The sequence below is a fragment of the Hadarchaeum sp. (SeqCode) genome (assembly GCF_038871235.1).
In the GTDB taxonomy this organism is placed as follows: Archaea; Hadarchaeota; Hadarchaeia; order Hadarchaeales; family Hadarchaeaceae; genus Hadarchaeum.
Map to the genome: position 1 here is coordinate 1 of NZ_JAVZIN010000003.1, position 56,401 is coordinate 56,401.

The following is a 56,401-nucleotide window of genomic DNA, read 5'->3' on the forward strand; positions in this document are numbered from 1 at the left end:
CTTCCCCAACCTGAAGCGGGTGATCAAGGAGTACGACATCAGGTTCGATCCGGAGCAGATCGTCTTCTCCGACGACTCCCTGGCCGACGACCTCTGGAAAGCCGCTTGGGATTTCTACTTGTCTGTTGGTAGCTACTGTACGAGCACTTACCGCAGGATTCTTTTTACTGAAAGGGAAATCAAGGAAGCCATGTCTTGTTACGTTGAAGAAGTGTATGTAGGTGAGGGTAAAGATCGAAGAAGGTGGACCCCTAGAAAGGTTGAGGATACAAAGCTGCCAGGTTGCGGATTTACTCCTGTGGGCGTAAGATGCGACGAAGATTTGTTTATTCCGTATGTCATGGCTTATGTCATGGAGCCGCTGGCCGATGCCGTTTCCACACCAGTGCTTGAAGACATTGAAGGTTTGGAAATAAAAACAGGTGCCCCTTCAGAAATCCGAGGGGCCGTGGTACATGCGATGTTGGCAAGACAGGCGGCCAGACGGGCTGGCAGGCCAGGAATTGCCATCACGCTTACAGGGACAGCTTTGTTGGCAGCAGCTCAAATTGCGACTAGCGTCCCTGAGTGGGGATGCAAGCCCACTGATATAAGATGGACACCAATTCTGAGCGAGTTAAAGATTGGTAATGATGAACTTGATAAAATGATTCACTTCCACCAGAATGGCTATGTGGCTGGATGTCTAGTAGGACCGATAGTCGGAGGCTATGCGGGACCAGAAGGTACTGCCATCATCGCCATTGCCTCCCACATCATGGGGCTTGTAGTCAACCAAGGCTACATCACCTGCAACTTCCCATTCGAGATAAAGAACTTCTCAACGACCACGAAGGAATGCTTGTGGACAGTCAGTGCTATTTATCAAGCATTGGCTAGGAACACCAGATTTATCACTTTATCCAACGGTTTTGCTGCAGCTGGTCCATGTACCGATATGGTTCTTTACGAGACAGCCGCCCACGGAATCACCAGCGCGGTTTCTGGAGCGAGCGTTCTCTGGGAGTCTGCGGTTGCTTCGAACAAATACAAGGAAAGGGCCACGCCGATGGAAGCAAGAATGGCGTGTGAATCAGGATTAGCCGTGGTAAAGTCACATATGAAGCGTGAAGACGTTAACGAGATCGTCAAGGAACTTTTGAAGAGGTATGAAAGTAGAATAAGCTCACCACCGCTGGGCAAGACCTTCCGAGAATGCTACGATGTTGAGAAGAAGAAACCAACGCAGGAGTACGTGGAGCTTTACGAGAAGATTAGAAAAGAGCTACAGGACTTGGGCATCGAATACGAGTACTGATCTTTGGTTCCGGCCGCGGCTGAAGCCATTTAGGGCCCTTATTTGGGACCAATATTTTTATCCACCTAAGCAAATGTAGTTGGGGTAAAATGGTTGAACCTATAGTCGTCGACGGCATAGTTTACGCTGCTCTTTTGGCCTGTATGACGATTGGTTTTACCCTAATCCTAATGTCTACGAAGATTTGGAACTTTGCCTACGGGTCTATGGCGACTACTGGGGCATATATTTCTTTGACCGCCGCTGAGGTTTGGAAACTATCTATTTACAGCCAATTGGTAACTGCCTTTGTCCTCTCTGGACTCATATCATTTGCCTTGTATCGGTTCTTAGTCAGACCTCTGAGCCTAAGAGGCATCTCGCTCGATGGACTATTTGTGCTGACTTTTGCGTTTAATTTCGTTCTCTTAGGTTTTTTAAACATCTATGCAGATTATTTGACGAATGTTTTCAAACTGCGTGCGAGGTTGTTCTTCCTTAGAGGGGCAGACATACAGATCTTCGGAACCCCAGGCGTGGTAATAATTTCTCCGTTGCTGGCGGTAGCTATAATCATAATTTTGCATCTTTTCTTGACCAGAACAAAGTTCGGCACAGCCATGCGGGCGACCATTGAGAACCCTCCTCTTGCAGGCAGCGTGGGCGTGAATGTTAACTTAGTCTACTCAACAGCTTGGTTTCTAGCTGGTGGACTCGCGGGTTTAGCTGGCGCGCTGCTTCCACTTTGGATTTTGTGTTATCCAAATATCGGGGACGTGATCATGTTAAGCGTTTTCGCTGCCAGTATACTCGGTGGTATCCACAGCATCTATGGTGCGTTGTTGGGCGGCTTTATCGCAGGATTGGCTGAGATCTGGGGGACATCAGCTCTGGCCGGAGTGCTCGGCTCGGCAGTAATTCAGTACCGGCCCCTCATCCCGCTGATCATAGTGGTCGTCTTCTTCCTAACCGCACCTGAGGGAATAACAGGAATCGAATGGCGTGGGAAGCTGACTAAGAGAATAAGAAAAGTTTAGTTCAATTTGTTGGCTCGTTGGTTTATTTTTCCTGAAGAGTTTCAACGATTCTTGATATTCCCGTCACTACTTGTTCATACGGCGCTGAGTAGGAAATTCTGAGATGTCCTCTGCCGCTCTCACCGAATCCCGAACCGGGGGCAGTGCAAACGTGCGTTTTATTTAGGAGTTCCTTGGCAAGATTTTCATCGTTTTTTCCCCACCTTGAAAAATCAGGGAATACATAAAAGGCGCCCTTTGGTCTGACGTAAGAAATTCCAGGAAGTTTTTCTAACTCTTTGAGCACAGCTTTTCTTCTTCGTTCGTATTCTTGGCGCATTTTTTCCACGCAATCCTGTGGCCCGGTCAAGGCGGCCAGAGCTGCTTTTTGAGCTACGGAGCTGGGGCAGAGGACTAAATAATAATGTAGCTTGTTTATTTCTCTCGCCAACGCGCCTTTAGCCGCGGCATATCCTATTCTCCACCCAGTCATGGCGTAGGCCTTGGAGAATCCGTTTACGGTTATAGTTCTGTCCTCGGCGCCTGGGAGTGAACCAATGCTTATATGTTTGGCATTATCATAAGTCAGCTTTTCATAGATCTCATCGGAAAATATCAACAGGTCATGTTTTTTGGCCACCTCCACGATTATTTCTAAGTCCTCCCTGGTAAAGACATGACCTGTTGGGTTGCTGGGGCTGCATATCCAGATTAGTTTTGTTCTTGAGTCAATTCTTTTTTCCAGTTCCTCTTGGTTCACTCGATAGTTTTCTTCTTCATTTAAGGGTACTGGCACCGGTACCGCGCCCGCTATTAATGTGTCCTCAAAGTAGGCAGGATAGTAAGGCTCCAGTACCAATGCCCTGTCCCCCGGGTTCAGAAAGGCCAATGCAGCGATTGCCATCGTCTCCTGAGTGCCAGAAACTATCACGACTTCGGTTTTTGGATCCACATCAATGCCGTTTTCCCGCGATAGCTTCTCGCTCACGGCTTCTCTCAGTTCCAACATTCCTTGCGTCTGTGTATAGTGGGTATAACCCTCATCCATCGCTTTTTTTGCGGCATCCAGTATATGCTTGGGCGTGATGAAATCAGGTTCTCCTTGCTCCAGATGAATGACGTCTTTCATGCCAGCGCTTAGGTCGATCATTCTTCTGATGGCGGACGGTTTGATAAACTTAAGCCTCTCTGCCGATAAATTTTCGTTTTTCATAAATATCCACGTTCAACTAAATTTTTTAGTTTATATTTCTTTAGATTTCAAAATTTTTTACATTATCTCAAATTTTATTGTTTGCAAGATTTCCTTAAAAATGGATAAAGGTTAAATAATTCACTGTTTAATTAAAAAAGAAAAACAATGGCCGCCATTGACTTCTTGCTGGACATGTTGGCGACAGTCGGCGTTTTTTTAATATTAACTTTAAGTTTAAATCTGGACGCAGGTTATTGCGGGATTCCTAATTTTGGCAAAGTTTTGGCCATGATCGCAGGTGCCTTTGTTGTGGCGTTTTTCCCAGGCAGAATCCTAGCTTCAATTTTAGGTCTAAGCGGCGATTTTGTTGTGGATAATGCCTCCATGATATTTCAAATAAATAACTTTCTTGCTTCAGACATTCTAATTAGCGTGGCGCTGTTTATCGCTACAATAATCGTTGCTGTTGGGTTTGGCATGTTGGTGGGTTATGTTTCGACTCGCCCAGCGGTTAAAATAGGAAGCGGCCCGTTAGCGATCATGTTGTTAGCGATGGGGGAAGGGATGAGAGTGATCGGCATTAACTACGCTCCATTGGCCGGTGGAAGCATAGGTATTTCAGCTCCTGATGTTTTCGCATGGGCGGGCGGGGATAGATTTGTTGTTGCGTCTGTCGTATTGTTTGCTTTTTCTGTCGCCATTTTCTTTTATATCAACCGTTTAACCAATGCACCACTAGGTAGAATGCTGAGGGCCGTCAGAGACAACGAGATCGCTGCTGAGTCTCTCGGGATAAATATCGTAAGCGTGAAACTTAAGACAATGATGATTTCATCAGCAATTGCTGCCATTGCCGGAGCCCTATATGCCTTTTACTCCGGGGCTGTTATCAGCACCGCCTACACGCGAGCTTCATGGACATTTATACCTTGGGCCATGATGTTACTAGGTGGGTCGGCCAACAACGTAGGTGTGGTTGGTGGTGTCTTTACTTTTGTCTTTCTTCGAAAAATAATAGTCATGTATAAAACAGAATTAGGCCCATATCTTCCTTTCGATGTTTTGTGGCTTGAACTTATACTTTACGGGGTTATGGTTATCTTGATACTTCTATACAGACCCGAGGGTTTAATACCTGAGAAAAGGACAAAAACCTTAGACCTAGGCACGATAAAAAAGCTGCAGAAGGCTTAACCACCTTTTTTTATTCCGAGGTAGACCTTGCCGAGTTCGGGGTGTGCTAATAGATTCTTTGCGCTACCCTTGTAGGCCACTTTTCCGCTAGTCATAAGTATCGCGTCGTCGGCTAGTTGTAGCGCCTTTTTCGCCGCCTGCTCGATTAGGACGATTGTGATTCCCTTTTCATGGAGTTCTAAAATCTTCTTCAATACTTCATTTGCCGCCTTTGGTGAGAGGCTGGCCACGGGCTCGTCAAACAAGATCATCTCTGGCTTTCTCATCATCGCCATGGCCATGGCCACCATTTGTCTTTCGCCACCACTAAGAAACCCGCATTTCTTTCCCAAGTATTTTTTCACAATCGGAAATTCCTCTATGGTTTCTGCGATGCGTTTTTTGGTATCTTCCTTAGACAGCGTGTAACCAGCCAACATCAGGTTCTCTTCCACAGTTAGGTTACCAAAGACATTTCCCGTCTGGGGTAGGTATGAGATGCCTCGTTTGGTCACAAGGTGGGTTGGTAAATGGGTAATGTCTTCATCCTTGAAAAGTATTTTGCCGGAGTATACCTTGGTTAGCCCCATTATTGACTTAATCAATGTACTTTTGCCGCTGCCGTTTGGTCCCACGATGGTAACAATTTTGCCCTTCTTTATGTTCACATCGACATCAAAAAGCACTTGAAATTTTCCATAGCCAGCGTTCAATCCATTGATTGTTATCATCTACTCACCTAGGTAGCTTTCAATTACTTTTTCATCGTTAAGAACTTCTTTAGGCTTACCCTCTGAGATAATGTTTCCTCTGTCCATGGCATAGACGTAATCGACATATGGCAGAACTGGCTCCAACCTGTGCTCGATGATTAAAAAGGTTATTCCCATCTTCTTTTTCAAGTCAACAAAATGCCTGAACATCTTGTCGATCAAGCTAGGGAACACACCAGCGGCCGGCTCGTCCATCAGTATCATTTTAGCCCCACTCATCAAAGCTCTGGCCGTTTCAAGAAGCTTCATCTGTCCACCGCTAAGTTCTGAAGCTTTCTTATCCCACATGTGCGATAGACCAACCGTGTTGAGGATTTCAAAGGCTCTTTCCGTGGCCTCCTTTTCCTCATTTATCCATGTTTTTTTCACGCAGGCCTTAAGGAAATTTGTCCCAGGGTTCTCCTTGCAAGCGGCGAGCACATTTTCCAGAACCGTCAGCTTAGTGAACAGCTGGGGGATTTGAAATGTTCGCACTAAACCCTGTCTGCAAACCTCATCGGCACGGCATTTGGTGATATCTTTGCCGTTGAAAATTACCCTACCTTCATCAGGCCTGTAAATACCGGAAACAACGTTTATTAAAGTGGTTTTGCCGCTGCCGTTTGGTCCAATTAGCATCACAAGCAGTTGTTTTTTAACCTTCATGTTCACGTTGTCAAGAGCAACTAAACCGCCAAAAGTCTTCCTGATCCCCTCGATAACTAGCAAATCTTCTTTTGTCATCATTATTTTTTCATAGATGCTTTTTATAACCTTTGTGGAGAAGTGGGCTTCTTAATTTTAAATATTCACCAGATGGTTCACAAAACCGAAGCAGCAAATATAAATGCTTTAAATTAATGTAGGTGTGGTGATAGCTTGCATAAATTTAAGGCGGTAATAGAGCACGCCACGTTTCATGACATAGCTATGGAACGTGAAACTTTGGGGAGGATGGGAGTTGAGGTTGTTGATATCGTTGAAACTGGTGCGGACATCAGAAAGGAGGCAGTGGACGCCGATGCCATTATGATTGAAACTGAAACCATTGACAGGGACATCATTTACTCCACGAAAAAATGCAAGATTATCGCCGTCTACGCAACTGGCTATGATAATATCGACGTGAAAGCCGCAACTGAAAAAGGCATCTTTGTGACCAACGCAGGAAATTATTGTTCTGAAGAAGTTCAGGATCATACTTTGGCCCTGATCATGGCGAGCGTGCGAAAGTTATTCATGTATTCCCAAGCAGTGAAATCCGGAAACTGGGAGCAGAAGTTGGGCAGACCGGTTCGGAGTTTGCTGGACCTGAAGGACTTGGGTGTGCCGATTAAAGGGATTCCGGACACAACTCTGGGAATATTTGGTTTCGGCCGCATCGGTCGAGGACTATGTAGAAAAGCGAGATGCATAGGATTTAAAGTAATCGCACACGATCCTCTTGTTCCTGAAGATCAAATAATTAAAGAGGGAGCCACGCCAGTGAGCTTCGAAGAACTACTGGAGAAATCAGATGTAATTTCAATTCATGCCCCCCTGACTGAGGAAACTAGGCACAAATTCTCCTATAATGAGTTCAAGAAAATGAAGAAGACTGCTATCCTAGTGAATGCCAGCCGTGGGGCTATCTTGGATGAAGCGGCCCTAATAAAAGCCTTGAAAGAGGGGGAAATTCAAGCAGCTGCACTGGATGTTTTGGCGGAGGAGAACCCGCCCTCCGAGGACAACCCACTCTTCAAATTAGACAACGTGATCGTTACACCACATTGCGCCTTTTACTCGGAGAGATCCCAGATGGAGCTTCGGAGAAGAATTTTGAACCAGGCAATGCAGGCGCTAAGGGGGGAAGTCCCCGATAATCTTGTCAACAGGGAAGTCCTCGCCAAGCTCGGTGTAAAATGATTGAGGTATAGAACAAATATACTTTCATAGAAGAAGTTTGTTTATATGGTGTGAATGATAGATCTAGCCATAGCAGATTTAAAGTTCCCTCCACCTGGCATTGTGATAAGGGAGCTGATGCGAGAGATCTCAAAGATAAATTATTATCCATCTGGGGACTATTTGGAAATCAAGCAGGCTTTTTGCGATTATTTAAGACCCGACGTTTCGTTGGGTCCTGAAAACTTGGTGTTTGGTAATGGGTTGGATGAGATAATTGACCTTGTCACTAGAGTTTGGGGTGGCGTGAACTTAATTCCAGCTCCGACCTTCAGCCAATACTCAATGGCCGCTGCGAGATCTGGTCATAGAGAGATAAGCTCGAACATGTTACATCAAGGGAAGTATGATCTAGATTTTGATGAGGCTGATCTAAGGAAAGCTAGTTTAGTTTGGATATGCAACCCGAACAACCCTACCGGAGATTTGATCTCGCGCAAGAAAATTGAGCAGGTTATTAATAGCGCTAGGGGCATGGTGGCGGTTGACGAGTGTTATTATGAATACACTGAAAAAACTGTTGTTGATTTGATAAAAGATTGCGAAAATCTGATTGTTTTAAGGAGCTTCTCGAAGAATTTCGGCATTGCTGGTTTGAGGCTGGGCGTGGCGATATCAAGTCCGAAGAATATCATGAAAATAGAGAGGATTAGGCAACCTTTCAATGTGAATCGGCTGGCCGAGAAAGCTGGCGTGATTGTTCTGAGGCATAAAAATGAATACAAAAAAATTTGGCAGAGGGTGCTGAAAATAGGCAAAAAATTTGCTGCGGAGATCAAAAGAATTGGTTATAGACCGTTCCCAGTTAACGCAAACTTTGTCCTCGTTGATTTTTTGGACGAGACCAAAGCTAGTGAGGCCTATCTGAAGTTGAAAGAGGGCGGCATAAAGACTTACCCCGGCTGGAGCGAGGAGGACTTCCAAGGTAGCCTAAATCAACACATAAGATTCGCAATCGGTGCCGAAAGGGACATGAATCTAGTTGTGAAAATTTTAAAGAGCTGAAAATTGGGTTTTCAAATTTTGTTCTTTTCTAAGTAATAAAGAGAATATGACCGCAAGGGCACAAATGGTTCCGCTAAGCAAAAAAGCTAAATCGTAATTTTTAATGCTATCAAAGATTAACCCGCCTAAATAAGGCCCGATCAAGCCGCCTAGTCCAACTCCGGAGTCAAAAGTACCCAAGATTGATCCGATGTGTTTTGTTCCAAAAAATCCCCTTACTATAATTGGGTAAATTGCTATCCAACCACCGAAACCAATACCCATCAGCGTCATCGCCAGGTAGATCGTACAGATATCTTCAGATTTGAAGAGTAAAAAGGTCGAGATTGATTGGAGCGCGAGGAAGAGCGTAAAAAGGTTCACTGTACCTAACCTGTCCGATGCCATGCCGCCGAGGATTCTGGCCAGCATACTGCAGATCCCAAGCAGGGTTAAGGATGTGCTCGCCGTTATCTCATTGATGCCGATCCCTATGGCATGGGGTACCACGTGTACAGTAACCAGAAAGAGCGATATGTGGGTAAAGACCATTACAAGGTAGATGTACCAGAATGGTTTTTTTCTTGTTGCAGTTCTCAGGTTATATTCAACAATAATTTTATTTTCAGTTCTGTCTGCTCCATAGGGAATTAACCCAAGCGTCTTTGGCTCGTGCCTGATTAAAAAACTGGAAACTGAAAGAAGTAAAAAGACGATAGCACCAAGTATCAGAAATGTTGTTCTCCACCCGAAATTCTCGATTAATATGCCGATAACTGGGGGAAATAAAGCCATTCCGCCGCTGAGGGCCGAGACGGCAAAGCCGGTGGCCATTCCCTTTCCCTTTTCAAACCATCTAGCAATTGCGGACACAGGCGGTACATATAGGGCACTGATGCCGAAACCGGCGATTCCAATGCAGATGCAAAATTCAACGAGCGACGATACCCGGCTGGAGAGCAGGAGACCTCCACCGGTGAGAACAGCCCCAATCGCTACCACTTTTCTCACCCCGTAAAGGTCGCTCATCCTCCCAAGCGGTAATGACATGGTTGACAGCAGGATGGAGATGGAAAAGGCCAAGGAGATGCTGGCCCTTGACCATCCGAACTCCTGTGTCAGCGGTTTAACGAAGACACCATAGCTGTAGATCAAACCGACGACTAGCATCGAGAGGAAAGAGGCTAGAACCACAATCCAACCATAGAAGAGCTTTTTTTCTTCGGGTGCTATTCTATCCAAAGTTGACATCTCAAAACCTTCCGAATATAATGTTCATCCTTAGTCTGTTTTTACTTACCGGAGCGCTTTTTGGTTTTTGGATTAGTTTCGAGTCCGCCAGCTCCGGTTGAATTATCTCGTTGGTTTACTAACTATGCTGATAGCGTTGTAGCCAAAATTTTTGAATAGTTTTGGCTTTGGTTTAGTGCTATCGGCAAAATTGAAAACTACTTGTCCAGAGCACTTGGTTTGAGGAGTGAGCGATTATTTTTTCCGTAGTTTTTCGATTTCCATTTCCCCAGCGTTGAAGGCAGCGATATTTTCTTTCAGGTATTTTTTCGGCACCGTGTCTAGCATTGCTTGATAGAGTTCATCCCTAGTTAATGGGGAAATGCCCAATTTAGCTAGTGAGCCGAGCAAGACAACGCTCATAGCTCTGATGGACCCAGCCTGTTTGGCAAGGCCGTAGGCATCGTAAGCGTAGACCTCCCTGCCCAACTGCTTGAGAAGGGAAATTTCCTCTTTTAAATCAGGGTATTTTTCTTTTCCCATTAAAACTGAAACTGGTAGAATTCCATTGGTGTTCATAATGATGGTCGTTTTCTTCCCGATATACTCAGCGGCACGCAGAGCCTCGTTAGGATCCAAGGCAATCAGGACATCGGCCTGACCCGGCGGAATGAATGAACTATAGACTTGGCTCCCAAGTCGAATCTGAACTTGGACGCTTCCTCCACGCTGCGCCATTCCCAGGGTTTCATGCATTCTACCCCGAAGACCCTTTCGAGTCGCTGCTTCCGCGATCACGTTGGTCAAAGTGGCCCCGCCTTGTCCACCTACTCCCACAATAATGCAGTTAAATTCATCACTCATGGCCGGTACCCTCCGTTATTGCTTTCACCGGACAAACTGCCGCACAAATGTGGCATCCGATGCAAACGTCTGGATTTATCTTTACCTTCCCCTCGATTGGAACTAAAGCCGAACAGGAAAGGGTTTTCACACATGTCATGCAGCCAGTGCATTTTTCATCATCTATTACTAAAGGCTTCCCAATTGCCTTCCTTCTGATGGCAGTAATGGCGCAAAGTCTGCGCAGAACTATCACTGAAGGTCCGTTGTATTTGAGAGCTTCAACAAAGGCTTCGGTTGTTTTTTCTACATCATAAGGATCGACAACCACGACGTGTTCCACTCCACAGCCTCTAGCTATTTCCTCAGCCTTCACGATTTTTGCGCTCTCCCCTGTGGCAGTAAACCCAGAACCAGGGGTCGGCTGATGCCCAGTCATGGCAACTATCGAGTTGTCCATTATGGCAACCACTATTTTGGTTTGATTCCAGACGGCGTCGATTAGAGCAGGTATCCCTGCATGGTAAAATGTTGAGTCGCCGATTGCAGCTATCACGGGCTTTTTAATCCCGGAGCGTTCGAAGCCGTTGCCTAATCCTATGGAAGCGCCCATGGCGACTTCAGTCCAACATACATCAAAGGGGGGGTTCATGCCCAGAATGGTACAGCCAATATCTCCTGTGACTATCACATCTTCACTTTTATACTTCAGCTTTCTCATCGCTCTAAGAATGGAGATGTATGTGCCTATGTGTGGACAGCCAGCACAGAAGGTGATGGGTCGGCGGATGGAAAGGGATTTGGCCTTTTCGATGAGTTTTTGTCTTTCCGGGTCAATTGGCGACACCAGGTTTTTGCCTAGGATTTTACTCAGAGCGCCCTCCACAATAGTCTGATCGAACTCACCCACTGGGGAAGTTGTTCCATCGATCTTGCCGTACACCTTGACCTTTTTACCCATTTCACCCAAAATCTTTAGCACATGGTCCTCGATCAGGGGTTCCAGCTCCTCGAGGATCAAGACTGAATCAACCTTTTCAAGCAATTTTCTTATTTTTTCGTCAGGTAAGGGATTGATTACTCCTATTTTCAGTGTTGAAATTTTTAGGTCGTGCCTGATGATGGCCTCCTTCAATAGGTTCCAAGGCGCTCCCGCGGTAATGACGCCAACCTTGGAGTCGGTCAACTCCAAAAGGTTAAATCTATCAGCGTCCTTGCCAGCTTTCTTCATATTCTCGAGCAACGTGGCGTGCTGTTCCATGCACCAAGCAGGCCCTGCTTTGGTATACCTTTTTATGTTGCGGGAATAGTCGGGAACTCTGTCTATTTTTTTCACAGGTCCAAATACTACATTTCCAAACATGTGTGCCGTGTTCGTCGTAGTCCGGAGCATTACGGGAACTTTGTTTTTTTCCGATATTTCAAACGCTTCAACCACCATTTCCTTTGCCTCTTGCGGGTCAGATGGCTCCAGCATGGGCAGGGCGGCGAACTTCGCGAATAAACGATCATCCTGCTCAGCCATGCCAGCATGCGTCGCCGGATCGTCAGCTACGTATAGAACCAAGCCACCTTCAGTACCACTGTAGGCTATCGAAAGGACCGAGTCCGAAGCAACGTTTAGTCCCGCATTTTTCATAGTTGCCATGGCCCTGAGTCCCGTCCAAGCAACGCCAGAGGCTACTTCAAAGGCAACCTTTTCATTCACCGCCCACTGGACTTTCATATTGATATCTTTAGCAACCGATGCCAACGTTTCGATTACCTCGGTCGATGGGGTTCCCGGATAGCCAGTGACAAGATGGGCACCGGCCTCGATGGCTCCTCTCGCAATGGCTTCATTTCCCAGCAGAAGTTTTACCGTACCTTCTTCACCGATAACAGTCATCTTTTAACCTCCTTTTTAAATGACCATAAAGCCCATAAAGACCTTGCGGCTCTCTTTGGTGTCTCATAATTAGGAATTTTATTCTCCTCGAATACCGTGATCGCGTCTTTTACTAGATGTCCTGACATCCAACAGGCGACCGTTGGCTTGCCCACCTTTTTTATGGCTTCCGAAAGCAGCCTTGCCGCTTCAGTAGCGCCCCGGGCGTCCCAGGCAATGGGAACATCAATAATTAGCCCGGCATCGTAGTAGTCATCCGAGAAAATGGCTTGGAAAGCCCGAACGTAGTTTTCCGGTGACCCTTCCGCGGTGAGGTCGAAGGGATTTTTGCGGCTACAGATGGGCGGCAGAAACTCCAGCTCCTTGAGAATCCTCTCGGTTGGTTCCGGAACCCTCAAGCCAAGCTTTTCCAACGCGTCGGTCGCGAGGACAGCCGGACCCCCAGAATTGGTTAGGATTGCCACCTTGTTTCCCTTCATTGGCTCAAGATAGGCCAGCGCCCGGGCCATATCAAACATTTCCTCGATTCCATCCGCCTCGATAACACCAGCCTGCTTGAAAACGGTTCTGTAGACAGCCTCGTTGCCGGCGAGGGAACCGGTGTGGGAGGCAACGCTCCTAGCGCCGGCAGTGGACAGTCCGCCCTTAATCGCGATGAGGGGTTTCTTCTTGGTGACGTTTTTCGCGGCTTCAAAGAATTTTCTGCCGTTTTTGACGCCCTCTATGTAAAGGGTTATCACTTTTGTTTGCGGGTCTTCAGCAAGATAGTTTAAAAGGTCAGATTCATCGACGTCACAACCGTTGCCATAACTAGCAAACTTGCTGAGTCCAATTCTTTTTTCTATTGCCCAAGCCAGCACGGCTCCTCCCAGTGCACCGCTTTGAGTTACAAAGGCGATGTCACCCTTGCCCGCACGAGATTCCATCGTCGCATAGAGGTTCTTGTGGGTGTTTATGATGCCGGTGCAGTTTGGCCCAATTATCCTCACACCATATTGTTTGGCGACCTTGGCGACTTCCTCCTCTAAGCTCTTGTTGCCGATCTCGCTGAACCCGGCCGAGATTATAACCACTGCTTTGGTACCTTTTTCACCACATTGTTTAACTGCGTTCGGCACGGCTTGCGCAGGCACAACCACGACGGCCAAATCAACCAGTTCTTTTATGTCTAAAATGGAGGGATAGCATTTCAGGCCGAGTATTTCTTCTGCTGCAGGGTTAACCGGGTAAATTTTTCCGGAGAAACCGCCATCAATTATGTTTTTGAGAAGCTCATGGCCAACCTTCAAAGGTTTAGAAGAGGCCCCGATGATCGCCACCGACTCGGGCTCGAAGAATTTGGAAAACATTTTCGGCCCCAGAGAAATAGTGTCATTGGGTTTTTAAGTATTTGGATGCACCGATTTTTAATTTAGGATTTTAAAACTGGGGAAAAGTTTATTAAAGTGGCTGTGAAGTGTGAAGCGGTAAAAAATTAGGAGGAGAAACAAATTTGGGTAGATGTGATTTAAATGAGACCCACAAGCGTCATTTTAGCTGATTTTGATTATTCGGCGCCTAAGTCGTTAGAGGAGGCGTTGAAAGAGAAAAAGGAACGAAAAGGGGCCTATATTCTAGCTGGCGGCACTGATCTTGTTCCCAAGATGAGAGGGCAGGTAATAAAGCCGGTTCATCTCATCGATATCAGCGGCATAAAGGAGTTGGATTACATAAAGGAGCAGGAGGGAGAGGTAAGGATCGGAGCCGCGACCAAGATAAGCCGCATAATTGATTCTAAGGTAAAGATAGGGATATTGCTGGAGGCGTGCGAAAAGCTGGGAAATCCGCTAACCAGAAATAAGGCGACTATCGGGGGCAACCTCTGTAATGCCTCACCAGCTGCGGATACAGCGACACCTCTGATGGTTCTAGGCGCGCAGCTGGTTTTGAAGAGCCTCAACGGGGAAAGAGTAGTGCCAGTGGAGAACTTCTTTGTCGGTCCGGGGAAGACGGTTTTGAAAGAGGATGAGATTTTAACTGAAATCAGAATTAAGCCTCCTGAGGATGGGGCCAAGGCAAAGTTTGTGAAAGTTGGGCTGAGAAAAGCCGACGCAATCTCCGTTGTCAACTGCGCCGTTTTGTTGAAGTTTCAAAGGGGCATTGTAACAGATGCTAAGATTGCCTTGGGATCGGTTGCGCCTACGCCGATCTTGACTAAGGAGGCTCAGAAGATCTTGATCGGTAACAAATTGAGCGAGGAATTGGTGGAAAAATGTGCCCAAATTGCCGCCAATGAGGCCAAGCCGATAGATGATGTGAGGGGGTCGGCAAAATATCGAAAGCTGTTAGTTGAAGGTTGCGTTAAAAAGGCGTTGCGGGAGCTGATGGAGGGGTAGATTGTGAAAAAGTATCCTCTGGAGTTTAAGGTGAATGGGAAAAAATACAGCGTTGAAGTCAAGCCGAATATGACATTGTTGCGGCTGTTGAGAAGCCTGGGCTTCACCGAGGTGAAATCCGGCTGTGAGAAAGGCGATTGCGGTACTTGCGCGGTACTGATGGATGGTGAGCCAGTCAACTCCTGTTTGACGTTGGCCTTGCAAGCCCAGGGCAAAGAGATAACGACCGTGAAGGGTTTGGGGACCATGGAAAAACTTCATCCGATTCAAGAGGCTTTCGTAAAATACGGCGCGATTCAGTGCGGATTTTGCACACCAGGAATGGTGATCACTGCGAAGGCTTTCCTTGATAAAAATCCCAACCCCACTAGGGAAGAGATCAGAGAGGCAATTTCGGGAAATCTCTGTCGATGTACAGGTTATCAGAAGATAGTGGATGCGATTGAAGCCGCTGCTAAAAAGATGAAGGAGGCGAGATGATGGAGATGATTAAGGAATTTAAGGTAATTGGCAAGCGTTTGCCGAGCCATGACGCTGTGGAGAAAGTTACCGGGCAAACGAAGTATGCAGACGATTTTGCCCTGCCCGGCATGCTCTACGGCAAGATATTAAGGGCGAAATATCCTCACGCTAGAATCAAAAGCATCGACACCAGCAAGGCGGAAAAACTTGACGGCGTCTATTGCGTGTTGACTCATAAGGACGTTCCCAACAACGTCATTGTTACTCGTTTTGGCCAGACTAGAGCAGTTGGTGGTTTTGAGGGGACCTTTAGAGTGTTGGCCGAGGGCAAGGTTAGATATTACGGTGAACCTGTCGCCTTAGTAGCAGCTGAGACCGAGGAGATAGCTGAGAGAGCCATTGACCTGATAGGGGTGGAGTATGAGGAATTGAAAGGTGTTTTCGATCCAGTCGAGGCCATGGATCCCAAGGCGCCGAAGGTTGAAGACGGAAAAAGCAACGTGATTGCTAGGTTTAAGATTAGAAAAGGGGATGTTGCCAAAGGCTTTAAGGAGGCCGATGTCATCGTCGAGAATGAATATATGTCGCAGTTTCTCGACCACGCCTATCTGGAGCCAGAGGCGGGCGTGGCTTGGGTTGAGGACGATGGCTCCCTCACCATCAGAGTATCAACGCAGGTCATCGAGCACTACCGTGAAATAGCGCATGTGTTGGGAATTCCTGAGAGCAGGGTCAGAGTGATCACGCCTAAGATCGGTGGTGGGTTCGGTGGCAAAGAAGACATCACCGTGGAATATTATTTGGCTCTGCTGGCTTGGAAGACGGGAAGACCGGTGAAAATAGTTCAGACTAGAGAAGAATCCTTGTCTTTCCGTTCCAAGAGGCACCCCTACAAGTTCAAGTATAAGACTGGTGTCAAGAAGGATGGTAAGATAGTCGCTGTCGAGGCCGAGTTGATATCAGATGCTGGGGCATATATGACACTGAGCCCGTGGGTCCTGCTTTATTCTACGGTTAACGCGGTTGGTCCCTATAATGTGCCCAACGTGAAGGTGGATGCCTACACAGTGTTGACGAACCATCCGCCCTCTGGAGCTTTTAGAACCTTTGGTGCTGGTCAAGCCTGTGTCGCCTATGAACAACAGATGGATGAGGTAGCGAAGAAGTTGGGGATGGATCCCGTTGAGTTCAGGAAGAAGAATTACCTCAAGAAGGGCGACACGATGGCCAACGGCTGGAAGATCCCGAACACGGTTGCCCTGCACGAGACCACCGACCGGGTCTTAAAGGCCTTGGGTAAAAAGCCCAAGCCATCGGGTCCCAAGAAGCTCGTCGGGATGGGAATAGCCTCAGGGATGTGCAGCTATGGAAGAATGATTTTCCTGCACGACACTTCCCGGTCAAAAGTCCGTCTGGAACTGGATGGAAGCGTGACCATTGAATGCGGGGTTCAAGATGTCGGCGCGGGTCAGGAAGCGTCACTTTGTCAAATAGTCAGCGAGGTTTTGGGAGTCCCGTTGAAAAAAGTTAGAATAATTTCAGGAGACACTGCCGCGACGCCGATAGCGGGAACCACGACGGCCACTAGGCAGCTGTACATGTCCGGCAATGCCACCTATAAGGCAGCGATGAAGGTGAGGGACAACATCCTCACCAAGGCGAGCGAAATTTTAGGAGTTGACAAATCAGAGCTGGTTATTGAAGATGAAAAAATCAAGAAGAAGGGAGAAAAGGAGGGCATAAGCCTTAGAGACGTTGCGGTAGCCTGTGCTGAGGAGGGAATTGAGCTGTTTTGCGAGGCCCAATTCAATGCACCTTTTGGCGAAGTTCCTGATCCCGAGACCGGACAAGGCAGGGTTTTTCCAGATTTTACCTATGGAACCGCGGGGGCAATAGTAGAAATAGACACGGAAACCGGTGAGGTTGAGGTATTGAAGATAGCCTCAGCGTTTGATGTCGGCACGGCGATTAACCCGATGAGAGTCGAGGGACAGATCGAGGGCGGAGTCTCCATGGGTATAGGCTGGGCTCTGACTGAGGATGTAAAGTTTGAGAAGGGCATCGCTAAGGCGCAATCGTTTGCGGAGTACATCATCGCTACCGCCGTCGATGTTCCGGATATAAAGTCGATAATTGTTGAAAACCACGATGGCTTGGGCCCATTTGGTGCCCGTGGGGTGGGCGAAGTGGTGCTTGCCCCAGTTCCTCCGGCCGTGATCAACGCTGTGGCTGACGCGCTGGGAAGAAGGATAAAGGATTTGCCCATTACGGGAGAAAAAATATTACTGACGCTTAGAGAAAAAAGTTAGGTAACTACCTCCTCCGCCGATGATGGGATAGATTTCAACCTCTTTCCTTCCCTTGAGAAAAGCGTCTGTATCTAGGAGTACTGAGACGCTGGATCCGTCCTTTAGCTCCTTGCCGGGTTCAGCGGTTTTGGCTATCACTTTTATGTAGGGCTTTATTCCGTGCTTGGGGTCTAGGACATATTCTTCAAAGGGCTTTCCGTATTTTTCCGAGAGTTTTTTCATCAAGTCGAGGACAGTGCTGTTTTCTTTCAGCTCCACGATCGTCTGGGGTTCGCCGGTGAATTCCTTGATCCTAGTATAGAATTTTACCTTGACCTTCATGAGAGCCATCTTCATTGTTACTTTCCTACAAACAGTTATAATTATTTTTCAATTTTGATTTTTCGTTTTGTGAAAATGTGGTATGAAAAAGGCATTAAGATATGCGAACCCCGCGGAACCTTAAACTTGGCGTACTAACGGCCGCGGAAGCTCCCCAAGGTATGATTTGCTGTGGAACTTTACCAACGCCGTCCAATTTCTTGAGCAGCCGAGGTAAGTTTTCATGGATTCTTACTTGTTTGATGGCACCCTTAACTTCCCCATCTGAGATCAGAAAACCGCACCGCGAGGTTGTGGAGAAGTCTCCCACTTGGGGGGTAATGGGATAGGTATACCAAATTCGCGAGAGCAGAAGACCGTTTCTAGTATCTTCTCTCAGTTCATCAGATCCAGCGTTTCCCGGTTGAACCACGAGATTTGTTATGTAGGGCGTCGGACTGCTTTGGTAGCTACGCCCGAAATCACCCAAGCGAAAACCATTTCCAGTGCTTTTTTTTCCCGCTAGACCCCCGTAGTACCAGTCATAGATAAATCCCACCAGCCTGCCTTCTTTTATGAGCGGAGTTTTTCGTGTGGGCGAACCCTCATCATCAATGGTTTTCGAGTAGAGCCCTGATGGCATATTGCCCCAGTCATCAATACTGAAAACTTCTGAAGCCACCATTTTCTCCAAACAGTCTCTGAAGTATGAAATTTGGTCGTAGACATCTTTGCCGTTGATTGCGTATGCCAGCACGTGGTAGAGAAGTTCTGCCGCAGCGTTTGGTTCTAAGACTACATCATAAATGCCGGGTTTTACTTTCTTGGCTCTTAATGATTTAATAGCGAGTTCCGCAGCTTGTTTTCCGATTAGGCTTGGCTCAAAATTGCCCAAGGTGGTGCTTCCCATCCATCCTTGGCCCTCCCCCCTGTCTAAGCCGTTAGCTTCCGCAGTTAGATGGCCGAGGATCTTGGTTGTGGCGTCGGTAGCCTCAACTCCATTAGTATTTGCCACCGCACACCTTTCCGTCATCAAATTGATGGCTCCTGAAACTTCGACAATTTTTTTATCAAAATCTAAAGCCGACTGCAACATTTCTTCTGCTAGCTCAACTATTTTTGAACGGCAAATTTCTGCTAAATCTCGATCGTAAATGGCTGAAGGTTTGCTGGCTCTTTTAGGCGTAGGGAAACCATTGAATTTTGGATTCGGTGGCCTAGCCCGAGCGATGGCAAGGGCGCGTTTCACAAGTTCTTGATTGAGTTCATTGCCGCTGCAAAAACCAACCTTATTTTTTATCGCAGCACAGATATTGATACCACTATCTTGAACTAGTTTAGTTTCCACGACACGATTCGAGGCAATTCTTATTGTTACGACTACATTGTCTGACGCAAATGCCTCCGCTTCATCGGCACCCAACTTTACCGCGAAATTAAGGGCGCGTTGAACTCTGGAGATCACTTATCTTACCCCCGCCACCATTGCAACTCCTCTCAGATGCGGTCCCCCGTTCCCGACCCCTATGGTTTGCATTGGGTCACCCTTGCCGCAGTTCGGCACCGGTCTCATCTCGAAATCTTTACCCACAGCGTCCACACTGTTGAAAAAATCAGGAGCAACTCCAACAATCGATGCACCTCTATAAGGTCCGGTTATTTCACCATGTTTAATCTGAAATGCCTCCTTGGCACTGATTTGGAAATTGTAGCGTCTGGAGTCTATGCTGGGGATTTTCTGTCCCTTGAGGTAGACACCATCCTTTACTTCAAAGAGTTCTTCCTTCTCAAAATCACCGGGCTCGATGAATGTGTTGCTCATCCTGATTAAGGGAAGATATTGAAAGCTCTGGGCACGCATGTTGCCGTTGGGAATAACACCAAATTCAGCCGCAGTTTCTCGACTGTGCATGTGTTCGTTTAAGATCCCATCCCTAATCAGCTCCTTGCGACGTGCAGGCGTGCCCTCGTCATCGTATTCATAATAACCCAGTGCACCTTTTACTCGAGGATCGTCTGTTGCGTTCAGCAGTTTTGATCCAATTCTTTTCCCAATCATTCCAGCCCACCATGCTTTCCCCGCCCACGCGGCTTCTCTCCCAAGTACGCGATCAGCCTCGCTGGGATGGCCAATTATTTCATGGCACAGAAGTGCCACCAGATCTTGGTCTAAGACTACAGTGGTCTTTTTATCCGGCATCGTTTTAGCAGCGGCTAACTTACTTGCCCTTTGCCCGACGTTTTTTGCTTTTTCTGGCAGATTGAAATTTTCAATGATTTCATAACCGCCAGAACCACCAGCCATTTCATCCATATATTCTACAACTGCACCGCGTTTGGCGAGAGCAAATGTTTCGCAGTAAGTTAGGGTGTTTTGAAACATGATTTCGGCCCCCTCACTGCTCATGAAAAGTTTTTGTGTTTTCTCCCAAGCTATGTAAGTTGTGGTGTGTTTGATGAACCTATCAACGCGAGCGCACCCATCGCCGTCAAGGCACAGTTCCACCTTTTCTTCGACGGGTATGTCCAACGGATCCTTAATAATATTTGTTATGATCGTGTCTCTATTTACAGGGATTTTCGAGAGGGTATGTGGTTTCGTTTTTTGAGCACTTTTCCCCATACTGACGGCAGCGGCAACTGTTTTTCTAAGAGAGCGTTTGTTCAGATCCGTGCAGGAGGCAAACCCCCACGTTTTTAGAAGCACTCTTAGCCCTAGGCCGTGCATTTCCTCCGATTTAGCTCGTTCAACTTTGCCATCCTTGACAACCACCATTTCCCCGATTGATCTTTCAAGGCGCACGTCGGCGTATTTGGACCCAGCTTTCAGAGCCTCATTGATCGCATATGCGGCAAGATCCGTTGCCACTTCCAAACGCTCACCATCAACAGATTCACATTGGAGTCTAAAGCTTTTCACAGGTAGGGAAAAGTTCTAATTGTGCATCGTCTAGGGTTCGATTGTATGAAGAACTTCAGCGAGAGGGTTAAAATCATTTTTTATAAGGGCGGCAAATTTTTGGTTTATCCTGGGGTCTATGAACCAGCCGATGATACCTTTTTGATCGCTGATAATCTTGACGTTAAGAGCGGTGAACGAGTACTTGAGTTGGGCACTGGATGCGGTTTATTGGCCATTTTGGCGGCAAAAGCGGGTGCCAAAGTTGTGGCCACCGATATCAGCCAGACAGCGCTTGAATGCGCTCGAGCAAATGCGATTGAAAACTTGGTCTCTGATAAGATAGATTTTCGATGTGGTGATTTGTTTGATCCGGTGGATGGGGAATTATTTGACGCCATAATTTTCAATCCACCCTATCTACCGGTAGAACCTGAGGAGAGATTTAACGAGCCGCTTGAGATGGCTTGGAATGGGGGAAGTAACGGCAGAGAAGTTATTGACAGATTTCTCAATGAACTTCCACTTCGTCTTAGGGTAAGAGGAAGGGCCCTTTTTGTGCACTCATCACTTTCAAATCCTTCTCAGACGGTTCGATTCCTTGAGACCAATCATTTTAAATTTAAAACGGTAAGGATAAAGATGTTTTTTGAGGAGCTTTTTCTTTTTCAGTGTTTCAGGTGCTGAGAAGGCCCTTTTATCATGTACAGTTCAAATTTTTGTTAGACGTGGGTTAATGGGTTTGGGTGTAACATATGAATTCAGAATTGATGGCCGAAATTGAGAGGAGGGCTCAAGGCCTGAAACTACCACCAGACCAGTTGGCAAAGATGATAGATCACGCCCTGCTTTATCCTGATAGTCCCCGCAGTTCCTTTAAAAATCTCTGTCTTGAGGCCAAAAAATACCATTTCCATTCAGTCTGCGTGAATCCGGCATGGGTCAAATTTTGCTCCGAGGAGCTGATGGATACTGATGTAAAGGTGGTGGCAGCGGTTAGTTTTCCCTTTGGTCAGATGACGCCTATGATGAAGGCAATGGAAGCAAGCGAGGCGGTTGAGAACGGTGCCAGCGAGGTTGACATGGTGATGAATATCGGTGCTTTCAAGAGTAAGGACTATGATTACGTCAGGGAAGACGTTGAAGCCGTGGTGGAAGCGGTGGGGGGAAAAATTGTCAAGGTAATTATTGAAGCCGGATATCTCACCGATGATGAAGTGGTTAAAGCGTGTGAAATCGTTAGACAAGCTGGGGCCCATTTTGTTAAGACAGCGACTGGGTTTGGACCTTCCGGAGCCACGGTTCGTCAGGTTTATTTGATGAGGAAGACAGTCGGTGAAAACTTTGGCGTTAAAGCTTCGGGAGGAATCAGAAACTTGCGAGATACTTTACTGATGATTGCTGCAGGCGCCAATCGAATAGGCTCCAGTTCCAGCGTTAGGATAATTGAGGAATGCAAGGCGGCCGAATTCAATAGAAGTTTTGAAGACACGTTCAACAAGATTTTTACCATACCACGATGAGTAAAGCAGGTCGGTGCTATCATGGGAAAGCGTCCAAGGAAATGGAAGAAAAAAGGCCGCATGCGCTGGAAGTGGGTTCGGAAGCGGATGCGGCGCAAAATGCGAAGGATCAAGCAGAGAGCTGGCGGCTAGTTTTTGAGTCGGTCGTAACACCACAATGGACTCGGCGAAAACTATTTATAAATTGGATTAATAATCCAACCAGGGGATAATTTGGATTTGAGAGGGAAGATGGTAAAATGGCTCTATGGCGGCAAGACGGCCGAACAGGCGCTGGCCAAGAGATTTAAGATCTTCGTTCTGGTCGCTATTGGGCTCATCGCCGTCAGTAAACTACTCTATCTAGGCGGTGTCATGCCCATCCCAAATCTCGAGCTAATTCTTCCGACCCTTGTAGTTATAGGATCTCTATCGTTGTACTGCGGGAATTCTAAATCTTGGGGTCGCTTGGTGAAATACTTCGGCGTTATTGCTTTGATCAGCGTATATTTAGTAGACTTGGCATTTTGGGGCCCGAACCCGATTTACGCATTCACTTGGTCCGGTTTTATAATTGTTTGGCTAATCAGTATGAAAAACAAGCTGTCGGCATTTGACCGGTTCAAGAAGTTACTTTATAAGACGACGCTAACAGCCGCTTTCGGGATTCTGATCTTTGATATCTGGACGGCATTCGGTTGCTGGCTGGGTTGGGGAGAAAAATCCATCGCTGGACTTATAGCCATCTACTTAGCGCAGATCCCTTTCACCCTCTATCACCTGGCCTCAATTGTCTTCGTGCCCCCTCTACTTGGGCTTGGAAAATTGATGATGAAGGTTAGGGTGCCCGTCTCAGTAGCGGTCAATGTTGGTTCTGGCGTCAGGACCAAAGAGAGTTGAGTGGAGGTGGAAGGTTGAATAAGGGGCTTGCAGCACAAGTTTTGGCGCTGGTCATCGTTGTCGGCTTTCTCGGCTTCGCTGGCGGCTACTACCTTGCGGGCGGAATGGTCAAGCAGACAGAACAGTACACCTATGGAGAGAACATAACAGTCAGGGTTAAGATAGCTGATCTCGGCATTGATAAAGAGGTAACACTCTGTAAGGGCATGACACCCTTTGATGCCCTCTTGAAAGTGGCTAGCATGAGAACGGAGTTTTACGAAAGCTTTGGTGCCTCAATAGTTACGGAGATCGGAGGACTGCAGCAGAGCTGGGGATATCGGGTAAATGGCGTTGAGCCTACTGTGGGGATGCAGGATTACCAGCTGAGGGATGGAGACTTACTCGAGCTAGTTAAGCTCGTTTGGTGAGGGTTCTGGCCGCGGCCCTAGCTCCAGCCTCAGCAGTCAACAGGTCTTTACCGGCACCGATGATCACAACGTCGCCTTCATTCGGTTGAAGAGTTTTAATTATTTTTTCGCTAATTTCTTTCTTGATTCCCATAAAACCGCCAGGGATCTTGAGCTTACCTCCTTTAAAGATAAGCACGGTGGCACCATCAGCCCCAACCTTTATGGCCTCGTCCCTTTGTTCAATCCCCCGTTTGACCCTATTCGCAGCACCCCTGACGATAGTAGCCACATTGACCTTGCCAACTGCTAAACCGCCAGCTTCAACCGGGATAAAGGGTTGAGGTTCTCGGAGTAAAATTTTCCCCTTCTCAGTTAAGAAGTGCCCGCCTTTGGATGAAGTTATCAATCCTTCATTCTTCAAGTGGTCCAAAATAGTTCGGACGCTGCCTTCACCAATTCCAAGCTTGCTGGTGAGCTGTTTACGTCCTATTCGTTTATGTTTGGATATCAGCTCAAGAGCCAACTGGACATGAATTTTAGAAAAACGAGGTAGCGGTCCTTTTGTTTTAGGCATGTTTGTCTTATTCCCGGACGATGTGGGTTCCGGTTTTGCCTTCCAGTGCTTCGGTTACCTTGTCTAGTGAACTGATGATCGCCCGTTTGCCCCCCCATTCTAAGAAACGGATACAAGCCTTTACCTTTGGTCCCATGCTGCCAGCCAAAAAGTGACCCTCACTGAGATAACGTTTTGCCTCCTCTATAGTCATTTTAGATATTTCTTTCTCGTTAGGTTTGCCGAAGTTCAGCTTTACTTTCTCCACATCTGTGAGAATTAGAAAAGTATCGGCGTTGACAACTTCGGCTAGCCTTTCCCCCGCCAGATCCTTGTCGATAACGGCGTCGACACCACGATAGTTACCGTTGTCGTTTAAAATTACAGGGATGCCTCCACCACCAGAGGCGATGACAATTATCCCGGCATCGACCATTTTTCTTATAGCCTCGGCTTCAACGTTAGCTATTGGATCCGGAGACGGAACTACGCGCCTCCAGCAGCGGTCGCCCGTGGGTTTGACTTTCTTGAAGATGTATTCGGGGTGTTTGGCCTTTTCCTCCTTAACCTCAGCTTCGGTGAGAAAGTTGCCGACAGGCTTGGAGGCATTTTCGCCTTGAAACTCTGGATCGTTCTTATCGACTAAAACGCGGTTCACCACAGCAATGATTTGTTTGTTGATGCCTAGGCTTCTCAACTGATTGTCGAGCATCTGTTGTAGCATGTAGCCTATCTGTCCCTGAGTCATGGCTCCCAAGACATCCATATCTTGTGGTGGAATCACGGCCTTGGCCAGGTCCTGTTGCACGGCTAGGTTGCCGACCTGCGGGCCGTTGCCGTGGGTTATAATAAGCCGATCCTCTGGTCCCATTTTTTTGACCACTTGGGCGAGCAAAGCCGCCGTTTTTTTACAGTTTATAAACTGTTCTTGGGTGGTGCCTTTTTCGTGTGCTTGTTTGATGGCATTTCCACCTAAGGCGACCAACAATCTCAAGTCATCACCTTATCTCCCATCGCCAGATACCTTATAAAAATATTGGTCATCCTCATCCTTTAGGGAAGCCCCTTTATCAGCGCCACCAGTAGTGCCTTCTGCACGTGCATCCGGTTTTCGGCTTGGTCCCAGACCGCAGAGTGTGGGCCGTCGATTACCTCGTCGGTGATTTCTTGGCCCCGATGTGCCGGTAGGCAGTGCATCACGATAGCAGTGGGTTTGGCCTTTTTAACCAGATTTGAGTTAACTTGATATTTTTTGAAAATTTCCATGCGCTTCTTGGTTTCTTCCTCTTGACCCATAGATACCCAAACATCTGTGTAAATAACGTCGGCGTTTTTCACAGCTTTTTCCGGGTCGTTCTGTATTTCAACAAAGCTCCCACTCTTTGTCGCGCTGTTTTTGGACCAATTTACGATTTCAGCAGGAGGTTCGTAACCACTGGGGCACGCAGCGTGGAAGTTCACACCCATCAATGAGCATCCTTCCATAAGGGAGACACACACGTTGTTACCATCACCAATCCAAGCCACGTTAAGTCCCTTTAGCTTACCAAATTTTTCTCTGATGGTCATAAGGTCGGCCAGCGCCTGACATGGATGGTGGAGATCTGTCAACCCGTTTATTACTGGAACACTGGAGTATTTGGCGAGTTCTTCCGCGTCGTGGTGTTTGAAGAGTCTCGCCATGATTGCGTCTACGTAGCGGGAAAGTGTTCTGGCGGTGTCAGCGATGGTTTCACCGCGGCCGAGTTGGAGGTCGTTCATTCCCAAGTAGATGGCGTGGCCACCTAGTTGCGTCATACCGGTCTCAAAGCTGACTCTGGTTCTAGTTGACGGTTTGGCAAAAATCATGCCTAGAGTTTTCCCATGGAGAATTTCATGAGTTTTACCTTCTTTGGTTTCCCTCTTCAGCTGCTCAGCTAGGTTCAATATTGATTCAATTTCTCCAGCGCTCAGGTCATGAATTGCCAACAGGTTGCGGCCCTTCATTTTTTAACCTCTGCGATAATACAATCAAGCTCGCTTATTAAGCTATCGATATGTTTTTGTTCCACGATCAGCGGAGGGACAAATCTTAGCACTTTGTCGGCGGTACAATTTATCAGAAAACCGCGTTCCCGAGCTTTAACCACGATAGTTTCCGCGGTTGATTTTTCGTTCATTTCCAGCCCCAAGAGTAGGCCGATGCCTCTAGCCTCCTTTATGCACCGGTATTTTTCAGCGAGTTCATTCAGAGACTTCAGAAAATATTTGCCCATTTTTGCTGCACGTTCAGGGAGCTTCAGTTTCCGCATAGTCTTCACCGTAGCGATTGCGGCGGAGCAAGCTAGGGGATTTCCTCCGAAGGTTGAAGCATGATCACCGGGACTGAAAGATTCCATGATTTCTTTTTTTGCTCCCATGCAGCCGATTGGGAAGCCACCCCCTAGGGCTTTGGCCATGGTGATTTCGTCGGGTAGCACATTCCAGTGTTCACAGGCAAACCATTTTCCCGTGCGTCCCATTCCGGTTTGAACTTCGTCGCAGATTAGCAGCAGACCATTTTCATCGCAGATTTTTCTCAGGCCAGGCAGGTAGTCATCAGAAGGAATGTTGACACCCCCTTCTCCCTGGACCGGTTCAACGATGACGGCTGCAGTTTGATTTCCAACGGCATTTTCCACGGCCTCTAGGTTATTGAACGGCACGAAGTCGAATGCCTTTGGGATCAGGGCTTTGAATGGTTCTCGGTAGGAGTGTTTCCAAGTGGCACCAACGGTAGCTATTGTTCTGCCGTGAAACGATCCCTGCATGGCGATAATCTTTCTCCTTTTGGTGTGCTTTATAGCCAGCTTGAAGGCAGCCTCAACCGCCTCCGCTCCCGAATTGCAGAAGAAGAATTTGCTAATCGACTCAGGAGCTATTTTTACCAACAGAGCAGCGAGTTCGGCCTGAGGCTGGATGTGATATAGGTTTGAGATGTGTATTAGCTTTCTCGCTTGGGTGGTGATTGCCTTGACCACTTCCGGATGGCAATGCCCCAAGGAGCAGACGGCAACGCCGGCAACGAAGTCCAAGTATTTTCTTCCTTTAGAATCCCACACAAACATGCCACGTCCTTTTACGATGGTTAGAGGCTGGCGTTTGTAGGTTTGGGCGATGTAGCGTTCGGTCGTTTTTATGGCGTCCATTTTACTTGCCTCGCACGATCATCGTGCCGACGCCGGTTTCGGTCAATATTTCGAGTAGCAGGACATGGGGTATGTTTCCGTTGATGATGTGGCAGCGTTCCACACCCAGCTGGAGGGCTTTCAGACAGGCCTCTACTTTAGGTATCATCCCCTTCTTGACGATCCCTTGCTGAATCAGTGACTGAATTTCGTCCACCGTCAACGTTGATATTAAAGTTTTTTCGTCGTTCGGGTCTCTCATCACTCCCATGACGTCAGTTATTATGACCAGTTTTTTAGCACGCATGGCGCCAGCTAGTTCGGCAGCCACCATGTCAGCATTGATGTTTAGGCTGCGTCCTTCCGCATCTATGCCAATTGGGGCAATAACGGGGATACAGCCTGCCTTTAGAAAGTTATGAATTATCGCCGGATCGATCTTTTCCACCTCTCCAACCAGCCCGAGATCGATTTCCACCTCTTTCCCCTTGCTGGTGGTGGTTTTGTAGATAAGCTTGCGCGCGCGGATGAGGTTCCCATCCATTCCTGAAATCCCAAAGGCTTTTCCCCCGTGGTGGTTTATTCCTAAAACTATTTGTTTATTGATCTTACCGGCGAGCTGTTCGTGCAAGATTTCCATCGTTTTTTCATCGGTAACGCGAAGTCCCTCGATAAACTTGGGTTTCACGCCACTTTTGCGCATTTCCTCACTGATTTCCGGCCCGCCACCATGAACGATGACCATTTTCATGCCAAAGAGGTTTAGAAGCACTACGTCCTGCAGAAGGGTGTTCAGCATTTCCTCATTGCTGATTACCCTGCCTCCCATCTTCACGACAATGATTTTGTCGTGGAACTGCTGTATGAAAGGGAGTGCCTCCAGCAGTACTTTTGCCCGTTCGGTCATTTTGGCACTGTTATTCATACCATCATTATTCAATACAATTTGTTTTATGGATAAAAAACTATTCCAGACGTTTTCTCTTGTCCCTTTTCAAGGATTAAAAATGTTTAAGGGAGCTGAGTCTAGTCCCAGCTCCCTGCTATGGCGCTGATTCCAAAATCACTGTCTAAGTTGTCAAGGCTAAGGTTCTCCAAGTCGTTGAGCATCTCTTCAATCGTGGCGAAATCATCTGAAGTTGGCTCCGGAGTCGTTGTCGGGCTTTTCGTTTCTATAGCAGTCTGACTCGTGCTGGTGGTTTCGGAGGAAACGGTGGTTGGGATAAGAAAAATAGCCGCCGCAATGGCCGCCACCGTTATTATTGCTATGACGGCCGCAATCTGGACTCCTTTCATCTGAGACCCCATCCTACGCTGCTTCCCCGGTTTCTAGGACTACAGTAATCCCGCTGGCGTTCCATGATCCTTCTTGGGTGCGATTTTCACCATAGACTTTGTAGGTTCCATAACCGGTTAGTCTGACCCTGCCGGTCCCTGAGGCAAATATATCAATGCCGTTTCCGTTGAGGTCGACAGTTATGTCAGTTCCTGTGATTAAGGCGTTATCGTAACCTTGGTATTGGGTGAATCCGTTTCCGAGTAGAGTTTTAGTTCCGTCTCCATAGGTAGTTACCGTTGCGTTTGGTGATACAATAAAGTTGCCATTGATAGGCGCCCTGATCTCGACGGTGCCGGTTCCGGTTAAGTGAACACTGCCGTTGCCTTGTGCAACGAGAGTTCCAGAACCTTGTATCGTTACGTGGTAGGCGTGTCTTTTCATTTCCATAATGGCGTTTTTAAGATCATTCAGAGCATCCTTGAGGTACTGTACGGCTTTCCTTACCTTGTTTTGTATAGCGCTGTACATCTCGGGAAAACTGGTGTTTTCGTTGATCTGAGTGACTAGGTTTTCGGCTTCGGCCACTACCTGTTCGGCAACTTCAATTTTAAGGCGGGCATCGGCGACCCAGTTTTCCAGCGTAGAAGTGTCGATCCCGTTTTCCTTCATCAGCTGAATTTTTGCCTCAACGTTGCCCACGATCGTTCTTACTCTTTGCACCATACCCTCCGTGAACTCAATCATCATTAGCCCAGTCATTTGCTTGAGTCTCACGCGAACTCTCAGCCAGTACTGGTGTAGTTCTCCGGCAGCTGCCCTTATCTGCTGTTCTTCGCCTGCGTTATTGATGTTCAGTTGTTTGGCACGAATTTCGTTTATGTAGTTGTCGATTTCAGCGTAGAGCCTTTCCTTCTGATTTTCCGATATTCCTATTGAGGCCTCGATTCTAGCTCTGATCATTTCCATGTTCTTTATCATAAGGTCAGCAGCTTTGGAGGCCGCTACCCTAGCAGCGTTCATTAACTGTTGGAAGTTCTGTTGATTTTTATTTCCTCTCCATTGCGACATCGCTTTATTGAATTCGTTGTTGGCGTCGTTCCAGTCCGAATAAGTGCTCCGGTACTCATTCTTCGCTCGCTCGTAGTTGCTCTTTGCTTTTTCGTAAGGTTGGGCACTTACCGCAGGCGCCATGGCTATAACCATCAGCGCCAGCATTATTGTGGCTATTATTTTTGTTTTCATTTTTATCCACCTTTTCGCGTTCGGGTTAAACTCCCCGCGCGGCCCCTATCGCGCGCGCGGATCATTGATTTTTCAAACACAAGTTGCCAAGAAAAATTTTTTAAATATACTTTCCTTTTCTTGAGTTAGAAAAGCCTATAAATTTCTCCTATTGCTTTACAAAGCTTTATAATGGCTTCAATTACTTTAATCAAACAAAAGAATTTTAAGTTAGACTTTTAAAACTCAACACATGATGAAAAAGTTTCTCTTAGCATTCACGTTTGTGTTGGTGTTTGGTTTTTGTTCTTCGACTGTGGCGCAGGAGGACTTTGCCAAAGTTCACGGCACCGTCTACTACTGGTACAATCTTGAGCCCTTGAGGAACGCGATAGTTGAGGTGAATAGCACTCCGGTGCAAGTTTATGTGGCCAAAAATGGTGAGTATAGTTTCAACCTGCCTCCGGGAAATTATGTGATTACAGCCCGTTATTATCGAGATAACGTCCTCCTTTATTACGCGGAGGAGAATTTGACCATCTTGGAGGGGGGAGGCGAATATATCATAGATTTGATCGCTTTCCCGTTGTTTGAGGATGTTGAAATTGCTGATGAAACGAACTTGGTGCCCTCTATCGAAACACCGGAAAGTGGAGGTCTCTGGATAATTTCTGCCGCAATCGGGGCAGCGGTTTTTATTTTAGCAGTAGGTGTTTTTTATTATTTGAAAAAACGCCGCAAAAGGTTGCCGGAGCCTAAAGCTGAGCCGTCACGGGAGACGATTAAATATGTAGGATTGCCAGCAGACCTTCAGGAGATAGTTGATAAGATAAAGGAGGCTGGCGGTAGGATCACTCAGCTTGAGCTGAGGGAAAAACTACCCTACTCGGAAGCCAAAGTGAGCCTGATGTTAACGGACTTGGAGAACCGGGGCTTGATTCGAAGGATAAAGAAGGGCAGAGGTAACGTGATCATTTTGAGTGAAGTAGGCTAGTTTGCCAGTTTTTGGTCTTCACTAACTAAAAGGTTAAAATCAGCATTGTTCCAAGTTAGATGGGGCGCCGGATGGTAACTCGCGGCATCATCATCGGTCGTTTTCAACCACCGCATCTGGGGCATCTGGAGATTTTTAAGCAGATACTCAAGGAGGTTGACGAGTTGATAATTGGCGTCGGAAGTGCACAGGAGAGCCACACCCTTGAGAACCCGTTCACCGCGGGGGAGCGCGTGCTCATGCTGGTGAGGTCGCTGACCGAGGCCAAGGTTGATTTGACGCGCGTGCACATAATACCAATCCCGGACGTTCATAACAACGCGGTTTGGGTTTCGCACGTGGTTTCACTTTCCCCACCATTTGAAGTAGCTTACTCAGGCAACCCTCTGGTGAGAAGGCTTTTCAAAGAGGCTGGTTTTAAGACCCGCTCTCCTCCGATGATAAAGCGCAAGGAATACTGGGGTCACGAGATTAGGGATAGGATGATAAACGGTGGTGATTGGGAGAGTCTCGTGCCAGAAGCTGTTGTTGAGGTCATGCGTGAGATCAGAGGAGTGGAACGATTGAAGGATCTCTCAAAGACAGATTATTTGATGAGCTAAGTTGGCTGAGGAGTTAAATTTTGATAATGTTGATTTCCTCAATGTCGAATAAATTGTTCATTTTTACCTGAAATTCAGATATCGTGTACAGAATTTCGTTTATGTAAAGCGATCTCACGACGAAGCTGGTAGGGTCCAGAGCCGTTTCTTGACTGATCGATTCTGCATGGGTAATTTTGTCCTTTAAATCTAGACCATCAGTAGGCGAAACGTTGAAGACGTATGCGCCTTGCCAGTCCCACGTTCCGTTCTCTACCAAGGTAATCGGAATCACGAGAAGATTTTTCGATTTGCTGAACAGAAAGGCCCTGTGATCGTATAAGGCATAGGAATCGGTTCCTCTTTCCCCGATTATGTATTTGGAAATCTCTTTTGGTTTTTCAGGGTCACTCACGTCGAAGATAGCCAGCTTTACACCCTGATAAAGGGCGAATTCAGCGTCTGGATAGTTGGTAGTCTCCTTCCCCAAACCGATTATATGTAATTCATCATATGGATGCAGATAATCAGAGTAGCCGGGAATTTTGAGTTCCCCTAGTATCCTGGGATTAACCGGATCAGAAAGGTCTATGACAAAAAGTGGATCCACCTTCACAAAGGTCACAAGATAAGCGCGATTGCCCATGAATCTGGCTGAGTAGATCCGTTCACCCGGCGCAAGTCCCTCGATTTTTCCCGCGACGTCAAGGTCCTTGTTAAGAACGTAAATATTGTTCTTGGCGTTGCCGCTCCAAATGTCTCCCGTTGTGGTCGCTATTCTGAAGTAATCATTGTGTTCGTCCATGGAGAATTGGTTCAGAACTTGTCCTGGAACTTCTCCTCCTACCCTGTACTCGATTTTTCCATTTAATATAGATATTTTGTGTATCTTCGTGTTGGTAAGCCATTCCTCTTTACCTTGCATGCTAACCATCTGGGCGCCGGTGTAGGTTATGTAAATGTTGTTAAGCGAATCAGGGTCGGATAATAAACCCATGTCCGGTTCAAAATCAATTTCATAATTTAAAAAAGTATTTGGACAAAAACACCTTATTTCCCTTTATTTCGACTCCCTCGTGCAACAGAAGATTTTTCTTTTTCTCGATCCCTCCAGCGTAGCCTCCAATATGGCCGTCTGATTTGATAACCCGATGACAAGGAATTTTTATTGGGTGGGGATTTTTTGCCAAAGCCCTAGCCACCGCTCTGTAGGCCTTCGGTTTCCCCATCGCTAGGGCGATTTGCTTGTAGGTCGTTACCTTCCCGCGTGGAATTTTTGCCGTCAGCTCCAGAACCTGGCGCTGGAATTCTTGCATACACCACAATATTGTTTCTTACTTATTATATCCGGAGTTCCTATCTTCTTCTGATGATCGAGATCGATGGATCGATGGGTGAGGGAGGCGGTGCGGTTCTTCGCACCGCTCTAGCGCTCGGGGCCGTGAGCGGACAGCCGATTCATATTTTTAACATCAGAGCCGGTAGAGACAAGCCCGGGCTTCAGGCGCAGCATCTCCATGGTGTCGAGGCCTTGGCAAAAATCACTGGTGCTGAGCTTCGTGGAGCGATGCTGAATTCAACCGAACTCACTTTTATTCCAGGTGAGATTCAAGCTGGCCGATACCACGTTGATATAGGCACAGCTGGTAGCACCACCTTAATTCTGCAGATACTCATGCCGGCAGTTGCCTTTGCGAGTGGGCCGGTTGATATTGAGATAAGGGGTGGGACGGACAACCCGATGGCACCACCGATCGACTATTTAAAGAACGTTACTATTCCAATACTTCGCCGCATGGGCTACCGCGGCGAGGTCGAATGTCTCAGGCGTGGACACTATCCACGAGGCGGGGGCATAGTTCGGGCAAAGATTGAACCTGTGGAGCAGTTTAAGTCTATAAGTCTTGTTAATCAAGGTAAGATATTGAGGGTGGCCGGAGTTGCCCATGCGGTGAGACTACCGCCGCGGGTAGCAACCAGAATTGCCCACGCCGCCAGTTTGGAGTTGTTAAAGTCGCTTAGGGCTCCCGTGGACATCCGGTGTGAGTCGTATCAAATTGAACAGGACCCGCACCTCGGACCCGGTGCTGGATTAACCATCTGGGCTGAAACAGATAGTGGAGCAATTATTGGTACCAGCTCGCTGGGAGAACCCGGTAAACCATCTGAAAAAGTTGGCCGTGAGGCTGCTCTTGATTTGATTGTGCAACTGAGAACAGGTGGGGCATGCGATCGCTATCTATCCGATCAGCTCATTCCCTACTTGGCCCTCGCTGAAGGTACTTCAGAGATAACCTGTACTTCGCTCACTTCACACACCATCACTAATATCGAACTGGTGCGCAGAATTCTGGGCGTGGATATTGAGGTTTTTGGGGAACTCGGTCGACCCGGTAAAATAACGGTTACTGGCATTGGGTTCAAAAAAACGGATAAATCTTAATATGTTGAGACCGAATTAAATCGAAAGTGTCATGTCGGGTGAGATCAGTGATAGATCTTGAAAAAATGGAGCAGGCTAGGCGTGAATATGTGGAGAAGATGAAAGGCATAACACTTACCGAGTTCGACCTAGATAAATGGGAGAAAATAAGGGAGAGCATTTATCCCCCGCGTCGTTTGAATCTTGACGTTATCATAGACGATACGACGTTGAGGGATGGACTGCAGATGGCGGGTCTCGTGAGTCCTTTGCCCGCCGACGCCGCCAGAATTGCTGAGTTTCTCAGGGACATCGGCGTGGAGAGGCTTGAGGTTATGACTTACACCAAGTCTGATAAGGAGGCAATCAGGATGATGCAGGACAAGGGCTTGGGAGACATGATTGCTGCTTGGTGTCGGGCTTCTAAGGAGGACGTAGATTCCGCGCTGCAGCTCGATTTTAAGCAGGTCGGAATTTCCCACCCAGTTTCCTACATTCATTTTGAGAAGTGGTCTGATGTTCCCTTGCAGGATTTGGTGAAGAGAGTAGCTGATGTTGTCCTCTATGCCAAGGACCATGGTCTGGATGTTTTTGTGCACGGTGAGGACAGCACGAGGGCCGACTGGAACTTCGAGAAGTACTTCGTAAACACGGTGGCCGAGGCCGGAGCCAGCGTCTACCGTATCTGCGACACCATTGGTTGCGGTTCTTCTGACCCAAATGATCCGCTCCCGATTGGTATCCCAATGAAGGTGAGGAAGATGAAGGAGGAGACCAAGATACCTTATCTCGAGATACACACCCACGATGACATGGGAACTTCTTTGGAGAACACCATGGCGGCGATCCGAGCTGCTTCTGGGCTTTACGACAAGATCTACGTGAGTTCTACCTTTCTTGGCATTGGGGAGCGATCCGGAAACGTGGAAACTGAGAAGATCATCATGAACTGTTATCTACACCACGGCATGAAAAAATGGGACCTCCGCTATCTGAGGGAACTCACCATTTTTATGGCCTCGGCGCTGAAGTACAACGTTCCTCTGAACAAATCCATCGTTGGAGACTTGGCTTTCGCCCACGAGTCCGGAGTCCACATTCACGGGCTCATGGCCTCGCCGTTGACCTATGAGCTTTTCCCCCCGGAACTCGTCGGGCAGAAGCGGACGATCGTGATTGGGAAGAGATCAGGTAAGCATGGTATTAGGCTGAAGCTGGAGCAGTTGACTGGGCAGAAGATTTCAGAGGACGATCCTAGGCTGGCCAAGCTGGTTGACATAATCAAGGATAAATTTGTCTCCGGATTGAGGAGATACCCAATTAAGGACACAGAGTTCAGAAATCTGGCTCAGAAAGTAGGGTTCGAGATGAAGTAGGTCCTGTGAGAGCATGGGAAAAACGATAACGGAGAAGATATTGGGCAGGGCAGCTGGGATGGACGTTTCTCCCGGAGATCTGATAGTAGCGCCGATAGATACCTGCATGGCTCACGATGGCACGGCGCCGCTGGCCATCAAGGCCTTCCGCGAAATGGGGGCTAAGAAGGTCTGGGATCCCCGCAGGGTCGCCTTAGTTATTGATCACATCGCCCCGAGTTCGTCAGAAGGAACCTCAAATCTTCACATATTGATGAGACAGTTTGCCGCTGAGCACGGCATTAAGCTGTTTGATGTCGGCGAGGGGATCTGCCATCAGATAATGCCTGAAAAAGGTTATGTCCTGCCGGGCCGTGTGATCGTCGGTGCTGATTCACACACTTGTACCTATGGTGCGTTTGGGGCTTTCTCCACAGGTATTGGCTCCACGGAACTGGCCGCCGTCATGGTTTCCGGGAAGCTCTGGTTCCGGGTGCCTGAGTCCATTAGATGTGAGGTAAATGGTCCGATGCCCATCGGGGTCGTGCCGAAGGACGTAATTTTGCACATCTTGGGACTAATCGGTGCTGATGGCGCCACCTACAAGGCAATTGAGTTTTCTGGCGATGTCGTAGCTGGAATGAGCGTCTCAGGCAGAATGACTCTCTGCAACATGGTAGTTGAGATGGGGGCCAAGAACGGAATAGTTGAACCCGATGAAAAGGTTAAGGAGTTCCTCAAGGGGAGAACGCGGGTAGAGGGAGATTATCTGAGGAGCGATCCGGACGCCGAGTATTCAAAGATCTTTGAAATTTCTGCTGAGGAGCTGGAGCCCATGGTCGCCTGTCCAAGTTCCGTGGATAATGTCAGACCGGTCAGTGAGGTGGATGGCATCAGGGTGAATCAGGTTTTCTTGGGCAGCTGCACCAACGGCAGGTTTGAGGACCTTCTCGATGCCGCTAAGATCCTGAAAGGAAGAAAGGTTAAAGAAGGAGTGAGAATGCTGGTGATACCCGCATCTCGCGAGGTTTATCTTGAGGCCATGAAGATGGGGCTGTTGCAGATTCTGGCTGAGGCCGGCTGTTCCATTTATGGCCCTGGCTGCGGCCCCTGCCCTGGCGGCCATCTGGGAGTTCTGGGCCAGGGTGAGGTCTGCGTTTCGACATCGAACCGGAACTTTATGGGAAGAATGGGTAGCAAGGAAGCGCAGATATATCTGGTCTCCCCACTGACAGCGGCAGCTTCAGCGGTAACTGGGGAGTTGACGGATCCAAGAAGGTTTATAGAGGGATAACTTTGGTAATAAAGGGACAGGTTTGGAAATTTGGGGACTCGGTCAGCACCGATGCCATTATCTCAGGTAAATACAAGTTCAAGACGATCGATTTGGATGAACTGGCGAAGCATGCGATGGAAACGTTTGCGCCTGATTTTGCCCGGCTGGTGAAAAGAGGGGACATCATCGTTGCCGGTGAAAATTTCGGTTGTGGTTCCAGCCGGGAACAGGCTCCTCTGGTCCTAAGACAGCTGGGAGTCGGTGCAATTGTGGCCAAGTCGTTTGCCAGGATATTCTACCGGAACAGCTTCAACGTTGGGCTTCCTGTCGTTGAGTGCCATGAGCTTCACGATCGGGCGAAGCAAGGTGACGTGCTTGAAATAGATCTGAGGGGGGGGACGATCTTGAACCTGACTACTGGTGAGTCCTTCAGGGCCAAGCCCGTTCCGGAGTTTCTGTTACAGATGTTAGAAGACGGCGGCTTGGTCGAGCAGTACCGGAAGTATGGTGAGTTTAAGTGGAGCACGTCGTCACGCTGATCTACGGTGACGGGGTCGGCCCGGAAGTCATGACTGCGGCGAGGAGATGTATTGAGGCCACTGGCGTTAGGATAAAATGGGAGGTAGTTGAGGCCGGAGCTGAGGTTATTCCTAAGTATGGTACACCGCTCCCGGAGGAGGTCTTGGAGTCGATAAAGAGAAATGGGGTGGCTTTGAAGGGACCTATTACTACCCCAGTTGGCAGCGGCTTCAGAAGTGTCAATGTGGCCCTGAGAAAGGAACTTGACCTCTATGCCTGCCTGAGGCCTTGCAAATGGTATCCCGGCGTGCGCTCCAGATATATCGGCGTTGATCTTATCGTGGTTAGGGAGAACACCGAGGACCTGTACGCTGGCATTGAATACGAGCCCGGAAAGCCTGAAACTGAGGAGTTCATCAGATTTGTCAGGGAAAGAAAAAAGACAGTAATTCGTGAAGGATCTGGCATAAGCTTGAAGCCGATTTCACCAGCAGCCTCTGAAAGGATAGTCAGGTTTGCCTTTAACTACGCTAGGCGGAACGGCAGGAAGAAGGTCACCGCGGTGCACAAGGCCAATATCATGAAGTTTTCCGACGGCGTGTTTTTGGAGACGGCAAGGAGAGTGGCAGCCGAGTTCCCTGACATCGCCTTTGAGGATAGGATTGTCGATAATATGTGCATGCAGCTGGTGCAGAAGCCTGAATTGTATGATGTAATAGTCGCACCCAACCTCTACGGTGACATTCTCTCAGACTTATGTGCCGGGCTGGTCGGTGGCCTAGGCGTTGCTCCCGGTGCCAACATTGGAGACCAGGTGGCAGTTTTTGAGCCAACTCATGGCAGCGCCCCGAAGTATGCGGGGAAGAACAAGGTCAACCCAACGGCAGCTGTTCTTTCCGGAGTTATGTTGTTGCGCTATCTGGGGGAGCTGGAGGCTGCACGAAGGTTGGAAGAGGCTGTGGCCAGAGTTATAAAAGAGGGCAAGCGAGTCACCTACGATCTCAAACCAGATCCAGAAGACCCGACTGCGGCAGGTACTTCTGAGATGGCAGACGCAATCATTGAAGCGCTGTGTTAGTTTTGGATCGGTGATAAGGGACTCGGTCGGTTTGTAAATAAAGATGATTGATTATCTGCGTCAATTCCATAAAAGCCTAGAACTTTCTCCCATGTTTTAAATTTGGCCCAGATTTTTTATTTATCCCTTCCAGAGCCCAAGAGCCAGCCCGAAGAGAAAGGCGACTGAAGAGTAAGGCAGGACATTAATCCATCCGCTGCCGGCTTCGTAAAGTTTGGGCAGCATTTGCATAGCCTTATCAAACAGATCGTGAAAGCTCAAGCTCAGTGCTCCGGTAGCAACAAGGACGAGGATGAGGGCGATGAGAAGTACCATGAGGTTAAAAGCTTTTTTAATGATGGCTCCGACTAACAGCCCTATGATGAAAGCCGCAACTATGGGCACAACCCAGGCAAATTCCACGAGTTCCATTTTCTCCACCTTTCACTTTTACAGACCAAAACTTAAAACTTCTTTTTTGTCTACTTTTTTGAAAGGGGCAAGCTTAAAGCCGAATTGAGGGATTAAAACTAAACAGTGGTTGTATGAAAAAATTTATTCCAAATCTATTGGTGTTGGCTCTAGCAGCGATTGCTTTTGCTTGTTTAACTTGGGGTTTTTATTACGAGTGGCCCGACTACGTGCATGTTGATTACGGAATTCCTCTCACCTGGGCCACCCATACTTACATCACGATAATCGGGCCGCCAGCGGCACCATGGAGGGTTGACCTCTTGGCCCTACAGATAGACTTGGTTTTCTGGTTTGGATTAATTGTACTAGCAGCCCATGCCGGGAAAATTTTAGTGAGATCAGATTAGGGCACAATTTTAGCTGTTTTCCCCTTTGAGGAGAATTATCGCTTTTTTCACAGCCTGTCGAGCATTTTGTATGAATTTTTGAATATCAGTTTCGCTAGCGTTGTTTTGATGAATTCCGACAGAGACCACGACGACGCGGTTTAGTTCTCGGGCTAGTTCCTCGGAGGCTGTCCTAGCGATCTCGTCGTCCTTGTGTCCAATCAAAGTGAAGATAGATGAGGTGGCGCTCAGTTTATTGGGGTTCTTAAGGCTGGGCCTAGGAACCGCTACCGCCACGGCCCCCACATGGGGATAGTTTCCGCCGAATATCGCTACAACGAGGTCTTTTCCAGCAAGCAAGAGAGCAAGCTGAACTTTATGTTTTCCTCTCCCAGCACTAATCCTGAGGTGAGTTTTCATCGAGTTTTCCCAAGATAATGTACGGGTTGCGAAATATTTAGTGATTTAGGGACTGGAGGGGGTTTCTGGGGCTCCGGGACACTTTTAAAGGCAGGCATTAAAGGTTAATTTGACCGGGGGAAAATAGTTGGAGCTAAAAATAGTGGAATTAGTTCCTCCTGAGGGCTGCAACGTGATTCTCTGTCAGTCGCACTTCATCAAGACGGTTGAGGATGTGCACGAGGCGCTGGTGACTTCTGTTCCGGGATTGAAATTTGGGTTGGCCTTTTGTGAATCAAGCGGGCCCTGTCTCGTCAGGCACAGCGGCACGGATTCGGGGCTCGAGGAATTTGCGGCAAAAAAAGCGCTCGAGATCGGAGCTGGTCACAGCCTACTGATTTTAATAAAAGGAGCCTATCCGATAAACGTTTTGAACAGAATTAAGGAGATAACTGAGATCTGCAACATTTTCGCAGCCACCGCCAATCCGTTGCAGATTGTCTTAGCTGAGACCGAGCAGGGCCGCGGAATTTTAGGAGTGGTGGACGGCTTCAAGAGTCAGGGTATTGAAACAGAGAAAGACGTGGCTTGGCGAAAGGAGTTCCTGAGGAAGATAGGCTACAAGCTTTGATGGTTCCCGATCAAATTAATTTTTGTTTTAGCTCTGAAACACCTTCGCCAGTAGTCGCCGTTATAAATAGGACATCTGGATGAACCTTCCGCATTTCCTCGATTTTCTCTTTATTTAGTAGGTCGGTTTTGTTGACGACCACGAAAACTTTAGTTTCAGGGAAAGATTTCCTCACATCTTCCAGAAGATTTAGCTGATCCTTCGACCGATAGCCACAGCTTTCGGAAGGGTCTAGGATGAACACAATGCTCTTGGCGAGGTGTTTCAAGGCCGATATGGCCTGTAGCTCAACTTTGTTCCGTTTTTCTAGAGGCCTATCCAACAATCCCGGTGTGTCAATGACTTGGTAGCGCTGGTGTCCGTGCTCAAAATATCCCAGTTGCAACCCCGTGGTGGTAAATGGATAGGGGGCGATCTTCGGAGCGGATCCGGTCAGAGCCTTCAACAGCGTTGATTTGCCCACGTTGGGATAGCCCGCGATAACGATTGTTGGCAGGTCAAGGTAGACGTCGGGCAGATCTGAGAGCCTCTTGGCGGCCTCCTTCAAAAAAATCAGGTTACGATCTATTTTCTTTAGAACCGAGGAGATCCTACCATAGGCTTGCCGACGCACTGCAGCGGCTTCAGCGGGATTTTTGATCATCTTAAGCTTCCTCAGCTGTTCGCGTCTAATCTTGTCCACGACTTTGGCCGTACCGCCGATCGCACCCAGCGACTTTCTCAGCTCGTCAATGCCTTCGATGGCTTCGACGAGGTCGCGGTAAAAAGGCGGCAGGTCGGCCAAGGAGGGAAAGTCAACAACGATTTTCCTAAGGTATTCAGCTATCGTCGTCGTTGCTATCGTTATGCGCTGCCGTTCCCTCTGAATCGCCACCTCTCGCGGTGACCCCTCGACCCTAGCTGTACCCTCGGAGGCTCTTTTGAAAGCGGTGTCGATTAGTTCTCTAGCAGTTAATACATTTGGCAGCTTTCCCAAGGTTATCTTTTCCATAATCATCAAGATTAAGTACGGGTCGCGACTGTAATAATACCATGTTTTAATTAAATCAAGCCCGGCTCAGCCTAGCAACCCAAACCACGTCAGCAGAAAAAGTACAATGAAGGTCAGCAATGAGAGCTGATTAGACCTCCACCTTCCAGAGGCCAGTTCCTTAGCCTCCTTCATCACCAAGGAAATCTTTTGCAGCATCGGGTTGAATCCCGCCCTGATGATTGAGACGAAGAAGAACATTGCGACGACGAGGAAGAAAATCGCCACCAATGGTGAAACCAGAAACAAAACGCTGGCGCTCGGTGACAAGTACGCCTCGACTGGAGCCGCCATGATTATCAGGGTTAGCCCCAGAGCGACAAGGATGATATAGTCAACTAAATATTTCTTGGCAACTGCTTTTCCCCTCTTGGTGATCTTCCATGATCCCGCCGCCAGAACTTTGCCAAGGTAGCTCCAAAGCTTCCAGCCGAGCCGCAGCGAGGCCGCACCAACGATGAAAGCCCCGGTAAGTTCGAGAGTACCATGCAGAAAGATGACGGCCATGAATGTAAGTAGCACAATTGGTCCGTGAAGGTGGTAGTTGTACACTAATGCGAGCCCTATTTGGTGACTCGTCATAAGGATGGAGGCAGTCCCGGTATAGATTGGAAAGGCAGTTACATAAATGCTGATGACTTTAAGGTTGTTTGTCCAGTAGAACTTTGTCCTTGACCATTCGTCCATTACCATGACGTTTTCCAGCAAGCTGTCGTACTTTTTAACCTCGGGTAAGTTGATGAATTGCTCGCGGTCGAAGGACAATAGGAAGTAGGCGGTGCTCATAAACATAATGGTCAGGAAAGATAGTGTTATGAAGCTGATGGCAGCGGAGTTTCTGCTTAGAGCACCGGTCAAAGCGCGTTTCGAATTGTTCATGAAACTCAAAATTATTTCTTTTTGGGCATCTAATAGCTACATGGATCGGCATTGAGTTCGGGCATCAATAAAATTGGCGAACGTTTGCCCCACAGTAACGGTGGATTGTTGGTAAAATTATGGAGATCGGCCTCGGCCTTAACATTCGGATTCAGCTACAAGACAATCGGAAAATTAAGCCTTAATTTTACTCTTTCACGTAGCGTTTCCAGGCAAAGCTTCTTTCAAATTCAAGCTCGCTTGGTAAATTTGCCCGCTTCAGTATTTCATTGGCCTCGTCCAAGCTTGTTGTTGGCACCAGCGCCTTCGCCACCTTGCTGATGTTTTCGAAGACAATCCTAGTGTCAAGATAAAAGGTGAGCGCGGACATTGGTGTTACCTGCACCTTACAACGCCCACCTCTTATTTCAACCTCCCCAGTAAGCCCTTTTGCGGCTTTGACGGCGAGCAGACTCGCCTCGGTCTTAGTTCGGGGAATTACCTCCTCGAGTATCTCGACGTCCTCAGGTGTCAGACATCTGGCGCCGAGCAGACCTCCGTGTGCCGCGATTTTTGCCAATTGCCGGTTAAATTCGTCAAAGGTTAGTTCACCATCCATACAGCAGCCCAAGACGCCGAGAACTGTTGGCACCTCAAGGTTGGCCATTGCCGAGAGCATCATGCTGTCGGCGAGCATGCTGTGGAGGCCCTTCTCCCGACCATCGCCGAGGACATCGCCGCCGACATCGATGCCTACGAAGAGGTCAGCGTCAAGTTTCCGCATGGCCTCGTTAAGGCCTTCGATTACCCCTTTTACCCCTTGGTTCAGGTCGATAAGTAAAGTTCTCTCTTGGAGCACCTCGGCCACAACGGATTCGGTGAATCTTATTCCCTTAGTAGTTCGAGTTCTTTCGTTGGCCAGCCCCACCGTTGGTGAGAGCAGTTCGATGTCAACTATCTCCTCCATCTTTCTTGGCCCTGGCTCCGGGTCGTTGACATAGCGTTCCCAGGTAAGTCCGCCGAGGATGGTAGGTGTTCCCAGCCAGCGGAGGTAGCGCGAGGTGGGTATGGCTCCGATGATATCTCCGCCTCCCCCGATTCCAACCACCACGGCACGTCGGGAATTTTTGGCCAAGGATTCAAATGATTTCTTCATATATGCTCCTTACCAATTTGGCCTTTTCTGTATAAATCGGGTTTCGGTTTGTTTCAAGCTATAACGCTAACAATTTATCCTGCCCCAGTAAACCAGTTTCGGGAGACGATGTCCGATATTTTGGCAACGGTGTTAAAAAGAGTCAAACCCACCTCATCCGAGGTAAAGTTCGTGGAGGAGGTGGCCTCTGAGATAATTCTTCGGTCAAACGAGGCTATCTCTAAATTGGGTTTTAATGCCAAGGCAATGCTCGTTGGCTCAGCGGCTAGGGGAACTTGGCTTCGTCAGGATCCGGACATCGATGTTTTCATTCTTTTTGATGAGACCATTACCCGCGAGGAGCTGGAGCAGAAGGGGATGGCGGTTGCGCGAGAGGTGGCCGGGCCAGCAGGTGAGGAAAAGTTTGCCGAACACCCCTACGTGACGATGAAGTTTCGCGGTCTCGATATAGACTTAGTTCCGTGTTTTGATGTTACTGACCCCAAGAGAATTAAGAGCGCAGTGGACCGTTCCCCGCATCACCAGCGTTACGTCAAGAGCAAACTTACGCCTCAGCTGGTCGAGGAAGTGCTGCTGCTCAAGCAGTTCGCCTCAGGGACAGGGGTCTATGGAGCCGAGCTGAAGAAGCAGGGTTTTTCAGGCTATCTCTGCGAGCTCTTAATTCTGCACTACGGCTCCTTCAGAAAGCTGGTTGAGGAGGCGAGCAAGTGGATGCCGGGCGAGGTAATAGATACCTTATCCTATTATCCCGATAAGTCCGAACCGAAACTGATTTTCGAGAATCAGCCCCTTGTGGTGATAGATCCGGTTGATCCCAGTCGCAACGCCGCCGCAGCGGTCTCTCTGCAGAACTTTTCCACGTTCGTGCGGGCTTGTCAGGATTTCCTAGATAATCCCACCCTGAGATTCTTCTTTCCCAAACGAGTAAGATTGTTGAAGCCTGTAGATCTGGACAGGATCCTAAAAAGGCGCGGAACAAGGCTTTTCTGCATTGTGTTTCGCTCACCCAAAGTAGTACCGGATGTTCTCTATCCTCAGCTCCGCAGGACGGAGAAGGCCATCGTGACCCGGCTGGTCCAAGAGGGTTTTGAAGTGCTGCGAAGCGATGTCTGGGCAAATGGTAACTCTGCAATTCTGATCGAGCTAAGTGTTTCAAAGCTACCTAGCGTCAAAACTCGCGTTGGACCTCCACCAAACATTTCGGCCAAGAATTTCATACAAGAACACCTCAGCTCAGGAAAGTGTTTGGCCGGGCCGATGGTTGACGCAGCCGGCAGAGTTGTTTTTGAGGTTAAAAGGGAATGGACGGACGCCTTGTCACTCCTTAAAGAGATAATGGCGCGGCGTATTTCTTTTGGGAAGAATGTTTCGGAATCAGTTTCCCAAGGCTATCGCATTCTTGAGAGTGATGGGCTGAAGAAACTTCTTAAGGAAAGCGGATTTAGAGAGTTTCTTTCTGAATATTTAAATCGGAAATTACCATGGTATAGGTAAAAATAGCGTCACTTGCCATTAAGGCTAGAAGGCGGAGTTTAGTCGATATTACATGGGTTGTCTCTAGTAAACCAGAGTTCAAGAACGTGAACTTCACATGAGAATGAGTGATGCGATGAATTTGGATTTTACGGCTGGATTGGTCGAGGGTTGACGTTAATCAATCCTCCAGTTCTATCCTCGCTAAAGTGTTGTAGATGGGCCCCTTTGGAGTTAGGGTGCTTCCCTTCAGTTCCACAGCTAGGACACGGGTGTTGCCAAAGTCGATGGATTCATTTTCTTTGATGAACTTAGCCAGCCTTTCTTTATTTTTTGCTGACTTCACTCTAGCAATGGTCAGATGCGGGACAAAGTCGCCCTCCGGTCGGAATCCGATTTGTTGCAGTTCCTTCTCTATTTTTTTCTGGAGAGCCATGATTTCCTCTCCTCCTTTTTCCACACCGGCCCAGATAACTCTGACATAGTTTAGGTTCGGAAAGACCCCAATTTTTTTGATTTCCATGTTAAACTTCTTCATTCCGGCAATGGCTTTTTTGATGGCTCCGGTGATCTCCTCAACTTTTTTGTTTGGAATTTCTCCCAAAAATTTGAGCGTCACGTGGATGTTTTGGGGCTCAACCAGCTTGAAATCGCCCCCTGTTCCCCTGAGCTGGTTCTGGACCTCGGCCAGCTTCTGTCTGAGCGGTTCGTCGATGTCAATGGCTATGAAGGCACGCGGCATGTTTTCAACCTGTAATTTTGCCCCAATACAAGGGCCACCACCGGATTAAAATAACTGATTGAAAATCCGCCATTACCTTAGTTAATAAGAAAAAGGGCTGGTATTCTTCTGAAAAAGGAAAACAAATGGGAACTTAGATCATTTTTTAAATGATGGATGAGATCGAGTTGAAAATCGAGCCCTAAAATCTGTTCAGGAGATGGCTGAGAATATAGATGCCATGCTTAATCTCTCCGTGCGCAAGATCAGCGGGGCCATTTTTCCAACGGTTTATTTACTCTCAACTCTAGGATGAAATGGTATGAAAGCCGTCTGTCTAATTTCGGGTGGCCCGGACAGCGCCGTGGCAGCCGCTTTGGCGAAAAGGGAAGGATACGAGTTATACTGTTTGTCATTCAATTACGGTCAGCTCGCTTCCAAAGAACTGGAAAGCGCCAAAAAAATTGCCCAATCCCTAGGAGCTAAGGAGCACCGCGTGGTGGACATTTCATTTCTCAGGGATCTCTATGGCTCGGGTGTAACCGCCTTAACGGACAGCAGCATGCGCATGCCGGAGCAATTTGAGCCGAGTATAATTGTACCATTTAGGAATGGTGTGATGCTGTCGATTGCAGCCGCATATGCGTCCTCAGTGGGCGCCGAGGCCATCTTTTATGGGCCTCAGCTCGACGACGCCAAGTATTACCCCGATTGTAGAAAGGAATTCGTCTCTGCCATCTCACGTGCCATATCACTTGGTACTGACTCGAGACTTCAGGTGAAAAATCCACTGGCCGATATGAGTAAAGCGGAGGTGCTCAAGCTAGCAGTTGAACTCGGGGTTCCTTTAGAGCAGACTTGGAGTTGCTATTGTAGTGGAGAAATTCACTGTGGTCGTTGCGAGTCCTGCAGAAATAGAAAAAATGCATTCAGAGTGGCTGGAATAAGCGATCCCACGATATATTTAGAGTAAGTTTGTGCTATTCTTTAAATTTCCAGAGAGCCAGCCCAGTGGTCTGGTCATGCTCCCGCTCGAGCGTATCTCCGATCAGCTCTAAAAGGTGGATCTCGGCCGCGAAGACAGTTGCGCTGACGAGGTGGCCAGCATAGGTCCTACCCTTGGCATCGGAAAGGACAGCGTGGAGATGTGCGAATGGTTGACCATCCTTTAAAGAGATGTTACCAAAAGCGTTGGCGATTTCCAGCGGCCGCTTTAACATGATTTTTTTATACTCATGCTTTTTGGGATGGTAATAACCCAGTGTTGCGTCGTCAACCGCTCCGATAACGGAGAAAATGGCCATTTTTATTTCTTTTTCCCTGACGAATTCCAATATTGATTTCATAAGTTCGGAGTGGTATTCGGCTCGACACAGAAATGTCCTACCTACTTGATATCGTGATGATTTCATTCCTCTGCCCCTATAACAATACTCTAGTCAGTTTAAGATATCTCCTGAGGCCAGGTGTTTTAATTAACTGGATAGAATCTTTTTGGGTGAAAATGGTTACAACCGCAGTCATCTCGGCCTCAGGGCTTCAGGCGGTGAGGGAGTCAGCGAAGGCGATAATGGAAGGAAAGAACGTGGTGCTTTTGGGGGGCGGACTATCCCTAACTGAAGAATTAAATTTAAAGTCAGCCGCAGCAGAAAGTGGTCTCTTATTTCTTGGTCCAGCCTGTGGTTCCACGATTTTAGATGGACATGGTTATGGCATCTGGAATAAGGTACGGAATGGTCCGGTCGGAATAATCGGCACGTTTGGTAGCGGTATCCAGCAGGTGGCCTGTTTGGTTGAGGAAGTCGGGGTTTCTCAAGCGCTTGACGTGGGCTTTCGGGATTTGTCCCAGCGTATCAATGCTCTAGGCACATTATCGGCCTTAAAATTTCTGAAAAATGACCCCAACACTGAAGTCATTGTCTTAGTTTCCCGTGAGCCCGTTACCAGCGTGCAAAGGCGCGTGGTTGAAGCAGCTTTGGAGACGGGAAAGCCCACCGTCTTTTGTTTTTTAGGCGGTAAAATTCTCCGGCCTCGACCCAAGCTGGTTTTTACAACCACACTGGAAGAGGCCGCTTGGCAGACTTTGAGCTTAGTTGGTGGTGGTAGGCCAAGCGATACTTTTCCCAAAATATCAGAAAAATACAAAAAAATTGCTGAAGCCGAATACAGCAGATTTGGCTACGGGCAAAAGTTCATCAGGGGCCTTTATGCGGGTGGAGCACTTTGTACCGAGGCCATGGTGATTATTCGGAAATACTTTAACGCCGTGTATTCCAACATTCCGCTCGAACCCAAACTCAAGCTTCCCGATCCCTATTCAAGTAAGGGGCACGCTTTTGTAGATTTTGGGGCCGAATCTCTTTCACAAGGACGTCATCCTGCAGTGGACCTTGCCCCTCGTCTGGAGAGGCTTTTGAAGGAGGCGAAAGATTGGGAAACTGCTGTGGTCCTGTTCGATGTTTTACTTGGATATGGGGCGCACCCCAACCCAGCAGCTGAACTCGCAGCATCGGTTAGAGAGGCAAAAAGGATAGTGGAGGAGTCTGGTGGCTACCTCAGCACTTTGGCTTCAGTAATAGGTACTGGGGAGGACCCCCAGGGACTCCAGAACCAAGTGAAGCAACTTGAGCAGGCAGGGGTCTTGGTGGTGAACTCCAACGCTCAGGCTACAAAGATGGCCGCCTTGATTGCTTCTCAAGGTAAATTGTGGAAAAACTTGGCCGGTTGATTTAGGTCAGAAGAAAGGCAGCTTTGATTCCGGAAATGATTAGTTCTATGGCAAAGGCGGTCAGCAAAAGTCCCGTGACTCTTGAGATAATATCGGTTCCGGAAGTTCCGATGGCGCGGCTGATATGGCCGGAAAGCCACATTATTACCCAACTTGCTGCCAGCGAGATCAGCGCGGATATTGAGGTTATCAGATAACCATGCTGCTGTACGAAGATCATGGTGGTCACGATCACACCGGGTCCGGTAAGCATCGGTGTCGCCAGCAAGGTGATGGCTGGGGGAGTCTCGCTTTTTCCGCTGATCGACAGTGACAGCATCAGCTCGATACCTAGGATAGTTAGGACCAGTCCTCCGGCGATGCTCAGGGAGGCAAAATCTATCATGAAAACATCAAGGAGGAACTGACCGAAAAAGAGAAAGGCAAAGAGAACAGCACCAGCTGTGAGTATCGCCTGCGTAGCAGCGGATACCTTTTGTTTTGGGTTCATGTATTTTGTCACTGAGAGAAATATTGGGATGCTGGAAAAAGGCCCCATAATGACAAAAAAGGTAAGTGCTGATTTTATAATCTCGTCTATCATGCAATCACCTATAAGTTGACCTAGATGGTTAAAATAATGTGGGGAAATACAAACTTTTCATTATCTCTGGACAACTGCGCTGAAACGGCAAGCCATGTTACTGTAGCAGGTCAATAGAAACTTCTCATCCCACTATTTGGGCTCTTTCAGCTGACTCAGTAGCTGGATCACCACTGGGCTTGGGCCGGTGTTTATTTTCAGCCAAATTAAAATCAAATTTAAGGGACAGACATTTCAATAAACTGTTCTGCCTTGAAAAAGCGTTTGGATAAGTTTTTGGTTCAAACCATGACATGAGTTCCACAGGTTATTTCCTTTTTTAAAAATATGGCTCAATTGTTTGACGGGCGACTTGGAGCTATGTTTAATTTTAATCGCCGTTGCTTGGCATGCAGGTTTAGTCGCTCTCGAGAGACATCTCGATCGTAACGGAACCACCCCTTCGGTTCTTAGGTTGCTTTTCACAGCTGAGATGGAGCTGCTTCGGTCGCTCAGGGCGGAGCTAAAAAGGCTGTCCGCCAAAGACGCAAACGCGGCAATGGAACTTTTTCAGGTGGAGCAGAGGCTGAGGGAGCTGGGTGAATATGGTTAGGAAACTCAGAGTTGAGTCCATTTTGACGGCTCTGGATGAAATCGTTGAATTGAATCCGGGTGACCTCGGAAAAGGTTCAAGACTCTTGCGAAGTCTGGACTGGTATTTGGAACAGCTGCTAGAGGCGGCGAGGATTGACGAGGAGCGCCGAAAGGGTCTATTTAGAATGGTGACGTTAGTGAGGTCGTCATCGGCAAAGCTCTTTCAGTCACTGGGCAACGCCAAGCAGAGTGGGCAACTACGTGGTGACTGGCTTCGCTTTGCCCAGCATGATTTTTTGAAGCTTAAAGAGGACCTCATTGCGCTTAGGGAGCATTTAGTTGAAAATGTCGACTTTTTTAGGCTGGCCTGTTTGCGGGACCAAATCGGCGAACTGGCAAGTACTAGACCTGAGAAGCTTTTCGAGGAGCTTCACGAGGCTGGCGTAATAAGCGAGCGTACTTGGGTTCTGCTTATGTCCTGCCCGGTTTCTTGGAGGGAGATGCTTGGGGATGGTGAGATTTCAAAGCAGATTTCAAAGCTTTCCGCTTGGCTTCTCGAACTTCAAGAGATAAGAAAAAGGCAAAGAACAGCTTAAGGAGGTTGGCAGGGCTGATGTTGAAGAAAATCAACGATGAAGTTATAATCGCCGACCATGGAAGACGAATTGCTAAGCTGTGCGATGACGTTGACGTTTTAAGCCAGCGTCTGCTCGCTTTGGAGAGGAGGGTTGCTACTATCGAGAACAGCCTCGCTGAACTGAGGAAGTTCTGCTACAGGCTTGATCTAGTCCGTCCTGTTTTTAAGACAGACGACCGCTGAGCCGGAGATGAATCGATGAGCTGTGACAGGAGCATGACGACGGTGGGCACTGAGCGCGTGATGAAGTTCAAGTGTGGTGATTGTCGCGGTGACGCCTCGGTCGAAAAATCTCGTGAGTGCATGAAAGGAGTTCTTGAGGCGCTTATGGATGAGCCAGATATCGACGTGGTTATCCTTTCTGGGACGTATGAGCACGAGTACAGCGGGCCCGGACTGTGGGCACTCAAGGAAATGGCAAAAATACTAAATGAGGCCCGTCGATGGTCTCTGGCTAATCTTGTCTCCGAGGGCTGCACGCGATGCGAAACCGCTCGCGATACCCAGCTTAGAAGGGCGCTTGAGGAGCTTTCCACAGATCCAGTGGCTGGCCACCGCAGGCTGCAGGAGTTATTTAATGCGATGAACGCGAAAAAGGAGCATGGGTCCAAAGCCTGTCAAGCCTGCCGTTCGGATTTTATCAGGAAATTTCTGGAACCGCTTTTGAGTTCCATTGAGGGCTCGACCCTTTTGAAGGCCGCGAGAACCGGTTTAAATTATACGGAGATTTTACAACCCCTCATCAGACCATGTTTTTTGAGCACACGCCTTAAGATGGAGCCGCCCACCGGAGGTGAACTCGTAGACTCATATGAGATCGAAAGCGGTGAGGTGAGGATATATCGCCTCCCTGATCAGCTACAGAACCTGTATTTTTTTATTCCATCCGAGTACCGCCTGATGCATGACCAAGTGAGGCTTCTTCAACATGCCCACCAGGAGATCGTCGACAATCACCCAAGGCTGGATTCCGATGTAGTTCAGGCCCGTAAGCAGATCGTGCGTCTTGGCGAGAGGCTGATGATCGAGAAGGTGACAAAAGAGAAAATCTCGGTTTCAAGGGAAGAAATTAGAAATTTGGCCTTGAGCCTATCTAGGTTCACCGCTGGACTGGGCTTGCTTGAATCTCTGCTTTCGGATCCAAAAATCCAAGATATTTATGTTGACGCCCCAGCGGGAAGAACACCGGTGCACCTGTTGCACCGTGACCATGACGCGTGCTTAACCAATGTCTTTCTCACTCCGGATGATGTTTGTTCGTTAGTCTCTCGGTTCCGTGCTTATAGCGGCCGGCCATTTTCAGAAGCCGACCCAGTTTTGGACCTTAACTTAGGTGAGGTGAGAATAGCTGCGATCGGGCCACCCCTCAGTCCTGGCGGCATCGCCTTTGCACTTCGCAGGCACAAACCCACTCCGTGGACGTTGCCTCAATTTATTCAAGCGAAGTTTTTGACCCCTTATGCGGCGGGGCTGCTCAGCCTGCTGATAGACTCACAGGTTTCTTTGCTGATAGCTGGCAGCCGCGGTGCGGGGAAGACCTCGCTGCTGGGCGCACTTATGTTGGAGATCCTTCCTAAGTTCAGGATCATAACTATTGAGGATACCCGGGAACTTATGGTGGATCGGCTCCGCGAACTCGGCTTCAAGATTCAATCTCTGCAGGTTCAGTCGTCGGTCTTGGGCATACAAAGCGAACTCAGCGCTGAGGAGGCTCTCAGGGCAGCGCTTCGTCTTGGGGAATCGGTCTTGGTTATCGGCGAGGTGAGGGGTGAAGAGGCGCGCGTTCTCTATGAGGCAATGCGAGTCGGCGCCGCTGGCAGTTCGGTGATGGGTACTATTCACGGGACCACAGCTCGCGATGTTTTTGAGCGGGTTGTCAACGACCTCAAGATAACGCCGAGCTCCTTCAAGGCTACCGAGGCGATAGTGGTGGCGGCCCCCATCCGAATAAGGGGAGGTATTAATAGAGTTAGGCGGCTGGTCCAGATAGTTGAGGTCAGAAAGGACTGGCGTTATGACCCGACGGCCGAGGAAGGATTTGTACCTCTCATGTCTCATGATTACTCCCGCGATTGTTTGAGACCCACTCGGACTCTTCTCAGCGGAAGATCGGAGCTGATTGCCGGTATCGCGAGAAAGTGGGGTTTGGCGCCGCTTCAGGTCAGGCGCAATCTGGAATTTCGTGCTAGGGTTCAAGAGGATCTGGTAACTGAGGCGGCGATGGGGAGGCCTCACCTGCTTGAAGCCCCTTTTGTCCTTCGGGCCAATCTAGCTTGGCACTCATTCTATGAGGACCAGCTCAAGCACGGAAGCGTGGACTATCGCCAGCTGTACCAAAGATGGCGGGAGTGGTTGAACTCAGCCAAAGAACAAGTAGCGTGAAATCTTGCTGAAGAAAATTCCATTCTGTGTAAACTGGCGTGACAAACAGGAGGAGTCAAAAGCCTTAGGCGAAGTCCCGACCCTTATCGGCTATCTCACCATGGCCATGAAAATAACGCCGAATCTAGAGCGAGCCTGTGCCTTTGCCAGCGAACAGCTCGGAGGTAAAATGGGTCAAGATCTGAGAAAAAAGATGTCGGAGTGCCATATGCGTCGATATTCCAGCGCTGATGAGGCACTGTTGAAGTTCTCGCAATGCTGGGAGAGGGCCTGCCCCGAACTCGGCCGGGCAATCTATCTCATCCGCAGTTCTGTTAGCGAGCTGAGGAAGAGCAGCCGGGAGATGACCTTGGATCGATCCCTTCAGCTGGTTCTGCATGGAGCTAGGCGGCGGGTGCGTGAATTCTCTTCAAAGATAAGCCCACCTACTCTGTTGATCTACAGCTTGGGTATTCTGCTCCCGCTGGTCTTCGTTGTCATCTTGCCGGTGCTTTCTGTAATCGAGCTGCGAGTGGGTCTGCCTCAGATAATCTTTATTTACTGTTTCTTACTGCCTTTGCTAGTCTATCTTCTGAGCAACAATGTCCTTTCCCGGCGACCGGCCACACATCAACCGCCAAATGTTTCGATTGGAGCGAGTCAGTTGCATTCGGCATTAATGGCCATTGCTTTTTCGATACCTGCGCTGGCCATTTGTTTTTGGCTTGATGCATCTCCTGATCTCAAGGCCTTAGCCGTTCTTTGGGCGATTGTTCTTAGCATTTCAGCATTTCTATATTTTACCTCCGTCCAAGCCTATCTTCACCGTGAGGAGATCGTTCAGATGGAGGGGGAGTTCAGCGATGCCTTGGTGCAGCTCGGCAACCGCATAAGCGAGGAGCGCCCGGCTGAGGAGGCCTTAGGGCACGTGGCAGCCACGATGGGTGGGAGCAAGCTCGCCGGTGTCTTCATGACTGCGGCTTCGAACGTTAACCTTGGCGGCATGGGCTTACGTGCGGCCTTGTTTGATGAGACACGTGGGGCACTTAGGCAGGTGAACTCAAACATGATTCGCGGAACATTGAAGATACTTGTGGACTTGGTCGAGAGGAACACCCGGGCCGCTGGTGAGGCGATTCTTCGGACGGCGCAGCATCTTCATGAGCTGAAAGAGGCCGAGGAAGAAATGAAACGATCGATGGCGGAGATGGTTACTTCAATGCGGTCGGTGGCCATCTTCTTTGCGCCTTTGATCACCTCGATCGCGGCTAGGCTTCAGGGACTGCTGTCGGAAAAGGTAGCCTCGCTTGAGTTTTTTCTTTCAGCCGAGATTTCCCCTCCGGCCTTTTTATTCGTCCTCGGGCTGTACATCATTATCCTGACCATCATCCTGATCAACTATGTGGTTGAGATAGAACTGGGTGAGGATGGGCTGGCCAAGCGAATGGCGTTTGCAAGCGCTTTGCCGGTTTCAATGGTTGTTTTCACCGCGGGAGCGATATTAGGCGGGCAAGTTGTTGCTTTCCTTCTAGGTTAACTTTTAATTTAGGTGGTGACAACTTCACAGTGAGCGGTGGTAGTCTAGCTTGGTTAGGACACGAGCTTGCCAAGCTCGCAGCGCGGGTTCGAATCCCGCCCACCGCACCATAAAGTATTTAAATAAGTCTGTTTACGTTTTTGTAATACAAATGTGAGGATGATACCATAGATGGAGAGGTTCTGATTGGCCTCGTAGCGTATGGCGTGATTCTGATCGCCCTGGGTTTGTATAGTTACATCAAAGCCAAGAATAGACACACGGAAGAGGAATACTTTTTAGCTTCTCGTGAGTTGGGTTTCTGGGCTCTGGTTTGCACCGTTGGAGCCTCGTGGACGGGAATTTCGGCACTGATTTCCTATAATGCCGCCTATACTGGTGGCGTAAGCACTTGGTGGATCATGGGATTCCCAACTGTTTTCGCCACCGCCATCGTTGCTGTTTTAGCCTATAGGATCAGGAAAACAAACGCGATTTCCCAACCCCAGATCTTCGAATGGCGATACGGACCGAAGGTCAGGATAATTCTAGCAGTGATCGGCATCTGGTACATGATGACTTGGGCGGCATCAGAACTTATCGGTGGCGGTGAATCCCTTTCTGTAGCGTTGGGCATGCCATACTTTTTAGGAATATTGGCCATTACATTAATAATCTACTTCTATACCGTCATTGGTGGCTTCAGGGCGGTTATATACACCGACATATTTCAGTTCATTTTGCTCAACGTTGTGTGCATTGCGCTAAGCCTTATTGCCCTGAGTTCCATTGGCGGATTTGGAGCCATCGCTTTGCTCCCACAAGAGCTGGGTGTTCCGGGTTATCTGGACTTTTTTGATAACTTTAGGTATAATTTTGCTTACGCCATATCCTTTTCCTTGGCTTGGTTCTTAGAGGCAGACATGTGGCAGAGAATACTGGGCGCTAGAAATCCCAAGCTGGCGATGAAGGCGTTCTTGGTTGCGGCAATATTGTTCATCCCCTTATACTTCATTTATACGCTGGGAGGTATGGCAGCGGCAAAGTTTGTGCCTGGCTTGGAAGGCGTTGGGGTTCTGCCTTCTTTAGCAAAAGCAGCATTGCCTCCCATATTGTTTGGTTTTGCCCTTGCAGGCATTTTGGCCACTGTGATGTCATCCGCCGACACCGCCATAAACTCGGGCGCTTTGTTGTTAACAGAGGACGTTTATCACAGATATATTAACAAGAAAGCAACTACCAAGGGATTATTCGTGGTGGGGCTGATTGCCACCACCGTTATAACCGTATTGGCCTTCGGCGTCGGAGTTACTCTTCCAGACATGCTGTGGGTGTTGTGGCTGGGAGCCGATATTCTGGCCTGCGGTTGTCTGGCTCCACTGATTGGTGGATTTATCTGGAAGCGGGCAAATGAGCTAGGGGCCATTGCTGGGATGATAGTGGGAGGCGTGTTTGCATTCTACAACTACGTTGGCGATCTGTTTGGCATTGAAGTGCCCAGGCCTTGGCCTGAGTATCCGTTTTACCTTCCTGTTGGTATCCTGCTGTCAGCGATCGCCTTTATCTTAGTTTCCTTGGCCACAAAACCACAGCCTGAAAAGTTTAAGGCGTTAAAACCGAGTGATTAAAGATGGCTCCAGCTCCCTGCTACTGCGGGAAGATTCTGGAGGTCGATTTGTCTAGTATCAATATTGTTAAGCGTTCGGTGGATCCAAATGTGGTAAGGAAGCTGGTGGGTGGTAAAGGTCTGGCTGCTTGGTTGCTGTATAAAATGGTTAAGCCAGGGATTGATCCATTTGACGAACAGAATGTGCTGATTTTTGCTACCGGTCCACTGACGGGCACCATAGCCCCTTCACAGAGGGGATTGGTCTGTGCCAAGTCCCCGCTGACGGGAACTTTTTCTGATTCCTATTTCGGCGGCCACTTCATCCAAGAGCTCAAATACGCTGGTTATGATGCTCTGGTGGTGAAGGGAAGAGCGGAGAGGTTGAGCTATCTTTGGATCGACGATGATCACGTTGAGGTAAAGGACGCCACTACTTTGAAGGGACAGGATACTACTCAGACCAACGTTTCTATTAAGCGGGAACTGGGGGATTCCCGGGTCAAGGTGGCCTGTATTGGTCCGGCGGGCGAGAAAAAGGTGAGGTTTGCTCTGATCGACTGTGATGTCAAGAGACAAGCGGGCCGTGGCGGTCTTGGGGCGGTGATGGGATCAAAGAACCTTAAAGCCGTGGCCATCCGCGGCACGGGCCCCGTTGAGGTGGCGAGGCCTCAAGAGTTCTTCGAAATAGCGAAAAAGTTCCACCGCATTTTAATCGAAAGCGAGGCCGTGCAGGCGGTGTGGAGCCGGTACGGTACGGCGGGGTCGGTTGAGTTCTCCAACATGCAGGGCTTCTTCCCGACCAAGAACTTCCAAGATGGACATATCGAGAATGGTGAAAGGCTCTCAGGACTTTCGCAGAGCAAGCTGCTCTGGCTGAGGCGGGCGGCCTGCTTCTCCTGTCCGATCATCTGCTCCGCCATCTCAGTTATCAGAAATGGTCCTTACAGCGGCACGGTGTTGGACGGCATAGAGTATGAGACCACAGGGCTACTGGGAGCCAACTGCGGACTCACCGACCCAGAGGTGGTCGCCTACGCCAACCACCTCTGTGATGAGCTCGGTCTGGACACCATCACTGCTGGTGGCGTGATCGGTTTCACCATGGAACTGTTCGAGAGAAGGATCTGGAGACACCCAGAGCTGGAGGCGCTGAGACTGAGATTTGGCAACGCTGAGGCAGTGCTCGAGCTGATTAGTAAGATAGCCTACCGTGAAGGAGTTGGTGATTTGCTGGCTGAGGGGGTGAAGCTAGTCGCGGAGAAGGTTGGAGGAAGTGCTAAGGATTACGCTATACACATCAAAGGATTGGAGACCCCAGCTTGGCCACCCCGAGGTTCTCCAGGGATGGGGCTAGCACTAGCGACTGCTGACAGAGGCGGTTGTCACGAGAGAGGATGGCCGGTGGGCTATGAAGTTGAGGGAATTCCCGGGCCTTCTGGTCCGGTGGAGCGTCTGTCGCTCCAAGGTAAGGCCGAGATAGTAA

The 56,401-nt window shown here is 48.4% G+C and carries 58 protein-coding genes and 1 tRNA gene (1 of these 59 cut by a window edge); 32 read left to right on the forward strand and 27 right to left on the reverse strand.

Features of this window, described 5'->3' with window-relative positions; translation table 11 throughout:
* Both QXT02_RS01695 and QXT02_RS01700 read left to right on the forward strand, forming a co-directional pair.
* Positions 1-1,297, forward strand: a 1,297-nt coding sequence (locus QXT02_RS01695; RefSeq protein WP_342811591.1) for a monomethylamine:corrinoid methyltransferase, incomplete at its 5' end; no start/stop codon positions are given.
* An 89-nt stretch (positions 1,298-1,386) separates the two neighbouring features.
* On the forward strand, positions 1,387-2,313 hold the full coding sequence (locus tag QXT02_RS01700) for a branched-chain amino acid ABC transporter permease (protein ID WP_342811592.1): 927 nt from the start codon (positions 1,387-1,389) through the stop codon (positions 2,311-2,313).
* A 22-nt stretch (positions 2,314-2,335) separates the two neighbouring features.
* On the opposite strand, the gene QXT02_RS01705 is transcribed toward QXT02_RS01700, so the two are convergent.
* Positions 2,336-3,505 carry a pyridoxal phosphate-dependent aminotransferase gene (locus QXT02_RS01705; protein WP_342811593.1) on the reverse strand — a complete coding sequence of 390 codons (1,170 nt, stop codon included), beginning with the start codon at positions 3,503-3,505 and terminating at the stop codon, positions 2,336-2,338.
* A gap of 147 nt (positions 3,506-3,652) precedes the next feature.
* Between QXT02_RS01705 and QXT02_RS01710 the strand changes: the two genes are divergently transcribed.
* Entirely contained in the window at positions 3,653-4,681 is a 1,029-nt protein-coding gene (locus QXT02_RS01710; protein ID WP_342811594.1) for a branched-chain amino acid ABC transporter permease, read from the forward strand.
* On the opposite strand, the gene QXT02_RS01715 is transcribed toward QXT02_RS01710, so the two are convergent.
* Together QXT02_RS01715 and QXT02_RS01720 are read right to left on the reverse strand one after the other, a co-directional pair.
* Positions 4,678-5,391: an ABC transporter ATP-binding protein gene (locus tag QXT02_RS01715; RefSeq protein WP_342811595.1), complete on the reverse strand. Its 714-nt coding sequence runs from the start codon at positions 5,389-5,391 to the stop codon at positions 4,678-4,680. The two genes, QXT02_RS01710 and QXT02_RS01715, sit on opposite strands and share 4 nt — an antisense overlap.
* Entirely contained in the window at positions 5,392-6,156 is a 765-nt protein-coding gene (locus tag QXT02_RS01720) for an ABC transporter ATP-binding protein (RefSeq protein ID WP_342811596.1), read from the reverse strand.
* Positions 6,157-6,291: 135 nt separating this feature from the next.
* Between QXT02_RS01720 and QXT02_RS01725 the strand changes: the two genes are divergently transcribed.
* Positions 6,292-7,317, forward strand: coding sequence for a C-terminal binding protein (locus QXT02_RS01725; protein WP_342811597.1), 1,026 nt, complete (start codon positions 6,292-6,294; stop codon positions 7,315-7,317).
* Between the two features lie 54 nt (positions 7,318-7,371).
* On the forward strand, positions 7,372-8,361 hold the full coding sequence (locus QXT02_RS01730) for a histidinol-phosphate transaminase (RefSeq protein WP_342811598.1): 990 nt from the start codon (positions 7,372-7,374) through the stop codon (positions 8,359-8,361).
* On the opposite strand, the gene QXT02_RS01735 is transcribed toward QXT02_RS01730, so the two are convergent.
* From QXT02_RS01735 to QXT02_RS01750, 4 genes are all read right to left on the reverse strand, one after another.
* Positions 8,350-9,591 (reverse strand): MFS transporter, encoded by a 1,242-nt coding sequence (locus QXT02_RS01735; RefSeq protein ID WP_342811599.1) that lies wholly within the window; start codon positions 9,589-9,591, stop codon positions 8,350-8,352. The genes QXT02_RS01730 and QXT02_RS01735 overlap by 12 nt on opposite strands.
* 234 nt (positions 9,592-9,825) lie before the next feature.
* Entirely contained in the window at positions 9,826-10,434 is a 609-nt protein-coding gene (locus QXT02_RS01740) for an indolepyruvate oxidoreductase subunit beta (protein WP_342811600.1), read from the reverse strand.
* Positions 10,427-12,301 carry an indolepyruvate ferredoxin oxidoreductase subunit alpha gene (gene iorA, locus QXT02_RS01745; protein ID WP_342811601.1) on the reverse strand — a complete coding sequence of 625 codons (1,875 nt, stop codon included), beginning with the start codon at positions 12,299-12,301 and terminating at the stop codon, positions 10,427-10,429. The genes QXT02_RS01740 and iorA overlap by 8 nt, the downstream gene beginning before the upstream one ends.
* Entirely contained in the window at positions 12,298-13,650 is a 1,353-nt protein-coding gene (locus QXT02_RS01750) for an acetate--CoA ligase family protein (protein ID WP_342811602.1), read from the reverse strand. The genes iorA and QXT02_RS01750 overlap by 4 nt, the downstream gene beginning before the upstream one ends.
* Before the next feature lie 162 nt (positions 13,651-13,812).
* On the opposite strand from QXT02_RS01750, the gene QXT02_RS01755 reads away from it, so the two are divergent.
* From QXT02_RS01755 to QXT02_RS01765, 3 genes are read left to right on the forward strand one after another with little or no spacing between them, the layout of a single operon-like run.
* The gene (locus tag QXT02_RS01755; protein WP_342811603.1) at positions 13,813-14,676 is read left to right on the forward strand and encodes a xanthine dehydrogenase family protein subunit M; all 864 of its coding nucleotides are present in this window, start codon (positions 13,813-13,815) and stop codon (positions 14,674-14,676) included.
* Between the two features lie 3 nt (positions 14,677-14,679).
* Positions 14,680-15,156: a (2Fe-2S)-binding protein gene (locus QXT02_RS01760; protein ID WP_342811604.1), complete on the forward strand. Its 477-nt coding sequence runs from the start codon at positions 14,680-14,682 to the stop codon at positions 15,154-15,156.
* Positions 15,153-17,447 (forward strand): xanthine dehydrogenase family protein molybdopterin-binding subunit, encoded by a 2,295-nt coding sequence (locus tag QXT02_RS01765; protein ID WP_342811605.1) that lies wholly within the window; start codon positions 15,153-15,155, stop codon positions 17,445-17,447. Before QXT02_RS01760 ends, QXT02_RS01765 begins: the two co-directional genes overlap by 4 nt.
* On the opposite strand, the gene QXT02_RS01770 is transcribed toward QXT02_RS01765, so the two are convergent.
* The 3 genes from QXT02_RS01770 to QXT02_RS01780 form a co-directional block, all read right to left on the reverse strand.
* Positions 17,421-17,783, reverse strand: coding sequence for a MoaD/ThiS family protein (locus tag QXT02_RS01770; protein ID WP_342811606.1), 363 nt, complete (start codon positions 17,781-17,783; stop codon positions 17,421-17,423). The two genes, QXT02_RS01765 and QXT02_RS01770, sit on opposite strands and share 27 nt — an antisense overlap.
* A gap of 79 nt (positions 17,784-17,862) precedes the next feature.
* The gene (locus QXT02_RS01775) at positions 17,863-19,212 is read right to left on the reverse strand and encodes a TldD/PmbA family protein (protein ID WP_342811607.1); all 1,350 of its coding nucleotides are present in this window, start codon (positions 19,210-19,212) and stop codon (positions 17,863-17,865) included.
* On the reverse strand, positions 19,213-20,616 hold the full coding sequence (locus tag QXT02_RS01780) for a TldD/PmbA family protein (protein ID WP_342811715.1): 1,404 nt from the start codon (positions 20,614-20,616) through the stop codon (positions 19,213-19,215).
* Positions 20,617-20,712: 96 nt separating this feature from the next.
* Between QXT02_RS01780 and QXT02_RS01785 the strand changes: the two genes are divergently transcribed.
* The 4 genes from QXT02_RS01785 to QXT02_RS01800 all read left to right on the forward strand — a co-directional run bounded on the left by QXT02_RS01785 (position 20,713) and on the right by QXT02_RS01800 (position 23,458).
* Positions 20,713-21,333 (forward strand): HemK2/MTQ2 family protein methyltransferase, encoded by a 621-nt coding sequence (locus tag QXT02_RS01785; RefSeq protein WP_342811608.1) that lies wholly within the window; start codon positions 20,713-20,715, stop codon positions 21,331-21,333.
* Between the two features lie 83 nt (positions 21,334-21,416).
* Positions 21,417-22,169: a deoxyribose-phosphate aldolase gene (gene deoC, locus QXT02_RS01790; protein ID WP_342811716.1), complete on the forward strand. Its 753-nt coding sequence runs from the start codon at positions 21,417-21,419 to the stop codon at positions 22,167-22,169.
* Positions 22,170-22,400: 231 nt separating this feature from the next.
* Complete coding sequence (locus tag QXT02_RS01795) at positions 22,401-23,048, forward strand: DUF6580 family putative transport protein (RefSeq protein WP_342811609.1); 648 nt, start codon at positions 22,401-22,403, stop codon at positions 23,046-23,048.
* Positions 23,049-23,062: 14 nt separating this feature from the next.
* A complete protein-coding gene (locus QXT02_RS01800) occupies positions 23,063-23,458 on the forward strand; it encodes a DUF4430 domain-containing protein (RefSeq protein ID WP_342811610.1) in 396 nt (131 codons plus the stop codon).
* Here QXT02_RS01800 and QXT02_RS01805 read toward each other — a convergent pair.
* The 7 genes from QXT02_RS01805 to QXT02_RS01835 form a co-directional block, all read right to left on the reverse strand.
* The gene (locus QXT02_RS01805; protein WP_342811611.1) at positions 23,442-24,014 is read right to left on the reverse strand and encodes a DUF4443 domain-containing protein; all 573 of its coding nucleotides are present in this window, start codon (positions 24,012-24,014) and stop codon (positions 23,442-23,444) included. The two genes, QXT02_RS01800 and QXT02_RS01805, sit on opposite strands and share 17 nt — an antisense overlap.
* Positions 24,015-24,021: 7 nt before the next feature.
* Positions 24,022-24,987 (reverse strand): carbamate kinase, encoded by a 966-nt coding sequence (gene arcC / locus QXT02_RS01810; RefSeq protein WP_342811612.1) that lies wholly within the window; start codon positions 24,985-24,987, stop codon positions 24,022-24,024.
* A 59-nt stretch (positions 24,988-25,046) separates the two neighbouring features.
* On the reverse strand, positions 25,047-25,979 hold the full coding sequence (gene argF, locus QXT02_RS01815; protein WP_342811613.1) for an ornithine carbamoyltransferase: 933 nt from the start codon (positions 25,977-25,979) through the stop codon (positions 25,047-25,049).
* Entirely contained in the window at positions 25,976-27,160 is a 1,185-nt protein-coding gene (locus tag QXT02_RS01820) for an aspartate aminotransferase family protein (protein WP_342811614.1), read from the reverse strand. Before QXT02_RS01820 ends, argF begins: the two co-directional genes overlap by 4 nt.
* 1 nt (position 27,161) lies before the next feature.
* Positions 27,162-28,046 carry an acetylglutamate kinase gene (gene argB, locus QXT02_RS01825; protein WP_342811615.1) on the reverse strand — a complete coding sequence of 295 codons (885 nt, stop codon included), beginning with the start codon at positions 28,044-28,046 and terminating at the stop codon, positions 27,162-27,164.
* Positions 28,047-28,165: 119 nt separating this feature from the next.
* Complete coding sequence (locus QXT02_RS01830; protein WP_342811616.1) at positions 28,166-28,435, reverse strand: hypothetical protein; 270 nt, start codon at positions 28,433-28,435, stop codon at positions 28,166-28,168.
* A 13-nt stretch (positions 28,436-28,448) separates the two neighbouring features.
* Positions 28,449-29,660, reverse strand: a complete 1,212-nt coding sequence (locus QXT02_RS01835) for a hypothetical protein (RefSeq protein WP_342811617.1) — start codon at positions 29,658-29,660, stop codon at positions 28,449-28,451.
* A gap of 268 nt (positions 29,661-29,928) precedes the next feature.
* Here QXT02_RS01835 and QXT02_RS01840 point away from each other — a divergent pair, with 268 nt between their 5' ends.
* Both QXT02_RS01840 and QXT02_RS01845 read left to right on the forward strand, forming a co-directional pair.
* Positions 29,929-30,633, forward strand: coding sequence for a hypothetical protein (locus QXT02_RS01840; RefSeq protein ID WP_342811618.1), 705 nt, complete (start codon positions 29,929-29,931; stop codon positions 30,631-30,633).
* 71 nt (positions 30,634-30,704) lie between these two features.
* Positions 30,705-31,235: a nicotinamide-nucleotide adenylyltransferase gene (locus tag QXT02_RS01845; protein WP_342811619.1), complete on the forward strand. Its 531-nt coding sequence runs from the start codon at positions 30,705-30,707 to the stop codon at positions 31,233-31,235.
* Between the two features lie 13 nt (positions 31,236-31,248).
* On the opposite strand, the gene QXT02_RS01850 is transcribed toward QXT02_RS01845, so the two are convergent.
* Together QXT02_RS01850 and QXT02_RS01855 are read right to left on the reverse strand one after the other, a co-directional pair.
* Entirely contained in the window at positions 31,249-32,211 is a 963-nt protein-coding gene (locus tag QXT02_RS01850) for a beta-propeller domain-containing protein (RefSeq protein ID WP_342811620.1), read from the reverse strand.
* Positions 32,212-32,230: 19 nt separating this feature from the next.
* Positions 32,231-32,530 carry an MGMT family protein gene (locus QXT02_RS01855; protein WP_342811621.1) on the reverse strand — a complete coding sequence of 100 codons (300 nt, stop codon included), beginning with the start codon at positions 32,528-32,530 and terminating at the stop codon, positions 32,231-32,233.
* Between the two features lie 53 nt (positions 32,531-32,583).
* On the opposite strand from QXT02_RS01855, the gene rtcA reads away from it, so the two are divergent.
* Genes rtcA through QXT02_RS01880 form a run of 5 tightly spaced genes read left to right on the forward strand, consistent with a single transcriptional unit; the run spans position 32,584 to position 37,864 of the window.
* Complete coding sequence (gene rtcA, locus QXT02_RS01860) at positions 32,584-33,657, forward strand: RNA 3'-terminal phosphate cyclase (protein ID WP_342811622.1); 1,074 nt, start codon at positions 32,584-32,586, stop codon at positions 33,655-33,657.
* Positions 33,658-33,704: 47 nt separating this feature from the next.
* Positions 33,705-35,012, forward strand: a complete 1,308-nt coding sequence (locus QXT02_RS01865) for a hypothetical protein (RefSeq protein WP_342811623.1) — start codon at positions 33,705-33,707, stop codon at positions 35,010-35,012.
* Positions 35,013-35,025: 13 nt separating this feature from the next.
* A complete protein-coding gene (locus QXT02_RS01870; RefSeq protein ID WP_342811624.1) occupies positions 35,026-36,285 on the forward strand; it encodes a 3-isopropylmalate dehydratase large subunit in 1,260 nt (419 codons plus the stop codon).
* Between the two features lie 2 nt (positions 36,286-36,287).
* On the forward strand, positions 36,288-36,806 hold the full coding sequence (locus QXT02_RS01875; protein ID WP_342811625.1) for a 3-isopropylmalate dehydratase small subunit: 519 nt from the start codon (positions 36,288-36,290) through the stop codon (positions 36,804-36,806).
* On the forward strand, positions 36,785-37,864 hold the full coding sequence (locus QXT02_RS01880; RefSeq protein ID WP_342811626.1) for an isocitrate/isopropylmalate dehydrogenase family protein: 1,080 nt from the start codon (positions 36,785-36,787) through the stop codon (positions 37,862-37,864). Before QXT02_RS01875 ends, QXT02_RS01880 begins: the two co-directional genes overlap by 22 nt.
* Positions 37,865-37,984: 120 nt before the next feature.
* Here the strand turns inward: QXT02_RS01880 and QXT02_RS01885 are convergent, their stop codons facing one another.
* Entirely contained in the window at positions 37,985-38,275 is a 291-nt protein-coding gene (locus QXT02_RS01885; RefSeq protein ID WP_342811627.1) for a hypothetical protein, read from the reverse strand.
* Positions 38,276-38,388: 113 nt separating this feature from the next.
* On the opposite strand from QXT02_RS01885, the gene QXT02_RS01890 reads away from it, so the two are divergent.
* Positions 38,389-38,664: a hypothetical protein gene (locus QXT02_RS01890; protein ID WP_342811628.1), complete on the forward strand. Its 276-nt coding sequence runs from the start codon at positions 38,389-38,391 to the stop codon at positions 38,662-38,664.
* A 9-nt stretch (positions 38,665-38,673) separates the two neighbouring features.
* On the opposite strand, the gene QXT02_RS01895 is transcribed toward QXT02_RS01890, so the two are convergent.
* Positions 38,674-39,063 carry a proteasome assembly chaperone 4 family protein gene (locus tag QXT02_RS01895; RefSeq protein ID WP_342811629.1) on the reverse strand — a complete coding sequence of 130 codons (390 nt, stop codon included), beginning with the start codon at positions 39,061-39,063 and terminating at the stop codon, positions 38,674-38,676.
* A gap of 127 nt (positions 39,064-39,190) precedes the next feature.
* Here QXT02_RS01895 and QXT02_RS01900 point away from each other — a divergent pair, with 127 nt between their 5' ends.
* Positions 39,191-39,673 (forward strand): adenosine-specific kinase, encoded by a 483-nt coding sequence (locus tag QXT02_RS01900; RefSeq protein ID WP_342811630.1) that lies wholly within the window; start codon positions 39,191-39,193, stop codon positions 39,671-39,673.
* Positions 39,674-39,683: 10 nt separating this feature from the next.
* Here QXT02_RS01900 and QXT02_RS01905 read toward each other — a convergent pair whose 3' ends face one another.
* The 3 genes from QXT02_RS01905 to QXT02_RS01915 form a co-directional block, all read right to left on the reverse strand.
* Positions 39,684-40,664 carry an NOG1 family protein gene (locus tag QXT02_RS01905; RefSeq protein WP_342811631.1) on the reverse strand — a complete coding sequence of 327 codons (981 nt, stop codon included), beginning with the start codon at positions 40,662-40,664 and terminating at the stop codon, positions 39,684-39,686.
* A gap of 66 nt (positions 40,665-40,730) precedes the next feature.
* Positions 40,731-41,495: a stage II sporulation protein M gene (locus tag QXT02_RS01910; RefSeq protein ID WP_342811632.1), complete on the reverse strand. Its 765-nt coding sequence runs from the start codon at positions 41,493-41,495 to the stop codon at positions 40,731-40,733.
* Positions 41,496-41,769: 274 nt separating this feature from the next.
* The gene (locus tag QXT02_RS01915) at positions 41,770-42,717 is read right to left on the reverse strand and encodes a DUF1152 domain-containing protein (RefSeq protein ID WP_342811633.1); all 948 of its coding nucleotides are present in this window, start codon (positions 42,715-42,717) and stop codon (positions 41,770-41,772) included.
* A gap of 108 nt (positions 42,718-42,825) precedes the next feature.
* Between QXT02_RS01915 and cca the strand changes: the two genes are divergently transcribed.
* Positions 42,826-44,211, forward strand: a complete 1,386-nt coding sequence (gene cca, locus QXT02_RS01920; RefSeq protein WP_342811634.1) for a CCA tRNA nucleotidyltransferase — start codon at positions 42,826-42,828, stop codon at positions 44,209-44,211.
* Between the two features lie 160 nt (positions 44,212-44,371).
* Here the strand turns inward: cca and thpR are convergent, their stop codons facing one another.
* Entirely contained in the window at positions 44,372-44,932 is a 561-nt protein-coding gene (gene thpR / locus QXT02_RS01925) for an RNA 2',3'-cyclic phosphodiesterase (RefSeq protein ID WP_342811635.1), read from the reverse strand.
* A 301-nt stretch (positions 44,933-45,233) separates the two neighbouring features.
* Here thpR and queC point away from each other — a divergent pair, with 301 nt between their 5' ends.
* A complete protein-coding gene (gene queC, locus QXT02_RS01930; protein WP_342811636.1) occupies positions 45,234-45,884 on the forward strand; it encodes a 7-cyano-7-deazaguanine synthase QueC in 651 nt (216 codons plus the stop codon).
* 7 nt (positions 45,885-45,891) lie between these two features.
* Here the strand turns inward: queC and QXT02_RS01935 are convergent, their stop codons facing one another.
* On the reverse strand, positions 45,892-46,323 hold the full coding sequence (locus QXT02_RS01935; RefSeq protein ID WP_342811637.1) for a PPC domain-containing DNA-binding protein: 432 nt from the start codon (positions 46,321-46,323) through the stop codon (positions 45,892-45,894).
* Between the two features lie 92 nt (positions 46,324-46,415).
* Here QXT02_RS01935 and QXT02_RS01940 point away from each other — a divergent pair, with 92 nt between their 5' ends.
* Entirely contained in the window at positions 46,416-47,639 is a 1,224-nt protein-coding gene (locus QXT02_RS01940; RefSeq protein ID WP_342811638.1) for a hypothetical protein, read from the forward strand.
* Between the two features lies 1 nt (position 47,640).
* Here QXT02_RS01940 and QXT02_RS01945 read toward each other — a convergent pair whose 3' ends face one another.
* Positions 47,641-48,222, reverse strand: coding sequence for a MarC family protein (locus tag QXT02_RS01945; RefSeq protein ID WP_342811639.1), 582 nt, complete (start codon positions 48,220-48,222; stop codon positions 47,641-47,643).
* A gap of 352 nt (positions 48,223-48,574) precedes the next feature.
* On the opposite strand from QXT02_RS01945, the gene QXT02_RS01950 reads away from it, so the two are divergent.
* From QXT02_RS01950 to QXT02_RS01985, 8 genes are all read left to right on the forward strand, one after another.
* Positions 48,575-48,814, forward strand: a complete 240-nt coding sequence (locus QXT02_RS01950; protein WP_342811640.1) for a hypothetical protein — start codon at positions 48,575-48,577, stop codon at positions 48,812-48,814.
* On the forward strand, positions 48,807-49,391 hold the full coding sequence (locus QXT02_RS01955; RefSeq protein WP_342811641.1) for a hypothetical protein: 585 nt from the start codon (positions 48,807-48,809) through the stop codon (positions 49,389-49,391). Before QXT02_RS01950 ends, QXT02_RS01955 begins: the two co-directional genes overlap by 8 nt.
* Positions 49,392-49,408: 17 nt before the next feature.
* A complete protein-coding gene (locus QXT02_RS01960; protein ID WP_342811642.1) occupies positions 49,409-49,615 on the forward strand; it encodes a hypothetical protein in 207 nt (68 codons plus the stop codon).
* A 15-nt stretch (positions 49,616-49,630) separates the two neighbouring features.
* Positions 49,631-51,814 (forward strand): type II/IV secretion system ATPase subunit, encoded by a 2,184-nt coding sequence (locus tag QXT02_RS01965; protein ID WP_342811643.1) that lies wholly within the window; start codon positions 49,631-49,633, stop codon positions 51,812-51,814.
* Positions 51,815-51,818: 4 nt separating this feature from the next.
* On the forward strand, positions 51,819-53,330 hold the full coding sequence (locus QXT02_RS01970; RefSeq protein ID WP_342811644.1) for a hypothetical protein: 1,512 nt from the start codon (positions 51,819-51,821) through the stop codon (positions 53,328-53,330).
* 33 nt (positions 53,331-53,363) lie between these two features.
* Positions 53,364-53,440: transfer RNA gene (locus tag QXT02_RS01975), tRNA-Gly, on the forward strand.
* Between the two features lie 96 nt (positions 53,441-53,536).
* Complete coding sequence (locus QXT02_RS01980) at positions 53,537-54,937, forward strand: sodium:solute symporter family protein (protein WP_342811645.1); 1,401 nt, start codon at positions 53,537-53,539, stop codon at positions 54,935-54,937.
* A 2-nt stretch (positions 54,938-54,939) separates the two neighbouring features.
* Positions 54,940-56,401 carry the 5' portion of an aldehyde ferredoxin oxidoreductase family protein gene (locus QXT02_RS01985; protein ID WP_342811646.1) on the forward strand. It continues 389 nt past the right edge of the window, so only the first 1,462 of its 1,851 coding nucleotides appear in the window; it begins with the start codon at positions 54,940-54,942; the stop codon falls past the right edge of the window.

Excerpts from the sequence above, each read along its gene's own strand:
- QXT02_RS01700 (WP_342811592.1), top strand. The coding sequence starts at position 1,387 with ATGGTTGAACCTATAGTCGTCGACGGCATAGTTTACGCTGCTCTTTTG.
- QXT02_RS01705 (WP_342811593.1), bottom strand. The coding sequence starts at position 3,505 with ATGAAAAACGAAAATTTATCGGCAGAGAGGCTTAAGTTTATCAAACCG.
- QXT02_RS01710 (WP_342811594.1), top strand. The coding sequence starts at position 3,653 with ATGGCCGCCATTGACTTCTTGCTGGACATGTTGGCGACAGTCGGCGTT.
- QXT02_RS01715 (WP_342811595.1), bottom strand. The coding sequence starts at position 5,391 with ATGATAACAATCAATGGATTGAACGCTGGCTATGGAAAATTTCAAGTG.
- QXT02_RS01720 (WP_342811596.1), bottom strand. The coding sequence starts at position 6,156 with ATGACAAAAGAAGATTTGCTAGTTATCGAGGGGATCAGGAAGACTTTT.
- QXT02_RS01730 (WP_342811598.1), top strand. The coding sequence starts at position 7,372 with ATGATAGATCTAGCCATAGCAGATTTAAAGTTCCCTCCACCTGGCATT.
- QXT02_RS01735 (WP_342811599.1), bottom strand. The coding sequence starts at position 9,591 with ATGTCAACTTTGGATAGAATAGCACCCGAAGAAAAAAAGCTCTTCTAT.
- QXT02_RS01740 (WP_342811600.1), bottom strand. The coding sequence starts at position 10,434 with ATGAGTGATGAATTTAACTGCATTATTGTGGGAGTAGGTGGACAAGGC.
- iorA (WP_342811601.1), bottom strand. The coding sequence starts at position 12,301 with ATGACTGTTATCGGTGAAGAAGGTACGGTAAAACTTCTGCTGGGAAAT.
- QXT02_RS01750 (WP_342811602.1), bottom strand. The coding sequence starts at position 13,650 with ATGTTTTCCAAATTCTTCGAGCCCGAGTCGGTGGCGATCATCGGGGCC.
- QXT02_RS01755 (WP_342811603.1), top strand. The coding sequence starts at position 13,813 with ATGAGACCCACAAGCGTCATTTTAGCTGATTTTGATTATTCGGCGCCT.
- QXT02_RS01765 (WP_342811605.1), top strand. The coding sequence starts at position 15,153 with ATGATGGAGATGATTAAGGAATTTAAGGTAATTGGCAAGCGTTTGCCG.
- QXT02_RS01770 (WP_342811606.1), bottom strand. The coding sequence starts at position 17,783 with ATGAAGATGGCTCTCATGAAGGTCAAGGTAAAATTCTATACTAGGATC.
- QXT02_RS01785 (WP_342811608.1), top strand. The coding sequence starts at position 20,713 with ATGAAGAACTTCAGCGAGAGGGTTAAAATCATTTTTTATAAGGGCGGC.
- deoC (WP_342811716.1), top strand. The coding sequence starts at position 21,417 with ATGGCCGAAATTGAGAGGAGGGCTCAAGGCCTGAAACTACCACCAGAC.
- QXT02_RS01795 (WP_342811609.1), top strand. The coding sequence starts at position 22,401 with ATGGTAAAATGGCTCTATGGCGGCAAGACGGCCGAACAGGCGCTGGCC.
- QXT02_RS01805 (WP_342811611.1), bottom strand. The coding sequence starts at position 24,014 with ATGCCTAAAACAAAAGGACCGCTACCTCGTTTTTCTAAAATTCATGTC.
- argF (WP_342811613.1), bottom strand. The coding sequence starts at position 25,979 with ATGAAGGGCCGCAACCTGTTGGCAATTCATGACCTGAGCGCTGGAGAA.
- QXT02_RS01820 (WP_342811614.1), bottom strand. The coding sequence starts at position 27,160 with ATGGACGCCATAAAAACGACCGAACGCTACATCGCCCAAACCTACAAA.
- argB (WP_342811615.1), bottom strand. The coding sequence starts at position 28,046 with ATGACCGAACGGGCAAAAGTACTGCTGGAGGCACTCCCTTTCATACAG.
- QXT02_RS01830 (WP_342811616.1), bottom strand. The coding sequence starts at position 28,435 with ATGAAAGGAGTCCAGATTGCGGCCGTCATAGCAATAATAACGGTGGCG.
- QXT02_RS01835 (WP_342811617.1), bottom strand. The coding sequence starts at position 29,660 with ATGAAAACAAAAATAATAGCCACAATAATGCTGGCGCTGATGGTTATA.
- QXT02_RS01845 (WP_342811619.1), top strand. The coding sequence starts at position 30,705 with ATGGTAACTCGCGGCATCATCATCGGTCGTTTTCAACCACCGCATCTG.
- QXT02_RS01850 (WP_342811620.1), bottom strand. The coding sequence starts at position 32,211 with ATGGGTTTATTATCCGACCCTGATTCGCTTAACAACATTTACATAACC.
- QXT02_RS01855 (WP_342811621.1), bottom strand. The coding sequence starts at position 32,530 with ATGCAAGAATTCCAGCGCCAGGTTCTGGAGCTGACGGCAAAAATTCCA.
- rtcA (WP_342811622.1), top strand. The coding sequence starts at position 32,584 with ATGATCGAGATCGATGGATCGATGGGTGAGGGAGGCGGTGCGGTTCTT.
- QXT02_RS01870 (WP_342811624.1), top strand. The coding sequence starts at position 35,026 with ATGGGAAAAACGATAACGGAGAAGATATTGGGCAGGGCAGCTGGGATG.
- QXT02_RS01885 (WP_342811627.1), bottom strand. The coding sequence starts at position 38,275 with ATGGAACTCGTGGAATTTGCCTGGGTTGTGCCCATAGTTGCGGCTTTC.
- QXT02_RS01890 (WP_342811628.1), top strand. The coding sequence starts at position 38,389 with ATGAAAAAATTTATTCCAAATCTATTGGTGTTGGCTCTAGCAGCGATT.
- QXT02_RS01895 (WP_342811629.1), bottom strand. The coding sequence starts at position 39,063 with ATGAAAACTCACCTCAGGATTAGTGCTGGGAGAGGAAAACATAAAGTT.
- QXT02_RS01905 (WP_342811631.1), bottom strand. The coding sequence starts at position 40,664 with ATGGAAAAGATAACCTTGGGAAAGCTGCCAAATGTATTAACTGCTAGA.
- QXT02_RS01910 (WP_342811632.1), bottom strand. The coding sequence starts at position 41,495 with ATGTTTATGAGCACCGCCTACTTCCTATTGTCCTTCGACCGCGAGCAA.
- QXT02_RS01915 (WP_342811633.1), bottom strand. The coding sequence starts at position 42,717 with ATGAAGAAATCATTTGAATCCTTGGCCAAAAATTCCCGACGTGCCGTG.
- cca (WP_342811634.1), top strand. The coding sequence starts at position 42,826 with ATGTCCGATATTTTGGCAACGGTGTTAAAAAGAGTCAAACCCACCTCA.
- thpR (WP_342811635.1), bottom strand. The coding sequence starts at position 44,932 with ATGCCGCGTGCCTTCATAGCCATTGACATCGACGAACCGCTCAGACAG.
- queC (WP_342811636.1), top strand. The coding sequence starts at position 45,234 with ATGAAAGCCGTCTGTCTAATTTCGGGTGGCCCGGACAGCGCCGTGGCA.
- QXT02_RS01935 (WP_342811637.1), bottom strand. The coding sequence starts at position 46,323 with ATGAAATCATCACGATATCAAGTAGGTAGGACATTTCTGTGTCGAGCC.
- QXT02_RS01940 (WP_342811638.1), top strand. The coding sequence starts at position 46,416 with ATGGTTACAACCGCAGTCATCTCGGCCTCAGGGCTTCAGGCGGTGAGG.
- QXT02_RS01945 (WP_342811639.1), bottom strand. The coding sequence starts at position 48,222 with ATGATAGACGAGATTATAAAATCAGCACTTACCTTTTTTGTCATTATG.
- QXT02_RS01955 (WP_342811641.1), top strand. The coding sequence starts at position 48,807 with ATGGTTAGGAAACTCAGAGTTGAGTCCATTTTGACGGCTCTGGATGAA.
- QXT02_RS01960 (WP_342811642.1), top strand. The coding sequence starts at position 49,409 with ATGTTGAAGAAAATCAACGATGAAGTTATAATCGCCGACCATGGAAGA.
- QXT02_RS01965 (WP_342811643.1), top strand. The coding sequence starts at position 49,631 with ATGAGCTGTGACAGGAGCATGACGACGGTGGGCACTGAGCGCGTGATG.